Source organism: Arthrobacter sp. Marseille-P9274 (assembly GCF_946892675.1).
In the GTDB taxonomy this organism is placed as follows: domain Bacteria; phylum Actinomycetota; class Actinomycetes; order Actinomycetales; family Micrococcaceae; genus Crystallibacter.
The window spans coordinates 1315234-1372904 of record NZ_CAMPOV010000001.1 but is presented as its reverse complement, the minus strand read 5'-3'; the positions used below and the strand labels follow the sequence as shown (position 1 = coordinate 1372904).

At 68.0% G+C, this 57671-nt stretch carries 51 protein-coding genes (2 of these 51 only partly in view); 18 read left to right on the top strand and 33 right to left on the bottom strand.

What is annotated here, in order from left to right:
• From OC550_RS06220 to OC550_RS06155, 14 genes are all read right to left on the bottom strand, one after another.
• Positions 1-277 carry the 5' portion of an RNA polymerase-binding protein RbpA gene (locus tag OC550_RS06220; RefSeq protein ID WP_262104405.1) on the bottom strand. 95 nt of this gene lie to the left of the window's left edge, so the window shows 277 of its 372 coding nt (coding positions 1-277); its start codon is at positions 275-277; its stop codon lies off the left edge, out of view.
• 88 nt (positions 278-365) lie between these two features.
• Positions 366-617 carry a preprotein translocase subunit SecG gene (gene secG, locus OC550_RS06215; RefSeq protein ID WP_262104404.1) on the bottom strand — a complete coding sequence of 84 codons (252 nt, stop codon included), beginning with the start codon at positions 615-617 and terminating at the stop codon, positions 366-368.
• 15 nt (positions 618-632) lie between these two features.
• Positions 633-1448: a triose-phosphate isomerase gene (gene tpiA, locus OC550_RS06210; protein WP_262104403.1), complete on the bottom strand. Its 816-nt coding sequence runs from the start codon at positions 1446-1448 to the stop codon at positions 633-635.
• A gap of 88 nt (positions 1449-1536) precedes the next feature.
• Complete coding sequence (pgk, locus tag OC550_RS06205) at positions 1537-2775, bottom strand: phosphoglycerate kinase (RefSeq protein ID WP_262104402.1); 1239 nt, start codon at positions 2773-2775, stop codon at positions 1537-1539.
• Positions 2776-2798: 23 nt separating this feature from the next.
• Positions 2799-3809, bottom strand: a complete 1011-nt coding sequence (gene gap, locus OC550_RS06200) for a type I glyceraldehyde-3-phosphate dehydrogenase (protein WP_262104401.1) — start codon at positions 3807-3809, stop codon at positions 2799-2801.
• 186 nt (positions 3810-3995) lie between these two features.
• Positions 3996-4625 carry a superoxide dismutase gene (locus tag OC550_RS06195; protein ID WP_262104400.1) on the bottom strand — a complete coding sequence of 210 codons (630 nt, stop codon included), beginning with the start codon at positions 4623-4625 and terminating at the stop codon, positions 3996-3998.
• Between the two features lie 147 nt (positions 4626-4772).
• Entirely contained in the window at positions 4773-5753 is a 981-nt protein-coding gene (whiA, locus tag OC550_RS06190; protein ID WP_262104399.1) for a DNA-binding protein WhiA, read from the bottom strand.
• A gap of 15 nt (positions 5754-5768) precedes the next feature.
• On the bottom strand, positions 5769-6809 hold the full coding sequence (yvcK, locus tag OC550_RS06185) for a gluconeogenesis factor YvcK family protein (protein ID WP_262104398.1): 1041 nt from the start codon (positions 6807-6809) through the stop codon (positions 5769-5771).
• On the bottom strand, positions 6809-7708 hold the full coding sequence (gene rapZ, locus OC550_RS06180) for an RNase adapter RapZ (RefSeq protein WP_262104397.1): 900 nt from the start codon (positions 7706-7708) through the stop codon (positions 6809-6811). Before rapZ ends, yvcK begins: the two co-directional genes overlap by 1 nt.
• An 86-nt stretch (positions 7709-7794) precedes the next feature.
• A complete protein-coding gene (gene uvrC / locus OC550_RS06175) occupies positions 7795-9846 on the bottom strand; it encodes an excinuclease ABC subunit UvrC (RefSeq protein ID WP_262104396.1) in 2052 nt (683 codons plus the stop codon).
• The gene (locus OC550_RS06170) at positions 9847-10515 is read right to left on the bottom strand and encodes a 1-acyl-sn-glycerol-3-phosphate acyltransferase (protein WP_262104395.1); all 669 of its coding nucleotides are present in this window, start codon (positions 10513-10515) and stop codon (positions 9847-9849) included. It lies immediately after the preceding gene.
• Positions 10502-11245 carry an HAD hydrolase-like protein gene (locus OC550_RS06165; protein WP_262104394.1) on the bottom strand — a complete coding sequence of 248 codons (744 nt, stop codon included), beginning with the start codon at positions 11243-11245 and terminating at the stop codon, positions 10502-10504. Before OC550_RS06165 ends, OC550_RS06170 begins: the two co-directional genes overlap by 14 nt.
• A 33-nt stretch (positions 11246-11278) precedes the next feature.
• Complete coding sequence (gene uvrA, locus OC550_RS06160; protein ID WP_262104393.1) at positions 11279-14176, bottom strand: excinuclease ABC subunit UvrA; 2898 nt, start codon at positions 14174-14176, stop codon at positions 11279-11281.
• Positions 14177-14273: 97 nt separating this feature from the next.
• Positions 14274-14645, bottom strand: a complete 372-nt coding sequence (locus OC550_RS06155; protein WP_262104392.1) for a GntR family transcriptional regulator — start codon at positions 14643-14645, stop codon at positions 14274-14276.
• Between the two features lie 168 nt (positions 14646-14813).
• On the opposite strand from OC550_RS06155, the gene OC550_RS06150 reads away from it, so the two are divergent.
• The gene (locus OC550_RS06150) at positions 14814-15452 is read left to right on the top strand and encodes an MBL fold metallo-hydrolase (protein WP_262104391.1); all 639 of its coding nucleotides are present in this window, start codon (positions 14814-14816) and stop codon (positions 15450-15452) included.
• 32 nt (positions 15453-15484) lie between these two features.
• On the opposite strand, the gene OC550_RS06145 is transcribed toward OC550_RS06150, so the two are convergent.
• Complete coding sequence (locus OC550_RS06145) at positions 15485-16261, bottom strand: trans-aconitate 2-methyltransferase (RefSeq protein WP_262104390.1); 777 nt, start codon at positions 16259-16261, stop codon at positions 15485-15487.
• A gap of 83 nt (positions 16262-16344) precedes the next feature.
• On the opposite strand from OC550_RS06145, the gene OC550_RS06140 reads away from it, so the two are divergent.
• From OC550_RS06140 to OC550_RS06130, 3 genes are read left to right on the top strand one after another with little or no spacing between them, the layout of a single operon-like run.
• The gene (locus OC550_RS06140; RefSeq protein WP_262104389.1) at positions 16345-18885 is read left to right on the top strand and encodes an RNA helicase; all 2541 of its coding nucleotides are present in this window, start codon (positions 16345-16347) and stop codon (positions 18883-18885) included.
• 14 nt (positions 18886-18899) lie between these two features.
• On the top strand, positions 18900-19397 hold the full coding sequence (locus OC550_RS06135; protein ID WP_262104388.1) for a GNAT family N-acetyltransferase: 498 nt from the start codon (positions 18900-18902) through the stop codon (positions 19395-19397).
• Positions 19397-20725: an alpha/beta hydrolase gene (locus OC550_RS06130; RefSeq protein ID WP_262104387.1), complete on the top strand. Its 1329-nt coding sequence runs from the start codon at positions 19397-19399 to the stop codon at positions 20723-20725. Before OC550_RS06135 ends, OC550_RS06130 begins: the two co-directional genes overlap by 1 nt.
• Here the strand turns inward: OC550_RS06130 and OC550_RS06125 are convergent.
• The 3 genes from OC550_RS06125 to uvrB form a co-directional block, all read right to left on the bottom strand.
• Positions 20722-22050, bottom strand: coding sequence for an MFS transporter (locus tag OC550_RS06125; protein WP_262104386.1), 1329 nt, complete (start codon positions 22048-22050; stop codon positions 20722-20724). The genes OC550_RS06130 and OC550_RS06125 overlap by 4 nt on opposite strands.
• A gap of 49 nt (positions 22051-22099) precedes the next feature.
• Positions 22100-23131 carry a TerC family protein gene (locus OC550_RS06120; RefSeq protein ID WP_262106269.1) on the bottom strand — a complete coding sequence of 344 codons (1032 nt, stop codon included), beginning with the start codon at positions 23129-23131 and terminating at the stop codon, positions 22100-22102.
• 213 nt (positions 23132-23344) lie between these two features.
• Positions 23345-25471, bottom strand: a complete 2127-nt coding sequence (uvrB, locus tag OC550_RS06115; RefSeq protein ID WP_262104385.1) for an excinuclease ABC subunit UvrB — start codon at positions 25469-25471, stop codon at positions 23345-23347.
• Positions 25472-25757: 286 nt separating this feature from the next.
• Between uvrB and OC550_RS06110 the strand changes: the two genes are divergently transcribed.
• The gene (locus OC550_RS06110) at positions 25758-27191 is read left to right on the top strand and encodes an MFS transporter (RefSeq protein ID WP_262104384.1); all 1434 of its coding nucleotides are present in this window, start codon (positions 25758-25760) and stop codon (positions 27189-27191) included.
• A 34-nt stretch (positions 27192-27225) separates the two neighbouring features.
• Here OC550_RS06110 and coaE read toward each other — a convergent pair whose 3' ends face one another.
• Both coaE and OC550_RS06100 read right to left on the bottom strand, forming a co-directional pair.
• Positions 27226-28440: a dephospho-CoA kinase gene (gene coaE / locus OC550_RS06105; protein ID WP_262104383.1), complete on the bottom strand. Its 1215-nt coding sequence runs from the start codon at positions 28438-28440 to the stop codon at positions 27226-27228.
• Between the two features lie 38 nt (positions 28441-28478).
• Positions 28479-29900 carry an FAD-binding oxidoreductase gene (locus tag OC550_RS06100; RefSeq protein ID WP_262104382.1) on the bottom strand — a complete coding sequence of 474 codons (1422 nt, stop codon included), beginning with the start codon at positions 29898-29900 and terminating at the stop codon, positions 28479-28481.
• A gap of 212 nt (positions 29901-30112) precedes the next feature.
• Here OC550_RS06100 and OC550_RS06095 point away from each other — a divergent pair, with 212 nt between their 5' ends.
• On the top strand, positions 30113-30793 hold the full coding sequence (locus OC550_RS06095) for a YigZ family protein (protein WP_262106268.1): 681 nt from the start codon (positions 30113-30115) through the stop codon (positions 30791-30793).
• Entirely contained in the window at positions 30786-31922 is a 1137-nt protein-coding gene (locus tag OC550_RS06090; protein WP_262104381.1) for a class I SAM-dependent methyltransferase, read from the top strand. Before OC550_RS06095 ends, OC550_RS06090 begins: the two co-directional genes overlap by 8 nt.
• A gap of 94 nt (positions 31923-32016) precedes the next feature.
• Here the strand turns inward: OC550_RS06090 and rpsA are convergent, their stop codons facing one another.
• From rpsA to polA, 4 genes are all read right to left on the bottom strand, one after another.
• On the bottom strand, positions 32017-33495 hold the full coding sequence (gene rpsA / locus OC550_RS06085; RefSeq protein ID WP_262104380.1) for a 30S ribosomal protein S1: 1479 nt from the start codon (positions 33493-33495) through the stop codon (positions 32017-32019).
• A gap of 290 nt (positions 33496-33785) precedes the next feature.
• Positions 33786-35096, bottom strand: coding sequence for a GNAT family N-acetyltransferase (locus tag OC550_RS06080; protein WP_262104379.1), 1311 nt, complete (start codon positions 35094-35096; stop codon positions 33786-33788).
• Positions 35097-35107: 11 nt separating this feature from the next.
• On the bottom strand, positions 35108-35788 hold the full coding sequence (locus tag OC550_RS06075; RefSeq protein WP_262104378.1) for a hypothetical protein: 681 nt from the start codon (positions 35786-35788) through the stop codon (positions 35108-35110).
• A gap of 114 nt (positions 35789-35902) precedes the next feature.
• The gene (gene polA, locus OC550_RS06070) at positions 35903-38581 is read right to left on the bottom strand and encodes a DNA polymerase I (RefSeq protein ID WP_262104377.1); all 2679 of its coding nucleotides are present in this window, start codon (positions 38579-38581) and stop codon (positions 35903-35905) included.
• 90 nt (positions 38582-38671) lie between these two features.
• Here polA and OC550_RS06065 point away from each other — a divergent pair, with 90 nt between their 5' ends.
• Positions 38672-39157: a hotdog fold thioesterase gene (locus tag OC550_RS06065; protein WP_262104376.1), complete on the top strand. Its 486-nt coding sequence runs from the start codon at positions 38672-38674 to the stop codon at positions 39155-39157.
• A gap of 195 nt (positions 39158-39352) precedes the next feature.
• On the opposite strand, the gene OC550_RS06060 is transcribed toward OC550_RS06065, so the two are convergent.
• The 3 genes from OC550_RS06060 to ligD form a co-directional block, all read right to left on the bottom strand.
• Positions 39353-41179: an HNH endonuclease signature motif containing protein gene (locus tag OC550_RS06060; protein WP_262104375.1), complete on the bottom strand. Its 1827-nt coding sequence runs from the start codon at positions 41177-41179 to the stop codon at positions 39353-39355.
• A gap of 269 nt (positions 41180-41448) precedes the next feature.
• Positions 41449-41994, bottom strand: coding sequence for a dihydrofolate reductase family protein (locus OC550_RS06055; RefSeq protein WP_262104374.1), 546 nt, complete (start codon positions 41992-41994; stop codon positions 41449-41451).
• Between the two features lies 1 nt (position 41995).
• Positions 41996-43018: a non-homologous end-joining DNA ligase gene (gene ligD, locus OC550_RS06050; protein ID WP_262104373.1), complete on the bottom strand. Its 1023-nt coding sequence runs from the start codon at positions 43016-43018 to the stop codon at positions 41996-41998.
• A gap of 60 nt (positions 43019-43078) precedes the next feature.
• On the opposite strand from ligD, the gene OC550_RS06045 reads away from it, so the two are divergent.
• Together OC550_RS06045 and OC550_RS06040 are read left to right on the top strand one after the other, a co-directional pair.
• Positions 43079-43741: an alpha/beta family hydrolase gene (locus OC550_RS06045; RefSeq protein ID WP_262104372.1), complete on the top strand. Its 663-nt coding sequence runs from the start codon at positions 43079-43081 to the stop codon at positions 43739-43741.
• Positions 43742-43827: 86 nt separating this feature from the next.
• Positions 43828-44280 carry an SRPBCC domain-containing protein gene (locus OC550_RS06040; RefSeq protein WP_262104371.1) on the top strand — a complete coding sequence of 151 codons (453 nt, stop codon included), beginning with the start codon at positions 43828-43830 and terminating at the stop codon, positions 44278-44280.
• A gap of 39 nt (positions 44281-44319) precedes the next feature.
• Here the strand turns inward: OC550_RS06040 and OC550_RS06035 are convergent, their stop codons facing one another.
• The gene (locus tag OC550_RS06035) at positions 44320-46494 is read right to left on the bottom strand and encodes an elongation factor G-like protein EF-G2 (protein WP_262104370.1); all 2175 of its coding nucleotides are present in this window, start codon (positions 46492-46494) and stop codon (positions 44320-44322) included.
• Positions 46495-46746: 252 nt separating this feature from the next.
• On the opposite strand from OC550_RS06035, the gene OC550_RS06030 reads away from it, so the two are divergent.
• Both OC550_RS06030 and OC550_RS06025 read left to right on the top strand, forming a co-directional pair.
• Positions 46747-47085: a helix-turn-helix transcriptional regulator gene (locus OC550_RS06030; RefSeq protein WP_262104369.1), complete on the top strand. Its 339-nt coding sequence runs from the start codon at positions 46747-46749 to the stop codon at positions 47083-47085.
• A gap of 13 nt (positions 47086-47098) precedes the next feature.
• Positions 47099-47596 carry an SRPBCC domain-containing protein gene (locus OC550_RS06025; RefSeq protein WP_262104368.1) on the top strand — a complete coding sequence of 166 codons (498 nt, stop codon included), beginning with the start codon at positions 47099-47101 and terminating at the stop codon, positions 47594-47596.
• A 2-nt stretch (positions 47597-47598) separates the two neighbouring features.
• Here the strand turns inward: OC550_RS06025 and OC550_RS06020 are convergent, their stop codons facing one another.
• Both OC550_RS06020 and OC550_RS06015 read right to left on the bottom strand, forming a co-directional pair.
• Complete coding sequence (locus tag OC550_RS06020) at positions 47599-49599, bottom strand: VWA domain-containing protein (protein ID WP_262104367.1); 2001 nt, start codon at positions 49597-49599, stop codon at positions 47599-47601.
• Positions 49600-49624: 25 nt separating this feature from the next.
• Positions 49625-51013 carry a magnesium chelatase gene (locus OC550_RS06015; protein WP_262104366.1) on the bottom strand — a complete coding sequence of 463 codons (1389 nt, stop codon included), beginning with the start codon at positions 51011-51013 and terminating at the stop codon, positions 49625-49627.
• 142 nt (positions 51014-51155) lie between these two features.
• On the opposite strand from OC550_RS06015, the gene OC550_RS06010 reads away from it, so the two are divergent.
• Together OC550_RS06010 and OC550_RS06005 are read left to right on the top strand one after the other, a co-directional pair.
• Entirely contained in the window at positions 51156-51845 is a 690-nt protein-coding gene (locus OC550_RS06010) for an MSMEG_4193 family putative phosphomutase (RefSeq protein ID WP_262104365.1), read from the top strand.
• A complete protein-coding gene (locus OC550_RS06005) occupies positions 51832-52533 on the top strand; it encodes an SCO1664 family protein (RefSeq protein WP_262104364.1) in 702 nt (233 codons plus the stop codon). The genes OC550_RS06010 and OC550_RS06005 overlap by 14 nt, the downstream gene beginning before the upstream one ends.
• 14 nt (positions 52534-52547) lie before the next feature.
• On the opposite strand, the gene OC550_RS06000 is transcribed toward OC550_RS06005, so the two are convergent.
• Positions 52548-53243, bottom strand: a complete 696-nt coding sequence (locus tag OC550_RS06000) for a hypothetical protein (protein WP_262104363.1) — start codon at positions 53241-53243, stop codon at positions 52548-52550.
• Between the two features lie 298 nt (positions 53244-53541).
• On the opposite strand from OC550_RS06000, the gene OC550_RS05995 reads away from it, so the two are divergent.
• Positions 53542-53829, top strand: a complete 288-nt coding sequence (locus OC550_RS05995) for a hypothetical protein (RefSeq protein ID WP_262104362.1) — start codon at positions 53542-53544, stop codon at positions 53827-53829.
• A gap of 42 nt (positions 53830-53871) precedes the next feature.
• Here OC550_RS05995 and OC550_RS05990 read toward each other — a convergent pair whose 3' ends face one another.
• Positions 53872-54975 carry a hypothetical protein gene (locus OC550_RS05990; RefSeq protein WP_262104361.1) on the bottom strand — a complete coding sequence of 368 codons (1104 nt, stop codon included), beginning with the start codon at positions 54973-54975 and terminating at the stop codon, positions 53872-53874.
• A 483-nt stretch (positions 54976-55458) separates the two neighbouring features.
• Here OC550_RS05990 and OC550_RS05985 point away from each other — a divergent pair, with 483 nt between their 5' ends.
• Positions 55459-56142 (top strand): class A beta-lactamase-related serine hydrolase, encoded by a 684-nt coding sequence (locus OC550_RS05985; RefSeq protein WP_262104360.1) that lies wholly within the window; start codon positions 55459-55461, stop codon positions 56140-56142.
• A 122-nt stretch (positions 56143-56264) separates the two neighbouring features.
• Here OC550_RS05985 and OC550_RS05980 read toward each other — a convergent pair whose 3' ends face one another.
• A complete protein-coding gene (locus OC550_RS05980; protein ID WP_262104359.1) occupies positions 56265-56636 on the bottom strand; it encodes a hypothetical protein in 372 nt (123 codons plus the stop codon).
• A gap of 151 nt (positions 56637-56787) precedes the next feature.
• On the opposite strand from OC550_RS05980, the gene OC550_RS05975 reads away from it, so the two are divergent.
• Positions 56788-57561, top strand: coding sequence for a bacterial transcriptional activator domain-containing protein (locus tag OC550_RS05975; RefSeq protein ID WP_262104358.1), 774 nt, complete (start codon positions 56788-56790; stop codon positions 57559-57561).
• A protein-coding gene (locus OC550_RS05970) for a ketopantoate reductase family protein (protein WP_262104357.1) crosses the window boundary here: on the top strand, positions 57558-57671 show its 5' portion. 810 nt of this gene lie beyond the right edge of the window; 114 of the gene's 924 nt are visible here — the first part of the coding sequence; it begins with the start codon at positions 57558-57560; its stop codon lies beyond the right edge, outside the window. Before OC550_RS05975 ends, OC550_RS05970 begins: the two co-directional genes overlap by 4 nt.

The window sequence follows — 57671 nt, the reverse complement described above, 5'->3', positions numbered from 1 at the left end:
TCTTGAACGGCTCATCCCCCGGCCGCTCCGCGTTGGCGCCGCCGCGTTCGCGGCAGGCGGTTCGTCCGCAGCGCGGGCAGTCCCACGTCTTGGGGATCTCCATCTCGGCCAGCTCCGCGAAGACCGGCGTCGTCTCATGACCCTGCGGACACCAGTACGTCACCGGAACCTTGCGGACCATTTCGACGATACGACCGGTGTCGGCCTGCCAACCTGCCAGGCCGGCGCCTGTAGCCGAACCGGCGCGCACGGCTCTGAGCCCGTAGGAAGATTCCATGATGTTCATCTCCGGGTAGCAGGGTGTCGTACTGCGATCTGTGGCACAAGTCTACGACCGGCCCGGAGTGAACGGGACTAAGAATTCCTTATGCTTCGGCGCTGAAGCGCATAATCAGCCCGAGGGCGACGATGACCGTGCCCCACACCAGGCCGAGCACCACGGTGAACCTGTTCAGGTTCCGCTCGGCCACACCGGAAGAACCCAGTGACGTCGTCATTCCGCCGCCGAACATGTCCGACATACCGCCGCCGCGACCCTTGTGCAGCAGAATCAGCAGCGTCAGGAGGAGACTGGTGATTCCCAGCACGATTTGCAGCGTGATCTTCAGAGCGTCCACAGTGGCCTTTCCCGATTAGTCCGTCACCAGATGGTGCTCGAACCTGACAATGTTAGCAAATTCGGCAACGTCGAGGCTGGCGCCGCCGACCAGTACGCCGTCGACTTCGCGCTCCTTGAGGATGGCCGCCGCGTTCGCGGCCTTGACCGATCCCCCGTAAAGCAGCCGTACGCCCGCGGCCACCGCGTCGTCGTACAGGCTTGCGATTTCGGCGCGGATGGCGGCGCACATTTCCTGGGCGTCCGAGGGGCCGGCGACCTCGCCGGTGCCGATCGCCCAGACCGGCTCGTAGGCGACCACGAGCCGGGCCGCGTCCTCGGCCGGCAGTCCCGCGAGGTCGGCACGCAACTGCTCGAGAGTGTGTGCCACGTGGTTCCCGGCCTGCCGCACGGCCAGCCCCTCCCCGACGCAGAGGACCGGGACCAGGGAATGCCGGAAGGCGGCCCTGACCTTGGCGTTGAGGGTCTCGTCGGACTCCCCGTGGACGGTCCGGCGTTCGGAGTGGCCCACCAGCACGTAGCTGCAGCCGAGGCGGGCAAGGAACTGCCCGGAGATGTCGCCGGTGTAGGCACCCGAATCGAACTCGGAGAGATCCTGGCCGCCGTAGGCCACCTCGAGGTCGTCGCCGCGGACCAGGGTCTGGACGCTCCGCAGGTCGGTGAAGGGCGGGAAGACCGCCACCTCGACCCGCTTGAAGTCGTGCCGGGCGTCGCTCAGCGTCCAGGCGAGCTTCTGGAGCAACGTGATGGACTGGACATGGTCCATATTCATCTTCCAGTTGCCGGCAATCAGCGGCGTGCGATCGAACTTGCCGTTGGTCGAGGTAGTCACTGACTCTCCAGTCGTCTAACGTCCGCCCCGCCCGATGCCGGGCGGGGCGGACTTTGCTTCACTTCCGTGCGGTGCTGCGTGTTTGCGCTTAGCGTCCCAGCGCAGTGAGGCCGGGCAGGGACTTGCCTTCGAGGTACTCGAGGCTCGCCCCGCCGCCGGTCGAGATGTGCCCGAAGGCATCGTCGTCGAAACCGAGGCTGCGGACCGCGGCGGCCGAGTCCCCGCCGCCCACCACGGTGAAGCCGTCGGTTCCGGTCAGGGCCTTGGCCACGGTGCGGGTGCCGTTGGCGAAGGCCGGGAACTCGAACACGCCCATTGGGCCGTTCCAGAAGACGGTGTTCGCGGAATGGATCCGCTGGGCAAAGGCCTCGGCCGATTCCGGGCCGATGTCCAGCCCGATGCCGGACTGGCCGAAGCTGGAGGACTCGATGTCCTGGGCCGGCACGGTCTCATGGGCGGCTTCGGCGGAGAACTTCTCGGCCACGACGATGTCCGTGGGCAGCACGAAGTCGCAGCCGTTCTCCTTGGCCTTGGCCAGATAGCCGCGGACGGTGTCCAGCTGATCCTCCTCGAGCAGGCTGGAGGCCACCTTGTGGCCCTGCGCAGCGAGGAAGGTGAAGACCATGCCACCGCCGACGAGGATGGCATCCGCGCGGCGCAGCAGGTTCTCGATCACCGCAAGCTTGTCCGACACCTTGGACCCGCCGAGCACCACGACGTAGGGCCGCTGCGGCGCCTCGGTCAGCCGGTCCAGCACCTCGACCTCGGTGCGGACCAGGTCGCCCTGGTACGACGGCAGCAGGCTAGCGATGTCGAAGACACTGGCATGCTTGCGATGCACCGCGCCGAAGGCATCATCCACGTAGGCGCCCTGGCCGCCCGTCAGCGCGGCCAGTTCCGAGGCGAACTCCTGCCGCTCGGCGTCGACCTTGCTGGTCTCCCGCGCGTCGAAACGCAGGTTTTGCAGGACCAGCGCTTCGCCGTCCTGTAGTTCCGCGGCACGCAGGCGCGCGCTCTCGCCCACGGTGTCCTCTGCGAACCGGACGGTGAACGGTGCCAGTTCCTTCAAACGTTCGACGGCGGGGCGCAGCGAGTACTTCTCCTGCGGTTCGCCCTTGGGCCGGCCCAGGTGCGCCATCACGATGACCCGAGCGCCGGCGGAGGCCAGCTTCTCCAGGACCGGCAGCGAGGCCCGGATCCGTCCGTCATCGGCGACCGTCAGCGAGGATTCCTCCCCTTCCAACGGGACGTTCAGGTCCGAACGGACCAGAACGGTGCGTCCGCGGACGCCTTCGGCCAGCAGTTCATCAAGAGCGCGTGCAGTCATACCTACCCTTAGCAGTGCGTCGGTCAGCTCATTTTGGAGGCGACCAGTTCGGCCAGATCCACCAGGCGGTTGGAATAACCCCACTCGTTGTCGTACCACGCAACGACTTTCACCTGGTCACCAATAACCTTAGTCAGTCCGGAGTCGAAGATCGAAGATGCCGGATCTGTGACGATATCCGACGACACAAGCGGATCCTCCGAGTAGGTCAGGATGCCCGCCAGCCGTTCGTCGGCGGCCGCCATTTTGTAGGCGGCGTTGACTTCCTCGACCGTCACCTCCCGCGACAGCTGCGCCGTCAGGTCGGTGGCCGAGCCCGTCGGCACCGGGACGCGGATGGCGTAGCCGTCCAGCTTGCCCTTCAGCTCCGGCAGCACCAAGCCGATCGCCTTGGCCGCGCCGGTGGAGGTCGGCACCACGTTGATCGCGGCGGCCCGGGCGCGGCGGAGGTCCCGGTGCGGGCCGTCCTGCAGGTTCTGGTCCGCCGTGTAGGCGTGGATGGTTGTCATGAGGGCGCGCTCGATGCCGAAGTTCTCATGCAGCACCATCGCCAGCGGGGCCAGGCAGTTCGTGGTGCAGGAGGCGTTGGAGATGATGTGGTGCGCCTGGGGATCATAGTCCCCGTCGTTGACGCCCAATACGACGGTCAGGTCGACGTCGGAACCAGGGGCGGAAATCAGGACTTTGGCGGCGCCGGCATCGATGTGCTTGCGGGCGTCCCGCGCCTTCGTGAAGAACCCGGTGCTCTCGATGACGATGTCGACGTCGAGGTCCTTCCAGGGAAGCTGCGCCGGGTCCCGCTCGGCCAGGACCCTGACGGTCCTGCCCCCGACCAGGAGCCCGTCGTCCTTGACCTCCACGCTCTCCGAAATGCGGCCCATGACGCTGTCGTACTTCAGCAGGTGGGCGAGCGTTTTGGCGTCCGTCAGGTCGTTGATCGCGACGATTTCGAGGTCGGCCCCCTGGGCCAGGGCCGCGCGGAAGAAGTTGCGTCCGATGCGTCCGAATCCGTTGATTGCTACACGAGTTGTCACAGTTCCATCCCCTTCAATTTGGGCGCCGGTTCCTGTTACTGCTGGTCAATCATCGCCGGACTGTGGCCGGGTCCGGCGTTGTACGGTGCTGCTGCTCTTCCACCTCATTGTGGCTGTGTTGTCCGGGATCCGGAAGGGATGCCGCGTGCCCGGCACGCGGCATCCCTTCCGGATTACCGCAGCCTGCTACTTGCCGGGAATGACCAGTGCGGCGGCGCCGGAACGCGCGGCGTCGAAGCGCTTGGCAACGTCGGCCCAGTTCACGATGTTCCAGAAGGCCTTGACGTAGTCGGCCTTGACGTTCTGGTAGTCGAGGTAGAACGCGTGCTCCCACATATCCAGCTGCAGCAGCGGGGTGGTTGCGACCGGGACGCCGTTCTGCTGGTCGTACATCTGCTCGATGACCAGGTTTCCGCCGATCGGCTCGTAGGCCAGGATGGCCCAGCCGGAGCCCTGGATGGTGGTGGCGGCACCGGTGAAGTGGCCGCGGAAGTTGTCGAACGAGCCGAAGAACTCATCGAGTGCCGCAGCCAGCTCGCCCTCGGGCTTGTCACCGCCTTCCGGAGAGAGGTTGTTCCAGAAGATGGAGTGGTTGATGTGGCCGCCCAGGTTGAACTGCAGGTCCTTGGACAGTTTCGCGGCCGAGGCGGCATCCCCCTTGTCCCGGGCCTCCGCCATCTTCTCGAGCGCGGTGTTGGCGCCGGCCACGTACGCGGCATGGTGCTTGCTGTGGTGCAGCTCCATGATGCGGGCGGAGATGTGCGGCTCCAGCGCGGCGTAATCGTATGGCAGTTCAGGCAGTTCGTACTTGCTCACGAATATCCTCCGTAACTTTGGCGGCCGCCGTCAGGCGGCCCTGATCGGATTGATCATCCGGCCGGGAGCACCGGCCGGAAACTTATCCTTGGCCCACGGGGCACAGTCCGGGCAACGGCCCGGACATCCCCATCCTATGCATAGCCCCTACTCGTCCAACATCTCCGCGGTCACATTCGCCTCCGTGCCGGGAATGCCCAGTTCGACGGCGCGCTTGTCCGCCATGGCCAGCAGGCGCCGGATGCGGCCGGCGATGGCGTCCTTGGTCATCGGCGGATCCGCCAGGCGGCCGAGTTCATCCAGGCTCGCCTGCTTGTGTGCCACCCGCAGGCCGCCGGCGTAGCGGAGGTGCTCCGGCACGTCCTCGCCGAGGATCTCCAGCGCGCGCTCGACGCGCGCCCCCGCGGCCACGGCAGCCTGGGCGGAGCGGCGCAGGTTCGCGTCGTCGAAGTTGGCCAGGCGGTTGGCGGTAGCCCGCACCTCCTTGCGCATCCGGCGTTCCTCCCACACCATCAGCGCGTCGTGGGCGCCCATCCGGGTCAGCAGGGCGGCGATCGTATCGCCGTCGCGGATCACCACGCGGTCTACGCCGCGCACTTCCCGCGCCTTGGCCGAGATCCCCAACCGACGGGCCGCCCCGACCAGTGCCAGCGCGGCCTCCGGGCCCGGGCAGGTGACTTCCAGCGCGGAGGACCGGCCCGGCTCGGTCAGCGAACCGTGCGCGAGGAAGGCACCGCGCCAGACGGCTTCGGCGTCGGCGGTGGAACCATTAACTACGACCGACGGAAGGCCGCGGACGGGCCGGCCGCGGGCATCGAGCAGGCCGGTCTGGCGCGCGAGGGACTCGCCGTCCTTGACCACCCGAACCACGTAGCGGTTGCCGCGGCGCAGACCCCCGCCGGAGACCACGATGATGTCGCTGCTGTGCCCGTAGACCTCGGCGATCGCCGTACGCAGGCGACGTGCTGTCGCGGCCAGGTCCACCTCGGCCTCGATCACGATCCGCCCGGAAATTATGTGCAGGCCTCCGGCGAAGCGAAGGGTCGCCGAGACCTCTGCCTTGCGTACTTGGGACTTCTTGATGTCCAGGCGGGAAAGTTCATCTTTGACCGCTGCAGTCAGCGCCATGCATCTTGTCCTTACTCATTCATGCTCCCCGGCAAAAATGTCGTGATAGGCCGTCGCAAGCCTCAGCGGATCATGGACCGCGCGCCTGCCGGGAGTTCCCACTCTACCGAACACCACGGAGGCGCCGAGACGGCCAGCGGCGGATTCGAACTCCGCGCGGTGGCCGACCGCGAACGGATCGGCAAGGACCGCATCGAACTTCATCCCGGGGGCATAGCGGTGCAGCGCGGCCAGATGGTCCGCGGCAGTCATGCCGGAAGTCTCCTTGGTGTCGGTGGCCAGGTTCATGGTCAGGATCCGGCGCGCCGGCGACGCGCAGAGGGCATCGCGCAGCTGCGGCAGCATCAGATGCGGCAGTACGGAGGTGTACCAAGACCCGGGGCCCAGGATGATCCAGTCCGCCAGCTCGATGGCGTTCAAGGCCTCCGCACAGGCCGGCGCGTCCCCGGGAATCAGCCGCACGTCGTTGACCCGGGCATTCCGTCCGGCCGCCGCCAGCTTGGACTGGCCGGAGATCGTGACGCTGCGCAGCCGGCCCTCCGGGTCTTCGGTCAGCACGTCGCCCTCGATGGTCAGCGGCACCGTCGCCATCGGCAGGACCTGGCCGCGGGCGCCGAGCAGCGCTCCTGCCCACTGCAGCCCGGCCACCGGGTCGCCGAGGAGCTCCCAGAGAGTGACGATGAGCAGGTTGCCGAGGGCATGGTTGTCCAGGCTGCCTTCCACATCGTCGAGCGACTTGAAGCGGTGCTGCATCACGTCGCGCCAGGTCTGGCCCCACTCCGTGTCGTCGCACAGCGAGGCCAGTGCCATCCGCAGGTCCCCCGGCGGGAGGACGCCCAACTCGCGGCGCAGGCGGCCGGAGGATCCGCCGTCGTCCGCCACCGTCACAATGGCGGTGAGCTCCGTGGTGAGCAGGCGCAGCGCGGCGAGCGAGGCTGAGAGGCCGTGGCCGCCGCCCAGGGCAACGACCGACGGCGGATTCGGGCCCCGCGAACCACCGGATCGGTCCGGCTGGGCCACCGGGATGCGCGGCAGCGGCCCTGTCAGCAATGCCACTATTCGCGCCCCAGGTCCCGGTGCTGGACCGCAACCTTGACGCGTGGAAGCTGTGCGAGCCGCTTGGCGAGCTCTTCGGCCACGGCCACCGAGCGGTGCTTGCCGCCGGTGCAGCCGACGGCGATGGTGGCGTAGTGCTTGTTCTCCTGCCGGTAGCCTTCGAGCACCGGTTCCAGGGCGTAGACGAACCGCTTGATGAACTCCTCCGCGCCGGACTCGACCAGCACGTAGTCGCTGACCTGCTTCTCCAGGCCGGTGTGCGGCCGCAACGCCGGGACCCAGTGCGGGTTGGGAATGAAGCGCGCGTCCGCCACGAAATTGGCGTCCACCGGCAGGCCGTACTTGAACCCGAAGCTCATCACGTTAAGGCGCAGCACGATCGGGCCGGAGTCCGAGAACAGCTCGGTAATGTTGGTGGCGAGCGTGTGGACGTTCATGTCCGTCGTGTCGACGACCAGGTCCGCGGCATCCTTCAACCCGGCCAGTAGTTCCCGCTCCGCCGTGATGCCGTCCGAGATCCGGCCGTCGCCCTGCAGCGGGTGGGGCCGCCGGCCCTGTTCGAAGCGCCGCACCAGGACGTTGTCCGCGGCGTCGAGGAAGAGGACCCGGAAGTTGATCGCGCTGGCCCGCAGGCCGTTGAGGGCCTCTTTGATGTCGCGGTGCAGGTTCTTGCTCCGCACGTCGACGACGACGGCGAGCCGGGTCAGCGAGTCCGGCATCCGCGAGACCAGCTCGGCGAGCGTACCGAGCATCTGCGGCGGCAGGTTGTCCACCACGTACCAGCCGTGGTCTTCCAGCGCATGCGCCGCCGTGGTGCGGCCGGCCCCGGACATGCCCGTGACCACCAGCAGTTCGGATTCTTCCGGTTTCACCGGCGTGAGATCCTCTTCCTCCGACATTAAGCCCGTCCTGTTCCTTGTTTCCCGTCGCGCGGTAAGCCGCCAAGAAGGCGGCCCGTCATCGCGGCGGACGTTTCTAAGCCTAACTAAGAATCAACGATCTCGCCGGTCGCCATGTTGAGGACCGGAGCCGGCGGCTCCGCGGCACCGTCCGGGGCCAGATGGCGCTTGATGGAGGCCGCCAGCGCGGGTCCGACGCCGGGAACCTGCAGCAGGTCTTCCACCCCGGCCGCCTTGAGCTTGCGGGCGGAGCCGAAGTGCTTCAGCAGTGCCTTGCGCTTGGCCGGGCCGAGGCCGGGCACACCGTCCAGGATGGATTCGGTCATCGACTTGCCGCGCTTCTGGCGGTGGTAGCTGATGGCGAAACGGTGGGCTTCGTCGCGGATGCGCTGGAGCAGGTAGAGGCCGTGGGAGGCGCGGGGCAGGATCACCGGGAAGTCGTCGTCGGGCAGCCACACCTCCTCGAGCCGCTTGGCGAGGCCGACGACGAAGACATCGGTGATGCCCAGGTCGGCCAGGGCGCGGGACGCCGCGGCGACCTGGGGCGGGCCGCCGTCGACCACGACCAGGTTGGGCGGGTAGGCGAACTTGGTCCGGGGCGCCTCCGTGGTCGTGTCGGCGAGCGGCTCGGCGGGCCCTGCGGTGTCCGGATTTTCGGCGCCGGCCGATTGCGCCGTCTCGGCAGGCGCCGCAGGCTCTGCCGTATCGGGCTCGGGCCCGCCAGCCGGCTGCGCGGTCTTGTCGGCGAGGTAGTGCCGGAAGCGGCGGCTGATCACGTCGTACATGGCGGACGTGTCGTCGCGTGCCGCCTCGCCGGTAATGGAGAAGCGGCGGTAGTCCGCCTTCTTGGGCAGGCCGTCCTCGACCACCACCATGGACGCGACCACGTTGGTGCCCTGGACGTGCGAGATGTCGTAGCACTCGATCCGCAGCAGCGCGACGGGGAGGTCGAGCGCCTCCTGCAGCTCCTGCAGGGCGGCGGAGCGGGTGGTGATGTCGCCGGCCCGGCGGCTCTTGTGCAGCGCGAGGGCCTGCTCGGCGTTCTGCCGCACGGTGTCGAGGAGGGCCGCCTTGTCGCCGCGCCTCGGGACGCGCAGTTCAACCTTGCGCCCGCGGAGGCCGCGCAGCCACTGCTCCAGTTCCTCCCGGTTTTCGGGTTCCACCGGGACCAGGACCTGCGGCGGAATGCGGTCCGGGTCCTCGCCGTCGCCATAGACCTGCTGGAGGAGGTGCTCGGCCAGGTCCGCGCGTGTGGCATCCTCGACCTTCTCCACGACCCAGCCGCGCTGGCCGCGGATGCGGCCGCCGCGGACGTGGAAGACCTGGACCGCCGCCTCGAGCTCGTCTTCGACCAGCGCGAAGATGTCCGCGTCGGTGTCCTCGCTCAGCACCACGGCGTTGCGCTCGAAGACCCGCTTCAGGGCGGCGATGTCGTCCCGGTACCGGGCGGCTGCCTCATAATCCAGCTCCGCGACGGCCGCCGCCATCTTCTTGTCCAGTGCCCTGATGAAGCGGTCGGCCTCCCCGCCCATGAACGCGCAGAACTCGCCCGCCAGCGCCTTGTGGTCCTCCGGCGAAATCCGGCCGACGCACGGTGCCGAGCACTTGTCGATGTAGCCGAGCAGGCACGGCCGCCCCGTCCGCTGGGCGCGGTTGAAGACGCCGACGCTGCAGGTCCGGACCGGAAAGACGCGGAGCAGCGTGTCCACCGTTTCGCGGATGGCCTTCGCCGGATAGAACGGGCCGAAGTACTTCGTGCCCTTGCGCTTGTCGCCGCGCATCACTTGGACCCGCGGGAACTTCTCGGACATCGTGACGGCCAGGTAGGGGTAGGACTTGTCGTCCCGGAACATGATGTTGAAGCGCGGCGCATACTCCTTGATCCAGGTGTACTCCAGCTGGATGGCCTCGAGCTCGCTGCCGACCACCGTCCACTCGACGGAGGCCGCCGTGTGGACCATCGCCCTGGTGCGCGGCATCAGCGAATCGGGGTTGGCGAAATAGCTATTGAGCCGGGAGCGCAGGTTCTTGGCCTTGCCCACGTAGATGACGCGCTTGTGCTCATCCCGGAACCGGTAGACCCCGGGATTGGTAGGGATTTCCCCCGGCCGCGGCCGGTAGGAGGAGGGCAGCGCCATCTAGTCGGCCTGCCTCGACTGGTTGTAGGTGCCCGCCCGCTGCTGTCCGGTCAGGTCCGCGATCGCATCCATGATTTTGTCAGTGGCCGCCCGGCGGGCTGGCAGCGAATGGTCCGGCCCGGTCTTGTCGAAGTACAGCGGTGCTCCGACCTTCAAGGTGAAATGCTGGGGCTTGATCATGTTCCTGTCTGCCGGCTGGAGCCGCTCCGTGCCGATCAGTCCGACAGGCACGACAGGCGCACCGGTGGTCAGTGCGAGCCAGCCCACTCCCGTCCTTCCACGGTACAACAATCCGTCGCGGGAACGCGTGCCCTCCGGGTAGATCCCGAAGGCCTCCCCCCGTTCGAGGATTTCGAGCGCCGTCTGCAGCGCGGCCACACCCGCGGCCTGTTCGCCCCGCTCCACCGGGATGGAGCCCACGCTGTTGAAGAACCACCGCATGACCGCCCCCTTCGGACCGCGGGAGGTGAAGTACTCGGACTTCGCGAAGAACGCCACCTTGCGCGGCATCAGCGCCTGCACGATGACGCTGTCCAGGAAGGACAGGTGGTTCGGCGCGACGATGACGGGCCCGCTGCGCGGAAAGTGTTCGAGGCCTTCGACGGTCGGCCGGCAGGAGGCGCGGATGCCTGTCCGGAAGACAAAGCGCGTGCCTTCAAAGAGTTCCATGTCCGGCGTTTTCCTCCGCTGTGTCCATGCTGCCGTTGTCCTTGCCGTCTTGGCCGCCCGGCGCCTGCAGACGTGCCCGCAGCTCGGCGACCGACGCTGCCACCGTCGTTGCCCCGGCGGCGGCGAGTTCGCCGTTGGCGGCGAATCCCCAGCCCACCCCGACCGCCTCGATTCCGTGGTGGACCGCCGCCTCGATATCGTAGTGCCGGTCCCCGATCATCACCGCGCGGCCGAAGCGTCCGGCATACTGCTGCAGTGCCTCCGCCAGGATCGGGATCTTCCCGGAGTCCTGCCCGCCGGCGCCTTCCACGTCGTCGAGCGCGGCGCCGTGGATGCTGCCGAAGTACCCGGCCAGTCCCTGCACCTTGAGGAGTTCGACGGCGATCGGGGTGGGCTTCTGCGTCACCACCGCCAACAGGGTCCCCCGGGCCTTGAGGTCTTCGAGCAGCGGCACGACTCCCGGATACACGTGGCTGGCCGACATCCCCGCCGCCCGGTAGTCCGCGCGGTAAAGCCTGATGACTTCGGCGACCTCGGCCTCGGGCACCTTGGCCAGGAACCGCAGCGACTCCCCCAGCGGCGGCCCGACCATGGCGTCCAGGACGTGCTGGTCCGGAACGGGCAGCCCCCGGGCCTGCAGCGCCCGGCTGATGCCGCCGGTGATGGCTCCGGCCGGGTCCACGAGGGTCCCGTCCAGATCAAACAGAACCAAGTCCGGCAAAGAAGTCACCTAGGCATTTTTCCATACCCCGGAGGGGCTTCGTTACTGCAGGATCTCGGCCAGGAACCGGCCCGTGTGGCTGCCCTCCGCCCCGGCGATCTGCTCGGGCGTGCCGGTGGCGATGATCTGGCCGCCGCCGGAGCCGCCGTCCGGCCCGAGGTCCAGGACCCAGTCGGCGCTCTTGATCACGTCCAGGTTGTGCTCGATTGTGATCACGGTATTGCCCTTCTCCACCAGGGACTGCAGGACGCCCAGCAGCTTGCGGATGTCCTCGAAGTGCAGACCGGTCGTCGGTTCGTCCAGCACGTAGATGCTGCGCCCGTTGCTGCGCTTCTGTAGTTCGCTGGCAAGCTTCACGCGCTGCGCCTCGCCGCCGGAGAGCGTCGTCGCCGGCTGGCCGAGGCGCACGTAGCCGAGGCCGACGTCCACCAGGGTGTTCAGGTGCCGGGCGATCGGGGTGAAGGCGGCAAAGAACCCGGCGGCCTCCTCGATCGGCATGTCCAGCACGTCCGCGATGGACTTGCCCTTGTAATGGACCTCGAGGGTCTCCCGGTTGTAGCGGGCACCGTGGCAGACCTCGCAGGGCACATAGACGTCCGGCAGGAAGTTCATTTCGATCTTCAGCGTTCCGTCGCCCGCACACGCCTCGCAGCGGCCGCCCTTCGTGTTGAACGAGAACCGGCCGGGCTGGTAGCCGCGGACCTTGGATTCGTTGGTCTCGGCGAAGAGCTTGCGGATGTGGTCGAAGACGCCGGTGTAGGTCGCCGGGTTGGACCGCGGGGTGCGGCCGATCGGGCTCTGGTCCACGTGGATGACCTTGTCCAGGTGCTCCAGGCCTTCGACCCTGGTGTGGCGCCCGGCTACCTGCTTGGCGTTGTTCAGCTTGTTCGCCAGCACCTTGTACAGGATGTCGTTGACCAGGGTCGATTTTCCGGAACCGCTGACGCCGGTGACCGCCGTCAGCACTCCCAGCGGGAACTGCGCGTCAATGCCGCGCAGGTTGTTCTCCCGGGCGCCGACGACCTTGAGCTGGCGCTTCCGGTCGATTTTGCGGCGCTTGCCCGGAACCTCGATGCGCCTACGGCCGGCCAGGTAGTCGCCCGTGATGGACTGCTCGTTGTCCAGCAGCTCCTTGAGCGAACCCGAGTGCACCACTTCGCCGCCGTGCTCGCCGGCGCCGGGACCGACGTCGACGATCCAGTCCGCCTCGTGGATAGTGTCCTCGTCGTGCTCGACGACGATCAGCGTATTGCCGAGGTCCCGCAGCCGGGTCAGGGTCTCAATCAGCCGGCGGTTGTCGCGCTGGTGGAGGCCAATGGACGGCTCGTCCAGGACGTAGAGCACGCCGACCAGGCCCGAGCCGATCTGCGTTGCCAGCCGGATGCGCTGCGCCTCGCCGCCGGACAGGGTGGCGGCCGGGCGCTCCAGGTTCAGGTACTCGAGGCCGACGTCCAGCAGGAACTGCAGCCGGGCCCGGATCTCGATCAGCACCTGGTGGCCGATCTGCGCCTCCCGGTCCGTCAGCTCCAGCGAATCCAGGAAGGACAGGCACTCGCGCAGCGGGAGCGCCGACACCTCGGCGATCGACCTGCCGCCGATCAGCACGGACAGCGAGGCCGGATTAAGCCGCGCACCCTTGCATTCCGGGCAGGGGATGTCCCGCATGTACTGCTCGTAGCGGTCCCGCGCGTTGTCCGACTCGGTTTCCAGGTGCTTGCGGTGGATGTACTGCACGGCGCCTTCGAAGCCGGTGCTGTACTTGCGTTCCCGGCCGAAGCGGTTCCGGTACTGGACCACGACCTTGTAGTCCTTGCCGTGCAGCACTGCCTTGCGGACATCCTTGGACAGCTTGCGGAACGGGTCGTCCATGCTGAAGCCGAGCTCGTGCGAGAGCCCCTCGAGGAGGCGGTTCCAGTACTCGCTGGTCGCCTTGCCCAGCGACCACGGCGCGATGGCGCCTTCGGCCAGGCTCAGGTCCGGATCCGGCACCACCAGTTCCTCGTCCACCTCGAGCCGGCTGCCGATGCCGGTGCAGACCGGGCAGGCGCCGAACGGGTTGTTGAACGAGAACGAACGCGGTTCGATTTCGTCGATGGCCAGGGGGTGTTCGTTGGGGCAGGCCAGTTTCTCGGAAAACGACCGGGTCCGCTGGGGATCCTCGGCGTCCAGGTCGACGAAATCCACCAGCACGCGGCCTTCCGCCAGGCCGAGGGCGGTTTCGATGGAGTCGGTCAGGCGCTGGTGGATCCCTTCCTTCACGACCAGGCGGTCCACCACCACCTCAATGGTGTGCTTGAACTGCTTGCCCAGCTTGGGCGGGTCCGACAACTGGATGAGGTCGCCGTCGACCCTGGCCCGCGAGTAGCCCTTGGCGGAGAGCTCCTTGAACAGGTCGACGAACTCCCCCTTGCGTCCCCGGACCACCGGGGCGAGGACCTGGAACCGGGTACCGTCCTCGAGCTCCTGCAACTGGTCCACGATCTGCTGCGGCGTCTGCCGGGCGACCGGCTCGTGGCACACCGGGCAGTACGGCCGGCCCACGCGGGCCCAGAGCAGGCGGAGGTAGTCGTAGATCTCGGTGATGGTTCCGACGGTGGAGCGGGGGTTGCGGCTGGTGGATTTCTGGTCGATGGACACCGCGGGCGAGAGGCCCTCGATGAAGTCCACGTCAGGCTTGTCCACCTGGCCCAGGAACATGCGTGCGTATGAGGAGAGCGACTCGACATAGCGGCGCTGGCCTTCGGCGAAGATGGTATCGAACGCCAGCGAGGACTTCCCGGAGCCCGAAAGGCCGGTGAAGACGATCATCGCGTCGCGGGGCAGGTCAAGGTCCACATTGCGCAGGTTGTGCTCGCGCGCCCCCTTGACGATCAGTCTGGAAAGGTCCCCGCCCGTGGGTCGCGCGAGGCCGGATTCAGTTGATTCAGTCGCTTTTAGCACAGCTTCCACTCTAATCGAAAATGCGTTCGAAAACGTAACCAGAGGCTCCGGCGGCCCGGAGCTGCGGACAGGACCGGTCCGCTTTGATCCGTCCGGTTCAGCCGTCCAGGGCGGCCTTCACCGCGGCCAGGGCGGTTCTGGTTTCCACGCCCTGGGACTTGGCGACGGCGGCGAAGCGGGCCGCGGCCTCGGCCAGCAGCCGGGCGGTCTGGTCGCCCGCGGCGCTGACTACGGTCCCCGCCCGCCCGGCGGTCTTGACCCGGCCGGCGGTCTCGAGTTCCCGGTAGGCGCGCGCCACCGTGTGCGGCACGATGCCCAGATGGTCCGCCAGCCGTCGCACCGGCGGCAGCTTGGTGCCCACCGCGAGTTCGCCGTCGTCCGCCGCCTCGATGATGCGCAGGCGCAGTTGTTCGTAGAGCGCAACGGAGCTTTCCTTGTCGAGCCGCCAGTCGAATTGGTCGGCATCCATCCGCTGTCCACCCTTCCGCGCGCCCGATACAGAACCCATCGAATCTACGCCGGGGCCGCGCCGCCGGGCAAGGCGTTTCACTCTCGGCGCACGCTGTGATTCCGCACGCACCCGCTACTTCCAAGGCACCGGGAGGCGGCGGCCGGCGCACGTGCCTAGACTGGGCCCATGTGGGATCTTAGGGACATCACCATCCGTTCAGCGTCCGTCAGCGAGATGGACAACAACGTCTACCTGCTCACGTCCAAGCGGACCGGCGCCCAGGTGCTCATCGACGCCGCCGACGACCTGCCCGCCATCCGCCGGCTGCTCGCTGACGGCGCGGCGGACACCGCCGCGGAGGCAAAGGTCGGGCTCGTCGTGACGACGCACAGCCACTGGGACCATGTCCGCGCCCTCGCGGAAACCGTCGAGGCCACGGGCGCCCGCAGCGCCGCCGGCGCCGAGGACGTCCCTGACATCGAAGTGCCCACCGATCTGGCCCTCAACCACGGCGACCCCGTCGAGGTCGACGGCATCACGCTCGAGGCCATCAAGCTGCGCGGCCACACGCCCGGCTCGGTCGCCCTGCTGTACCGCGACCCGGACGGCCCCGCGCACCTCTTCAGCGGCGATTCCCTGTTCCCCGGCGGTATCGGGAACACGCAGAAGGATCCCGCCCGGTTCGCGTCGCTGATGAACGACGTCGAGGGGCGCGTTTTCGGGTATCTCCCGGACGACACGGTGGTGCATCCGGGGCACGGCAAGGGCACCACGCTCGGCGCGGAGCGCCCGCACCTGCCCGAGTGGCGCGAGCGCGGCTGGTAGCCCGGCCCCAGTAGCCGCGGGAAGCGGTCCGCTCAGCGCCTGCGCGCCACGCAGAAGATCCGCCGGAAGGGATAGACCGTCCCGTGGGCTCCCGGCGGATAGGCGGCCCGCAGTGCAGCCGCGTACTCGGCCTCGAACTCGGCCGCCTCCCGCGGTGCCAGAGCCGCGAGGACAGGGCGCAGGCCCGTGCCGCGGACCCAGTCCAGCACCGGGTCCTCCCCCTGCAATAGGTGCAGGTACGTGGTTTCCCAGGCATCGCCGTCGTACCCGGCATCCTGCAGAAGCCCCAGATAGTCCGCCGGCTCCCCCACCGCATCCTCGTGGCGCAGCACGCCGTCCAGCCGCTTCTTCCAGCGTTCGGACGCCGCGAGTTCCCGCATGAGCACATGCGACGGCGCGCCGAAGTTCCCCGGGACCTGGAAGCCGATCCAGGCGCCCGGTTCCATCCGCTGCGCCCATTGCCGCAGCAGAGTCCGGTGCTGCGGCACCCATTGGAAGGAGGCGTTGGACACCAGCACATCCAGGCCGGCCGGCGGCGCCCAATCGCCGATGTCTCCGACGCGGAAGCCGAGGTTGGGCAGGACGCTGCGGGCCTGGGCGGTCCGGACCATCTCCGCGGAGGTATCCACGCCGCCCACCTCGGCGGCGGGCCAGCGCCGGGCCAGCGAGGCGGTCAGCTCGCCGCTGCCGCAGCCAAGGTCCACGACCAGCCGCGGGTCCGGATGGAGGATCCTGGCCGTCAGGTCGAAGAACGGGCGGCTCCGCTCATCCGTATACTCCGCATACTTGGCCGGATCCCAGGTGAACACGACGAGCTCCTCGGTCTGTTGGGGCCTGCTGGGGTGTGCAAGGCCAGCGTAGTATGGCCGAAGGCCGATAGGCTGGTAAGGCGATGAACCTACTTGACCAGCTGAGCGCAGCCGATACTTCCACCCCGGACGACATCTATACCGCCTTCGTGGAGTGGACGGAGCGCCGCGGGATGTCGCTCTATCCGGCGCAGGACGAGGCCGTCATGGAGCTGGTGACGGGCAACAACGTCATCCTGGCCACGCCTACGGGCTCGGGCAAGTCGATGGTGGCCGTGGCGGCGCATTTCCATGCCATGGCCGGCGGGGCGCGCAGCTACTACACGGCCCCGATCAAGGCGCTGGTCTCGGAGAAGTTCTTCGCGCTGTGCGACGTCTTCGGGCCGGACAACGTCGGCATGGTCACGGGCGACTCCTCGGTCAACCCGGACGCCCCGGTCATCTGCTGCACGGCCGAGATCCTGGCCAACATCGCCCTGCGCGAAGGCGCCGCGGCAGACCTGGGCACCGTGATCATGGACGAGTTCCACTTCTACTCGGACCCGCAGCGCGGCTGGGCCTGGCAGGTGCCGCTGCTCGAGCTGCCGCAGGCCCAGTTCCTGCTGATGTCAGCGACCCTGGGCGACGTGGCGCGCTTCGAACTCGGGCTGACGGAGCTCACCGGCCGGCCCACCACCACGGTCAGCTCGGCGGAACGGCCGATCCCGCTGCACTACTACTACGTGCAGACGCCGGTGCAGGAGTCCCTCGAGGAGCTGCTCAGCACCCGCCAAGTGCCGGTCTACGTGGTCCACTTCAGCCAGCTCGAGGCCATCGAGCGGGCGCAGAACCTGATGAGCATCAACGTCTGCACGCGCGAAGAGAAGGACCGGATCGCGGAGCTGATCGGCGCCTTCCGCTTCGCGCCCGGCTTCGGCAAGACGCTCAACCGGCTGATCCGGCACGGCATCGGGGTGCACCACGCGGGCATGCTGCCCAAGTACCGGCGCCTCGTGGAGCAGCTGGCGCAGGCCGGCCTGCTGAAGGTCATCTGCGGCACCGACACCCTGGGCGTGGGCATCAATGTCCCGATCCGCACGGTCCTCATGACGGCCCTGAGCAAGTACGACGGCGTCCGCACCAGGCTGCTCAACGCGCGGGAATTCCACCAGATCGCCGGCCGCGCGGGCCGCGCCGGCTACGACACGGCGGGCACCGTCGTCGTCCAGGCCCCGGAACACGTCGTGGAGAACGCCAAGGCGATGGCGAAGGCGGTGGCCAAGTTCGGCGACGACCAGAAGAAGCTGCGCCAGGTGGTGAAAAAGAAGCCGCCGACCGGGTTCGTCACCTGGGGCGAGGCCACCTACAACAAGCTGGTGGAGAGCGATCCTGAACCGCTGTCCTCGAGTTTCACGGTCACGCATGCCATGCTGCTGAACCTGCTCGAGCGGCCCGGGGACCCGTTCGCCGCCGCGAAGCGGCTGCTGACCGAGAACCACGAGAGCCGCGCCACCCAGCTCAAACTGATCAAGCGGGCCCTCGGCATCTACCGGGAACTCGTCGCCTCCGGCCTGGTGGAACGCCTGGACGAGTCCGATGCCTCCGGCCGCCGGGTCCGCCTCAAGGTCCACCTGCAGCCGAACTTCGCCCTCAACCAGCCGCTGTCCCCCTTCGCGGTGGCGAGCCTGGAGCTGCTGGACCCCGAAAGCGGCGCCTACGCCCTGGACGTCGTGTCCGCCATCGAGGCCATCCTCGAGCAGCCGCGGCAGGTCCTCTCCGCACAGGAGAAGAAGGCCCGGGGAGAGGCCGTGGCGGCGATGAAGGCCGACGGCATCGAGTACGAGCAGCGGATGGCACTGCTGGACGAGGTCACCTATCCCCAGCCGCTGGGCGAGCTGCTCCAGCAGTCCTTCGACGTCTACCGCAAGGGCGCGCCCTGGCTGGGCGACTTCGAGCTGGCGCCCAAGTCCGTGATCCGGGACATGTACGAGCGCGCGATGAACTTCAGCGAGTACGTCCAGTTCTACGGCCTCGCGCGCTCCGAGGGCATCCTGCTGCGCTACCTCACCGACGGCTACAAGGCCCTCCGGCAGACCGTCCCGACGGAAGCGCTGCGCGAAGACCTCGAGGACATCATCGCCTGGCTCGGCGAGCTGGTCCGGCAGGTGGACTCCAGCCTGCTGGACGAGTGGGAGGAACTCGCCGCCGGCATTTCCGCCGCCGACCTCGCGGCGGAGCACGCGCACGAATCCGTCCTCACGGAGGCCCCGCCCAAACTCACCGACAACGTACGGGCCTTCCGCGTCATGGTCCGCAACGAGCTGTTCCGCCGCGTCGAGCTGTTCGAGGCCGAAAACGAAGCGGCCCTCGGCGAGCTGGACGCGGACGCCGGCTGGGATGCGGACCGCTGGGCGGATGCCATGGACGCGTATTTCGACGCCCACGACGACCTGGGCGTCGGGCCGGACGCGCGCGGCCCGCAGTACCTGGCCATCGAAACGGGACCGACCGAGTGGAAGGTCCGGCAGACCTTCGATGACCCGGCCGGAGACCATGACTGGGGCATCAGCGCCGTCGTCGACCTCGCCGCCTCGGACGAACTTGGGTCCGCCGTGGTGCGGATTACCGCCGTCGGCCAGCTGTGAATAGGATGCCAATCATGAGCCAGATCCGTCCCGCAGTAGAAGCAGATGTCCCCGTCATCCTGGAGCTGATCCACGAGCTTGCCGTGTATGAGAAGGAGCCGGACGCCGTCAAGACCACCGCAGCGCAGCTCCACGACGCCTTGTTCGGCGCCAGCCCCGCCGTCTTCGCCCACGTGGCCGAGGACGACGGCGGCATCCAGGGTTTCGCCCTCTGGTTCCGCAACTTTTCCACCTGGGAAGGTGTGCACGGCCTCTACCTGGAGGATCTCTATGTGCGGCCGGAGGCGCGCGGGACGGGTTATGGCAAGGCGCTGCTGCAGACTCTGGCGCGCCACGCCGTCGACAGCGGCTACGCCCGGGTGGAATGGGCCGTGCTGAACTGGAACGAACCCTCCATCGGGTTCTACCGCAGCCTGGGTGCCAGGCCGCAGGACGAATGGTCGACCTTCCGCCTCACGGGGCAGGCGCTGCAGGACTTCGGCGCGGCCAGCCCGGCCCGGGTGCGGGCCTAATGCACGACGGCGCCGGGCACCGCATCGCGGCGGAGCACCGGATGCGCGGGGTGCGGACCGTGGAGCACTTCTTCACCGTGCCGCTCGTCCACGCCGAGCCGTCCCGCGGCAGCATCGAGGTGTTCGCGCGCGAATACACCTCGCCGGAGCACGACTCCGTCCGGGAACTGCCGTGGCTGCTGTTCCTGCAGGGCGGTCCCGGGGGCCGCGGCAACCGCGTGACCTCGCTGAGCGGCTGGATGAAGGAGGCGGCCCGCCACTTCCGGATCCTGATGCTGGACCAGCGCGGCACCGGGCTCTCCTCCCCGCTAAGCCGCCAGACCCTGCCGGCCCGCGGCGACGCCGCCGCGCAGGCGGAGTACCTCACGCACTTCCGGGCCGACTCCATCGTGGCGGACGCCGAGCTGATCCGGCAGGCGCTGGGCAGCGGACCGTGGACGGTGTTCGGCCAGAGCTACGGCGGCTTCTGCACGCTCAGCTACCTGTCCTTCGCGCCCGAGGGAATCCGCGAGGCGCTGATCACTGGCGGACTCGCCCCGCTGGCCGGCCACCCGGACCGCGTCTACAAGGCCACGTTCCAGCGGGTCGAGGCGCGCAACGCGGAGTACTTCGACCGTTATCCGCAGGACCGCGCCATCGTAAACCGCGTTGCCCGGCATCTGGCTGAAGTGCCGGAACGACTGCCGACCGGCGAACGCCTCAGCGTCCGGCGCTTCCAGATGGTCGGCTCGTTCCTCGGCGGCAACTCCCGCTTCGACGCACTGCACTACCTCCTCGAGGACGCCTTCGTCGCCACGCCGGAGGGTGCGCGGCTGTCCGACGCCTTCCTGGAGCAACTGGGCCAGCTGGTCGGCCGGGCCGCCAATCCGCTCTACGCGCTGCTGCACGAATCCATCTACGCCCAGCACGAGGCCACCGACTGGTCCGCCTGGCGGGTGCTGGAGAGCTACCCGCAGTTTCTGCCGGAGGCGGAGGACCTGCTGCTGACCGGTGAGATGGTCTATCCCTGGTACTTCGAGGAGGACCCGGCCCTGGTGCCGCTCCGCGCCACCGCCGAGTTGCTGGCCGCCAAGCCGGATTGGCCCGCGCTCTACGACCTGGACCGGCTCGCGGCGAACCGCGTTCCGGCGGCCGCCGCCGTCTACCGCGACGACATCTATGTGGACCGGGACCTGTCGCTCGAGACGGCGGCCCGGGTCGCCAACCTGCGGGTCTGGGAGACCGCGGACTTCCACCATGACGGGATTTCCGACGACGGCGAGGGCATCTTCCGCAGGCTCCTCGCCATGGTGCGCAACGGCTCGGGGACGTCCCGGCAGACGGCCTAGCGTCCCCGCGACGGCGCGGTCTCGCGGCGGCCGGCCAACGCGATGCCCAGCACGGCGGCGGCGACCACGGCCGCCGCCGCGTTCAGCCCCGCGAATCCGGCGATCGCCAGCAGCACCCCGGAGAGCGCGGCACCGGCAGCCCCGGCGGCTCCCATGCAGGCATCCGAGACGCCCTGGACCAGGACCCGGTCCACCTCGGACACGGACTCGCTGAGCAGGGTGGAGCCCGCGATCGTGGACGCCGACCAGCCCAGCCCCAGGGTGACGAGCCCAGCCGCGACGAGGGCCTGGTTGCCGTGCCCCAGCCCGGCCAGGGCCGCTGCGGTAAGCAGCAGCACCTGGCCGGCGACAATCATGGCCGGGCGCCCGATCCGGTCGGTGAGCATCCCGAACACCGGCGAGAGCGCGTACATGCCGGCGATGTGCAGCGAGATCGTGAAGCCGATGATGGCCAGCGTGTCCGCGCTCGAATGGTCTTGGCCGGAGGCCTGGTCCATCAGCTGGAGGTGAACCGGCGTCATGGACATGACCGCGACCATCACCAGGTGGGCGCCGGCCACGGTGACCAGCCCAACGAGGGCGGCCGGGGACTGGCGCACCGCCGCCAATCCGGCCCGCAGCGACCCGCGCCGCCGGGCGGGCAACGTCGTCCTCTCCCCGGCCGCCTCTCCCTGGAGCCGCCGGGCGTGCAGGAGCGGATCCGGCCGCAGCCCCGCAACGAGCAGGACGATCGCAATGACCAGGCCGGCCATGGAAATCAGGAACGGCCCCGAGATCTCCGGCAGCCCCAGGGCCATGCCGAGCTGCGCGCCGGGCCGGATCAGGTTCGGGCCCGCCACCGCCCCGATCGTGATCGACCAGACCACGAAGGACAGGTCGCGGCCCCGGTGCTCGGGCCGGGCCAGGTCGACCGCGGCAAAGCGAGCCTGGAGGTTGGCCGCGGTTCCCGCCCCGATGAGGGCCGAACCGGCCAGCACGAGCGGGAAGGACTCCGCGACCGGGGCGAGCACCATCAGCCCGGTGCCTGCCAGCGCGAGGACCAGTCCCGTGGCCAAGGCGAAGCGCCTGCCCCGGGATGCGGCGACCGAGGCCAGCGCCAGCGCCATCAGCGCGCCCGCGAGCGAGATCGCCATCGTCGATGTTCCCGCGAGCTCCTGCCGCCCGGACAGCTGTACGGCCATCAGCGAGCCCACGGCCAGCGCCGCCCCGTTTCCGACGCCGCTGAACAGCTGGGCCAGGGCCAGGGTTAAAACCGTGCGGCGCTGAATGCGGGGCAGGTCGTCCTGCCCGGCATTCAGCGCCGCGTCGCTTTCCGGGGAATCCACAGTGCGAGCTTAGCCTCGCGCGGGCTCCCGTCGAAGGAAGGCCGTGTCGTTACCGCTCGTCGAGCCGCGCCTTCTCCTCCGGGTGGCGGCTGGCCTCGATGTCGGCGGCCAGTTCGGCGTCGATCTTGGCCTGCTTGGCTGCCGGGCTGAGCAGGCTGGCCACGGTGGCGATCACGAGGGTGCCGATAATGACGCCCAGCGACAGCTGGGTGGTGATCTCCGGGATCCACTCGATGTGCTGGCCGCCGTTGATGAACGGCAGTTCGTTCTCGTGCAGGGCGTGGAAGATCAGCTTCACACCGATGAAGGCGAGGATGACGGACAGGCCGTGCTTGAGGTAGACTAGGCGGTCCATCAGGCCGCCGAGCAGGAAGTACAGCTGGCGCAGGCCCATCAGGGCGAAGATGTTCGCGGTGAAGACGATGAACGCGCTCTGGGTCAAGCCGAAGATCGCCGGGATCGAGTCCACCGCGAAGAGCAGGTCGGTCATGCCGATCGTGATGAAGACCATGACCATCGGGGTGAACATGCGCTTCCCGTCCACCGTGGTGCGCAGCTTGTTGCCGTCGAAGTTCTCGCTGACCGGCAGCTTCTTGGTCAGGCGTGCGACGAAGCCGCTCTCCTGTTCCTCGTCCTCACCGGAGTCGGTGGCCTGCTTCCACGCGGTCCAGAGCAGGAACGCGCCGAAGATGTAGAAGACCCAGCTGAAGTGGGCGATTACGGTGGCGCCCAGCAGGATGAAGATGCCGCGAAGGACCAGCGCGATGATAATGCCGAACATCAGCACTTCCTGCTGGTACTTCCTCGGTACCGAGAACCGGGCCATGATGATGATGAAGACGAACAGGTTGTCGACGCTGAGGCTATATTCAGTGATCCAGCCTGCAACGAATTCCTGGCCGTAGTCAGGCCCGGCCTGCCAGAACATCAGGCCGGCGAAGATCAGCGCCAGAGCCACATAGAAGCTGACCCACAGACCCGCTTCCTTCATGGAGGGCTCATGCGGGCGCTTGACAACATAGAGCAGGTCAAACAGCAGGACGGCGCCCAGGATCACAAAGGTTGCGATCTGGAACGGCATCGTTAATTGGTCCGTCACGGAACCTTGCCTTTCGAAGCTGATCCCGCACGGGTGCGCCGCGCGGGGGTACGGGTGGTCGCCGCAAGTCTCTCCGCCCCCGGTGTCCGGTCAGGCCACTGCGCCCGGCAGGGCCTCGATGCCCCGCGTGTTGACGTTCACAGTGTTCGGGATACTCCCCTACGCTCGGACAAGTGTACAGCACACCCGCCGGCCTCAGGCATGGCCGGCAGAGCGCATCTGCCGCAGTTCCTTCTTCAGCTCCCCCACTTCGTCCCGGATCCGCGCCGCGAGTTCGAATTGCAGTTCGGCGGCCGCGGCGTGCATTTGCTCCGTCATCTGCTCGATCATGCCGGCCAGGTCCTCCGCCGGCGCTGCCGCCAGTCCGTCCTGCCGCACCTTCGCGCTGGCCGCGCCGGCCGTGCCTGCCTTGCCTTTCGGCTTGGCGGCGGAGTAGCCACGCTTTCCCTTGCCGTAGTCGAAGTCGCCCAGCAGCGCGTTCGTGTCTGCGTCCTCGCGGGCCAGCTGGTCGGTGATGTCGGCGATGCGCTTGCGCAGCGGCGTCGGGTCGACGCCGTGCTCCTTGTTGTACGCGAGCTGGATGGCGCGGCGCCGGTTGGTCTCTTCGATGGCATGCTCCATCGAGTCAGTGATCCGGTCTGCGTACATGTGCACCTGGCCCGACACGTTACGGGCCGCGCGGCCGATGGTCTGGATGAGCGAGGTGCTGCTGCGCAGGAAGCCTTCCTTATCAGCGTCGAGGATGCTGACCAGCGAGACCTCGGGCAGGTCAAGCCCCTCGCGCAGCAGGTTGATGCCCACCAGCACATCGAAGGTTCCCAGCCGCAGTTCCCGCAGCAGTTCCACGCGGCGGAGGGTGTCGACGTCGGAGTGCAGGTACTGCACCTTGACCCCGTGCTCCAGCAGGTAATCGGTAAGGTCCTCGGCCATCCGCTTGGTCAGCGTCGTCACCAGGACGCGCTCGTTCCGCTCCACGCGAAGATTGATCTCGCCGAGCAGGTCGTCGATTTGGCCCTTCGTCGGTTTGACGATCACCTCCGGATCGACCAGGCCGGTGGGCCGGATGATCTGCTGCACATAGCCGTCCGACTTGCCCAGCTCATACTTGCCCGGGGTTGCGGACAGGTAGATGGTCTGCCCGATCCGCTCCAGGAACTCGTCCCACTTCAGCGGCCGGTTGTCCATCGCTGACGGCAGCCGGAAACCGTGCTCCACCAGCGTCCGCTTGCGCGACATGTCCCCCTCGTACATGGCGCCGATCTGCGGCACCGTCACGTGCGACTCGTCGATGACCAGCAGGAAGTCGTCCGGGAAATAGTCCAGCAGGCAGTGCGGGGCGGTGCCCGGCCCGCGCCCGTCGATGTGCCGCGAGTAGTTCTCGATGCCGTTGCAGAAGCCCATCTGCTGCATCATTTCCAGGTCGTAGGTGGTGCGCATCCGCAGCCGCTGGGCCTCGACAAGCTTGTTCTGCGATTCCAGGGTCTCCAGCCGCTGCTGGAGCTCGTCCTCGATGGCCTTGACGGCCCGGCCCATCCGCTCCGGCCCGGCCACGTAGTGCGAGGCCGGGAAGATGTACATCTCGTTCTCTTCGCGCAGCACCTCGCCGGTCACCGGGTGCAGCGTGTGGATCGCTTCGATCTCGTCCCCGAAGAACTCGATCCGCAGCGCCAGCTCCTCGTACATCGGGATGATCTCCACCGTGTCGCCGCGGACCCGGAACGTCCCGCGGTGGAAGTCCATGTCGTTGCGGACGTACTGCATCGCCACGAACCGGCGGAGCAGCTCGTCCCGGTTGACTTCCTCGCCGCGGCGCAGCGTCACCATCCCGGCGACGTACTCTTCCGGGGTTCCCAGGCCGTAGATGCAGGAGACCGTGGCAACAACGACGACGTCGCGCCGGGTCAGCAGCGCATTCGTCGCCGAGTGCCGCAAGCGTTCGACTTCCTCGTTGACGGACGAGTCCTTCTCGATGAAGGTGTCCGTCTGCGGCACATAAGCCTCCGGCTGGTAATAGTCGTAGTACGAGACGAAGTACTCCACGGCGTTGTTGGGCAGGAGTTCGCGGAACTCGTTCGCCAGCTGGGCCGCCAGCGTCTTGTTCTGCACCATCACCAGCGTGGGACGCTGCACCTTTTCGATCAGCCACGCCGCCGTCGCGCTCTTGCCGGTACCGGTGGCACCCAGCAGGACGACGTCCTTCTCCCCCGCCTGGATCCGTTCCGCGAGCTCCTTGATGGCGGTCGGCTGGTCGCCGGCCGGCTGGTACTCGCTGATCACTTCGAACGGGGCAACGACGCGTTTGATGTCCTGGGCAAGGCTCATGGACTTAACGGTAGCCCCGAATGCGGCCAGCGCGGGTCCGTGATTGCTAGGGGCTGAACTGCCGCCGGACGGAGAAAGGCCAGGCGAAGGATCGCCTTAAGGCCCGTGCCGCCGTCGTACTTTCCCTCGCCCGCGCGGAGCCTAAGCAAACTTAGCAATCGGCACAAATCGCGGCGATTTGCTTGGTTCATGGCTCTGACAAGCGGATACTGTGACCTAAACGCCGCATCGAACCGAGAAGACGACGACGGCCCGCCCGCGGGCCGTCCATCTGGATGGAGAGAAAATGCCAAGCGACCACAACCCACCGGAGGACAATCCCGCCGGGCGCATTCCGGACGGCTCGGCAGGGGGCGGCGGCAGGGAGCCCGAGCCGCAGTACGCCGCCCCCACTACTGACACGCTCGAGGGCCGGCGGACCATCCGCAAGGCGATCGGCGCCTCGGCGATGGGAAACGCGACCGAGTGGTTCGACTACGGCATCTACGCCGTGGCCGTCACCTACATCACGGCGAACTTCTTCCCCACCGAGGGAGGCGTCGCCTTCGCGCTGGCAACGTTCGCCATATCCTTCCTGGTCCGCCCGCTGGGCGGACTCGTCTGGGGCCCGCTGGGCGACCGCATCGGGCGGAAGTCCATCCTGGCGCTGACCATCATCCTGATGGCCGGCGCGACCTTCGCCATCGGCCTGCTGCCCACCTACGACATGATCGGCATCTGGGCGCCCATCCTGCTCATCGTCCTGCGCATGGTCCAGGGCTTCTCCACCGGCGGCGAGTACGGCGGAGCCGCCACGTTCATGGCCGAGTATTCGCCGGACAAGAAGCGCGGCTTCTTCGGCAGCTTCCTGGAGTTCGGCACGCTGTTCGGCTTTGTCCTCGGCACCGCGCTGGTGCTCTTCTTCCAGATCATCCTTGGCCAGGAAGCGATGACAGAGTGGGGCTGGCGGCTGCCGTTCCTGGTGGCCGGCCCGATGGGCCTGATCGGCCTGTACCTGCGGAGCAGGCTCGAGGACACGCCCGTGTTCCGGGACCTGGAAGAGCACCACCAGGAGGAGTCCAGCGCCAAAACCGAGTTGAAGGACCTGGTCGTCAAGTACTGGAAGCCGCTGCTGACGATGGCCGGCCTGGTGATCGCCCTGAACGTCACCAACTACACGCTGCTCAGCTACATGCCGACCTACCTGCAGACCGAAATCAACCTCTCGGCCAACAGCGCGCTGACCCTGACGCTGCTGGGACAGCTGGCCATGATGGTCGTGATCCCCTTCGCCGGCCGGTTCTCGGACAAGGTCGGCCGGAAGCCGATGTGGTGGGCGTCCCTGGGCGGCCTGTTCGTGGCCGCCATCCCGATGTACCTGCTGATGCGGATCAACTTCGGTTCCGCGCTGATCGGCTTCGCGGTCCTCGGGCTGCTGTACGTGCTGCAGCTGGCCACGATCTCCGCGACGTTCCCGGCCATGTTCCCCACCCAGGTCCGCTACGCCGGTTTCGCGATCACCTACAACGTGGCGACGGCGATCTTCGGCGGCACCGCCCCGCTGGTCAACGAGCTGCTGATCCAGTCCACGGGCGACACGCTGGTTCCCGCCTACTACATGATGGTCGCCTGCGTCGTCGGCGCGGTGGCGCTCAAGTTCGTCCCGGAGACCGCCGGCTGTTCGATCCGCGGTACGAAGATCCCGAGCATCGAGCGGGACCGCGCCGAAGCGGGGCGCTGACGCCGGACACCCTCGGACCTGGGGAAGGTCCCGCCTAGAAGGCGGCGGCCTCCTCGGGCCGCCAACCGGAGCCGCGGATCCAATCCCGGAGCCGCGGCTCCGCCGTGTCCGTGAACCACTCGTCCTTATCCTTGGCATAGCGGCCGGACGACCGGTCCCCAGCATGCAGTTCCGCCAGCCGCCGCTTTTCCGCCAGGTACTCGGCCGCCACCGGAGCCTCGGCGCGCAGCCAGTCGCGGAAGCCCAGGGCGTAGCACCACCCGGGCGACCCCTGCACCCGGACATGGACGTTGGCCGCCCGGCCCGGGTCAGCGTTGCAGTGCATCCGCTTCTCCCAGGCGGCCGGGTCCGGGCAGGAGGGCTTCGGGGAGTCCCGCCACTGCCCCGGCCAGCGCGGGAACCCCGCCGCGGCGAGGTTTGCGGCGATCGCATCCGCGTCGGCCAGGCTCGCAACGGAGACCTGCAGGTCAATAACGTCCTTGGCCGGCAGGCCCGGGACGGAGGTCGAGCCGACGTGGGCCACACCCAGGACGCGGCCGTCCGCGGCCACGATCCTCGCCCCCAGCCGGCGGGCCTGGTCGCTCCACTGCGGGTCCGGGTCCACCAGCCGCGGACCCTCGCTGCGGGGTGCCGCCCGTTCCGTCCGCAGGTTCTCCGCAAAGGGCACGAGCCGCTCGTCCCACAGCCGGTCCACGGCGGCCAGCAGGTCTTCCGCGCTCGACACGTTCTCCAGCACGACGTCCGCGGCCGCCCGCCGCTGCTCCGCGGTCGCCTGGGCCGCTATCCGCGACCGCGCGTCCTCGGGTGCCATGCCGCGCAGGTCCACCATGCGGCGGACCCGGATCTCCTCCGGCGCGTCCACGACGAGCACGAGGTGGAAGGCGGCCCCCTGCCCGGTCTCCACCAGGAGCGGAATGTCCTGCACGACGATGGACCCCGGGCCGGCCTCCGCCACGAGCTGCGCCGAGCGTGCCCGCACTAGCGGATGCACAATCGCATTGAGCTGCTCCCGCTTGGCCGGATCCCCGAAGACAATGGCGCCCAGCGCCGCACGGTCCAGCCCGCCGTCGTCGTTAATCACCTCGCGGCCGAAAGCCGCGGCGACCGCGGCCAAGCCCTCGGTCCCCGGCTCCACCACTTCGCGGGCCAGGACGTCAGCATCCACCAGGACCGCGCCGCGCTCACTCAGCCGCCGCGCCACCAGCGATTTCCCGGCCGCGATCCCGCCCGTCAGTCCAACCTTCAGCATGCCGCCAGCTTAGCGGCATGCCGAAGGGCCCCTGCGCATCACTCTGCGGCGGGCGGGATGTTCTGGTTGATGTGGAAGACGTTGTCCGGATCGTACTGGGCCTTTACCTGGGCCAGCCTGTCGAAGTTTTCCAAGTAGGAGGCCCGCACCCGGTCGGGACCCTCGTCCATGATGAAGTTGATGTAAGCGCCGCCCGCCGAGGTCGGATGCAGCTCCTCCCAGTAGGCTTTCGCCCAGTCGGAGATCAATTGGGCCTTGGCGGGGTCAGGGTCGATGCCCGCGATGACTCCGGCCCATCCGCCGCCGCGGTAGGCGAAGGCGGTGTCGCCCGGAGCCACCTGTTGCGCCGCGCCGCTGATCGGATACATGTGCATGGTGGACAACTCGGTCGGGATGGCCTCCCCGTACTTCCGGTGGACCTCGATGGCTTCGTCCGAGAGCTCGGTGATGAAGTCCGCCTTCCAGTACCACTGCAGACCCGAAGGAAGCAGTGGATCGAACATCGACTGGAGCGCGGAGAACGGCATATTCTGCAGGCCGACGAGCAGGGGATTCCCAAACTCCCGGATTGGAGCCAGGACCCGCTCCGCGTCGGCATGCGGGCCCGTGTAGCACCAGACGATCACGCAGGCCCTGCGGTCATGCAGTTCCTCAGGGAAAACCGGAACGGGCGGGATCCGGGTCACGCCGATCCAGCCGTTGAGGTCGCCCGGCTGCTCCGGCAGGAAGTCGCGGTACCAACGCATGACCTCGCCGACGTCGGCCAAGTCGTAGAAGACCGGTCCTCCGATGATGACTCCGTTCTCACCGACGTCGTGGCAGCGGAAGCGGAACGAGGTCACCACCCCGAAGTTTCCGCCGCCGCCCCGCAGCGCCCAGAACAGTTCGGGATGGTGCTCGGCATCGGCGGTCACCAGCGAGCCATCCGCCAGCACCACGTCGGCGCTGAGGAGGTTGTCGACGGTCAAACCCGCAAGCCGGGTGAGGTACCCGACTCCGCCGCCGAGGGTGAGCCCGCCGACGCCCGTGGACGACACGAAGCCCGATGGCGTGGCCATGCCGAACGGCACGGTCGCATGGTCGACGTCCCTCCACAGGCAGCCGCCGTCCACCCTGACCTCGTGGTTGGCCGGGTCGACCGTGGTGCTGCGCATCAGCGACAGGTCGATAACCAGGGCGTCGTCCCACACGCCGAGCCCGCCGGCGTTGTGCCCACCGCCGCGGACGGCGACTTCCATGGAGTGCTGGCGCGCAAAGCGCACGCAGGCGACGACGTCCGCCGCGTCGGCGCAGCGGACGATGACCGCGGGGCGCCGATCAATCATGGCGTTGTAGACCGCCCGGGCTTCGTCATACGCAAGGTCCGCGGGCTTGATCGTGTAGCCGCGCAGTTGGGCCTCGAGCTCCTCGTACGGGTTTACCAGGCCGGTAACAGTAGCGTCGGCTGGGGTCGTAGACATAATGGTTCCTCCTGAGTCCGGCCTCGCCAAACACAGGAGCATCCGGCCGCCCCCGCCGTATACCAGGACGGTCCGCAATGCCGATGAAATGTTCGCTGCGCGTGGCGCGGCACGGCGTTTGCTCCGTCTCCCCACAGCAATCTTTCCACCGGCGGCAGAGGCCGGCAACGGCTTGACCGCGTGTCGCGGCCGGCTCGCCGTACTAGGCTGGTCTGGTGCAACCAGCCTCTCCGTCGTCCCTCAGCTACACCACCATCGACGGCGAACACCGGCATGAGGTGGAGATCAAGCGTTCCCGGTTCATCACCGTCCTGCGGCGCGTTGAGACGGAAGACGACGCCCGCGAACTGGTCGCCGGCCTGCGCAAGGAATTCCACGACGCGCGGCACCACTGCAGCGCTTTTGTCCTGGGCGCGGATCGCGGGGTGCAGCGATCCAATGACGACGGCGAACCCTCCGGGACGGCCGGAATTCCCATGCTGGAGGCACTGATCAAACGCGAGACCGCGCCCGGGGTGACGGACCTCAGCGACATTGCGGCCGTCGTCGTCCGCTACTTCGGCGGCATCCTGCTGGGGGCCGGCGGGCTGGTGCGGGCCTACTCGGATTCCGTCTCCCAGGCGCTCTCGGGGACGCGGCTTATCCGGCGCGAGCACCTGCAGCTCTTCTCGGTTCCGGCCGGGCACGCCGCCGCGGGACGGCTCGAGAACGATCTTCGCGGCGCCGGGGTCCAGGTGCTGGGCACGGACTATCATCCCGACGGCGTGCTCATACAGGTCGCCCTGCCGGACTCGCCGGAAACCCTCGCCGGATTCCGCGAACGGCTGGCGGCGTTGACCGGCGGCGGCCCCGAGCCGGTACCCAACGGTAGCCGGTGGGTCGACCGTGGCTGACCTCGATCTGGCCGCACTGCGGCGCTGGCCCGACGTCGAGGCGGAGAATCTCTTCGCCTACGACGCGGCGGACCGGCTCCTCCTGGCGACGGCGGAGCCGCTGCTGGCAGGGCTGGATGGGCCGGACGGCGCGGCCCTCGCCGTCGTCAATGACCACTACGGTGCGCTGACCCTGTCCCTGGCCGCCCGCGGGCTGACGGGAGTCCGGGTGCACCAGGACCCGTTGTCGGGCGAACTCGCCCTGGCAAACAATGCCGAGGCGCTGGGGCTTGGCGGCTACCGCCAGCACCCGCTGGGGCCGGAGATGTTCGACGGCGTCCGCTTGGTCCTGCTGCAGCTGCCCCGTTCGCTGGATGCGCTCGAGGAAATCGCCGGGTGGATTGCGCGCTCGGCCGCGCCCGACGTGGTCGTCCTCGCCGCGGGCCGGGTCAAGCACATGACGAAGGCGATGAACGAGGTGCTGGGCACCGCCTTCGGACAGGTGACGGCCGGCCTGGCCAGGCAGAAGGCCCGCGTCCTGACGGCGACCCGTCCGGTGCCGGCGGCGTCCAGCCGGTTCCCGCTGGAGGAAAGCCACGACGTCGGGCTGCCGGCCCCCTTGCGGCTCGTCGCGTTCGGCGGGACCTTCGGCGGAGCCAAACTGGATGTCGGTACCCGCTTCCTGCTCCCCCTGCTCGACGGCGCGCGCGACTGCCGCACGGCGGTGGACCTGGGCTGCGGCAACGGAACGATCGCGGCCTTCCTCGCTTTGCGGCGGCCGCAGCTGCAGGTCATCGCGACGGACCAGTCGGCCTCCGCGGTCGCGTCGACCAAGGCGACGGCCGAGGCCAACGGCGTCGCCGGGCGCATCACCGTCCGCCGGGACGACGGGCTGTCCGGCCTCGCCGATGCCTCCGCCGAACTGATCGTGCTCAATCCGCCGTTCCACATCGGCAACGCCGTGCACGCCGGAATCGCCCTGAAATTGTTTGCCGACGCCGGCCGCGTCCTGGCCCCCGGCGGCGAGCTGTGGACGGTGTGGAACAGCCACCTCGGCTACCGGCCCGCGCTGCAGCGCCTTGTCGGACCGACGCGGCAGGTCGCACGGAACTCGAAGTTCACCGTCACCGTCAGCGTCCGCGAGGGCTGAGCCCGCGGACCTAACAAGCCGCCCTTAACCAAGCGGGACCCCCGCCCGAGGCAGGGGTCCCGCATGCATCCTCAGCGCCTAGGGGCGCCTGGGATTAGTTGCCGGTCAGCTTCTCGCGCAGAGCGGCGAGAGCCTCGTCCGAAGCCAGGGTGCCGCCGCTGCTGGGCTCGGTCGACGCAGCGTCCGAGGAGGAGTAGCTGGTCGGAGCCGCTTCGCCGCCCTCGGAGGATGCCTGGGCATCTTCCTGCAGGTGGCGGGCAACCTGCTTCTTGTGGGCTTCCCAACGGGCCTGGGCGTCAGCGTACTGCTGCTCCCAAGCGGCGCGCTGGTTCTCGTAGCCCTCGAGCCATTCGTTGGACTCGGGGTCGAAGCCCTCGGGGTACTTGTAGTTGCCCTCTTCGTCGTACTCGGCAGCCATGCCGTACAGCGCCGGGTCGAACTCGGTGCCTTCCGGATCGACGCCCTCGTTGGCCTGCTTGAGGGACAGCGAGATGCGGCGGCGCTCCAGGTCGATGTCGATGACCTTGACGAACAGCTCGTCGCCCACGGAGACGACCTGCTCGGCCAGCTCGACGTGGCGGACAGCCAGCTCGGAGATGTGGACCAGGCCTTCGATGCCGTCTTCGACGCGAACGAACGCACCGAACGGAACCAGCTTGGTGACCTTGCCCGGGACAACCTGGCCCAGCGCGTGCGTGCGGGCGAAGGTCTGCCACGGATCTTCCTGGGTGGCCTTCAGCGACAGGGAGACACGCTCGCGGTCCAGGTCCACCTCGAGGACCTCGACGGTGACTTCCTGGCCAACCTCGACAACCTCGGACGGGTGGTCGATGTGCTTCCAGGACAGCTCGGAGACGTGCACCAGGCCGTCGACGCCGCCCAGGTCCACGAAGGCACCGAAGTTGACGATCGAGGAGACAACGCCCGGACGGACCTGTCCCTTCTCCAGCTTGTTGAGGAAGGTCGAGCGGACCTCGGACTGGGTCTGCTCGAGCCAGGCGCGGCGGGACAGCACAACGTTGTTGCGGTTCTTGTCCAGCTCGATGATCTTGGCTTCGATCTGCTGGCCGATGTACGGAGCCAGGTCGCGCACGCGGCGCATCTCGACCAGGGAGGCGGGCAGGAAGCCGCGCAGGCCGATGTCGAGGATAAGACCACCCTTGACGACCTCGATGACGGTACCGGTGACGACGCCGTCCTCTTCCTTGACCTTCTCGATGTCGCCCCAGGCGCGCTCGTACTGTGCGCGCTTCTTGGACAGGATGAGGCGGCCTTCCTTGTCCTCCTTGGTCAGGACAAGGGCTTCGACCTCGTCGCCCACGGAGACGACGTCGCCGGGATCAACGTCGTGCTTGATGGAAAGCTCGCGGGAGGGGATGACACCTTCGGTCTTGTAACCGATGTCGAGCAGGACTTCGTCGCGGTCAACCTTGACGACAGTACCTTCGACGAGATCGCCGTCGTTGAAGTACTTAATGGTCGCGTCGACAGCAGCGAGAAAGTCTTCAGCGGTACCAATGTCGTTGACTGCGACCTGAGGGGTACCGGGCTTCTCGGTGGAGGTGATGGTCATGTAGTAGGGGCTCCGATGTGGATAGTTTTCTTGGTTCCGCACAGCTTGACTCTGCTCTGGACCCAGCACAAAATGGCTGCAGTCTTCCAACATTGCTGACTGTCCGGAAGCGGACATTGTGGTATGACGCAGGATGAAGCTTCTGCGTACGCATTACGCGCCCAACCAGTCTAGCCGCAACGGCCAAGTCGGGTCAAAGCGGGCGCGGCGCGTCCGAGCCTCTTTCCAACCCCCGCCGTCCGCCCCTCCGGGCCCGTTTCCCGCCCGCCGCGTCCTTGCTGGATCTGCGGCTAGAAGTGCGTGATGCAGTAGGGCGCCGAGCCCAGCGCGAACAGCCTGTCCACACGTCCGACGGCGGCGTCGTCGCCTTCCAGCCGTCCCGCGCCGGCGAGGGTCCGTCCCCGCACTCCCCCGAGATAGAGCGAGCCCAGGACGTCGACGTCCAGGGTGACGTCCACCGCAGCCGAGGAGCCCAGCCGCTCCACCCGCGCCTGCCCGCCGGCGGCGTCCAGCCGGAACCGTCCCTCGGCCAGGCCGAGCGGATCCCGGACGGCGAAGGCCAGCGAACCGTCCTGCTCGAAGCGGCGGGCTTCCAGCGCCCCCACCGGGTCGAGTATGCGCAGCCAGAGGGCGTCCTCCTCCGCGGTGACGCTGTAGACGCGCGGGTCGGACAACGCCCAAGGCAGCGGATCGTGGGCCGGAGCCGCGGACCACACAATCCGCTGGACCAGGTCGATGGAACCGAGGTACCGCCAGAGCTCGCGGTAGCTTGCCTCCGAAGCTGCCACCAGGTCGACGACCTTCATGGTGTACGGCTCGGAATGCCAGCCGGCGAACTTGTAGGCCACGTAGCCGCCGGGCTCGCCGTCCGGACGAAAGTGCACCGCCACCCGAAGGTCCGGATTCGGTTCGGGCTTCTCCGACTGCCAGCGGCCCGACGCGACGCGGGCATACGAAAACTGGCGGTCCAGCGAACCGGTGGTCCGCCCGTGGAAGCCAGCGAAGATTTGCGGGGCCAGCTCGAGCATCGACGCGGGATCGACCAGCTCCATGTTGCCGTAGGGCGCCGCCCGCAGTGCGAAGCGTTCGCGGACGTCGACCTCGACGCGCCGGGTGAACGCGGCGGCCCCGAAGCCGAAGCGACCGTAGATTGTTGCCTCCGACGCCGTCAGCGCCGCGACCGCGAGGCCCCTGGCAGCCGCCTGCTCGAGGTCACTGGTGATCATGGTCCGCAGCAGGCCGCGGCGGCGGTGTGTCGGCCGGACCGTCACCGCCGTGATCTGGTGGGTCGGGACAAGCCGTCCGCCTCCGACGTTCATCGTGTTGGCCAACGACCCGTAGGTGGCCACCGGAATGTCCGGGCCCCAGGCACCCGGCCGGGCGCCGTCGTCGTACGCTCCCCACAACACGCGCCGGTCCGCCGCGTAGGCAGCGACGTAGGCCTCCACGTGCCCGGGCTCCGGCGCCCCGTCATGGAACCCGGCCCGGACCGCCTCGAACCAGCCCATGGTCCGGGCATCAGGCCGGCCGTCCTCGAGGCCGGCCGGGAACTGCTCGATCCTGATGGTGCCGGCCTGGGCCTCTGCTGCGCTGGTGTCCACGTCAGCCGAGCCTAGTGCCCGGCGACCTGTTCCACCAGAGAGCGCCTGGTGTCCATGCCGGAGAGGTGATCGCCCATGGCGGCGACCGCGATGATGCAGGCCGTCATTTCGAGTCCCTCTTCGAGCATGAGGCCGGCGGAAAACAGGATTCCGGGGCCTCCCTCCCGGAGCGAGCCATTGATTGCTTCGACGCCCAGGGCGCCTCCCGCGTAGCACGCCAAGGCCAGGGCCAGCCGCGGGGCGATCTCGCGAGGCAGCGCGCGGCCAGCCAGGCATAGGACGGCGGCACCCAAGAGACCCATGGCCGTGCCCAGGATAAGCCACGGGTAGGTCGGCGTCTCCACGCCCGCGGCTAGCATGGGCCGGGCGAGGCGTTCGTGCAGGCCCGCGGTTTCGTCCACGCTGAGGTAAGCCGCTGCCGCTGCAACCACACCAAAGGCCAGGCGGGGCCTGCCCGGGTCCGCGGCAACGGCCGCAGCAGCGGCGAGCACGGCGGTCAGGAACAGCAACGAGGCATTCCACCAGGTCGGCAGGTTGGATTCCGCGCCGATGTCCACGAAAGCCTTGGCTTCCTCGAGCGGCACCGCATAGTGCAGCGCGAAGACCGCGACGAAAGCCGTCATGACGGCGGCGGTGACAGCCAGCAGGAACCTGGCAACGAGACGGGCGGCGGGGCGGCGGCCGAGAATCACGTGGAATCCTCCTCAGGGGCCTCAGGGGGTGGGGCAACCGCCTGAGGATATGTGAGGAAGATGAGGCGAAGATGAGAGGGGCTCAGCCGCGCCTTGCCGCCGCCGCCGCCATTGTCAGTGGCCGGCTTCGTGCCAGGTCCGGCCGACGCCGACGGAGACATCCAGCGGCACCGAGAGTTCCGCCGCCGCGCCCATCTGCTCGCGCACCAGCCGTTCCAAGGCTTCGTGTTCGCCGGGGGCGACCTCGAACACGAGTTCGTCGTGGACCTGGAGCAGCATGCGCGACTTCAGGTCCTGCGCCTTGAGCTCGTCGTCGACACCCAGCATTGCCTTCTTGATGATGTCCGCGGCCGACCCCTGGATCGGGGCGTTCAGCGCGGCCCGCTCGGACATCTCGCGCAGCTGCCGGTTGGTGCTGGTCAGGTCCGGCAGGTACCGGCGGCGGCCCTCGATGGTGGACGTGTAGCCGTCCTTGCGGGCCTGCTCGACCACTCCGCGCAGGTAGTCGCGCACGGCGCCGAACCGGGCGAAGTAGTCCTTCATCAGCGTCCGGGCTTCGTCCACAGGAATGTTCAGCTGCTTGGACAGGCCGAAGGAACTCAGGCCGTAGACGAGTCCGTACGACATGGCCTTGACCTTTGCACGCATCTCGCTGGTGACGTCCTCGGGCGCCACGCCGAAGATGTGCGCGCCGACGAACCGGTGCAGGTCCTCCCCCTCGCGGAATGCGCTGATGAGTCCCTCGTCGCCGGACAGGTGGGCCATGATGCGCATCTCGATCTGCGAGTAGTCGGCCGTGAGCAGCGACTCGTAGCCCTCGCCGACGATGAAGACCTCGCGGATCCGCCGGCCTGCCTCGGAACGGACCGGGATGTTCTGCAGGTTCGGGTTATTCGACGAAAGCCGTCCGGTGGCCGCCACCGTCTGGGCGTAGGTCGTGTGGATCCGGCCGTCGTCGCCCACGGTCTTGCGGAGCCCCTCGACCGTCTGCCGCAGCTTTGAGGCGTCCCGGTAGGCCAGCAGCTGGACCAGGAACGGATGCTGGGTCTTGGCGATCAGGTCGTTGAGGGCGTCCGCGTCCGTCGAGTAGCCGGTCTTGATCTTCTTGGTCTTCGGCAGTTCCAGCTCATCGAACAGGACGGCCTGCAGCTGCTTCGGGGAACCGAGGTTGATCTCCTTGCCGATGATCCGGAAGGCCTCCGAGCTGGCCGCATCGATCGTGACCGTGAAGTCGTCTAGCAGCCGGTCGAGCTGGTCGGTCGCCACCGCAATGCCGTGGAGCTCCATCTTGGCCAGCACCAGGGACAGCGGAAGGTCCAGGCCGCCGAGCAGCTGGTTGGCACCGCGCTCCACGAGCTGCCCGGCGAAGTGCTCGCTGAGCTGGAGCGCAGCAAAGGCCTTGGCAACGGCCGGGGCCGCGGGGTCCTCGCCGAGGTCCAGCTGCTGCTGCCCGCCTCCGGAGCTGCCCGTCGCCGCGACCGAGAGCTTCAGGTGGTACTGGGCCAGGTCCGCCAGCTCGTAATTACGGCGGTCCGGCTGGATCAGGTAGGCGGAGATCGCGGTGTCATCCACCACGCCCAACAGCTCGAACCCGCGGTGGAACAGGAGCTTGTACGCGTACTTGAAGTCATGGACCACCTTGGGCGCATCCAGGTCCTGCAGCCACTCGGCCAGCCGCTTCTCCGCGTCTGCGTCGAGGCCTTCGAAAGCGACGTAGGCGGCCGCCGAGGGCGAAACCAGTGCCAGTGCGACGGCGTCTTCCCCGCCGGTGGTTCCTTCGGCCACCACCTGGACCGCGACCGGCAGCTGGTTCGTGCCGTCAAGCCACGCGTCGAGCTGCTCGGCCGATGCCAGCACGTCGTGCCGCGGGGCATGGACCTCAGTGTCCTCCACCTGCTCATCGACCGCGAACAGTTCGAACAGCCGCTTGCGCAGCGTGGTGAATTCCAGGGCGTCGAAGAGCTCTTCGACTGCATCCCGGTCCGGGTGCTCCAGTGTCATCGCGGACAGGTTCACCGGCAGATCCAGGTCGCGGAGCAGGTGGTTCAGCCGCCGGTTGCGCTTGACCTGCTCGACATTCTCGCGCAAGGCATTGCCGACCTTGCCGCCGATCGAGTCGACGTTCTCGAGGATCCCTTCCAGGCCCCCGTACTGGTTGATCCACTTGGCGGCCGTTTTGGGGCCGACGCCGGGGACACCGGGCAGGTTGTCCGCGGTCTCGCCCACCAGTGCGGCCAGATCCGAGTAGCGGTTCGGCGGAACGAAGTACTTCGCTTCCACGGCAGCGGCGTCCATCGGCGGGATCTCGCTGACGCCCTTCTTGGGATAGAGCACGGTGACCTTGTCCGTGATGAGCTGGAAGGCGTCCCGGTCCCCCGAGACCACCAGCACGTCCCAGCCGGCAGCCTCCGCCTGCTCGCTGAGGGTGGCAATGATGTCGTCGGCCTCGTAGCCGTCCATCGAGATCGTGGGGATGCGCATGGCCTCCATGACCTTGATAATCAGATCGACCTGGCCGTGGAACTCTTCCGGCGTCTTGTTCCGGCCGGCCTTGTACTCGCTGTACTCGGTTTCGCGGAAGGTCGGCGTGTCCAAATCGAAGGCCACCGCGACGTGCGTCGGTGACTGCTCGCGGATCATCGCAAGGAGCATGGACGTGAAACCGTACACGGCATTGGTATGCTGCCCGGTGCTCGTAGAGAACTTGTCCGCCGGCAGCGCGTAGAACGCCCGGAATGCCATCGAATGTCCATCCACAACCAGGAGGCGGCGCGGTCCCTCCGGCTCAGCCATAGTCTGAGTGTCGGATGGGGCAGCAAGAGGCTCGACGGTGGCAACGGATTCCGGTTTGTTTGTTTCACTCACAGGTGCCAGCCTAGTCGCATGACCGAGAATCTCACTCCGGCTGCGGAGCCGGCCGCCACCCCGGAGAACCGCCTGCAGGAGCTCATCGACGCCGGCGTTCCGGAGCATTTGCGCCCTTGGCTACGGCAAATGGGTGTCGGCGCGCTGGTCGTGAAGATGGGCATCAAATTCGTCGAGATGTCCGCCGAGCGAATCGTTGCCACCATGCCCGTGCTCGGAAACACACAGGTCGCGGGCATCCTGCATGGCGGAGCCCACGTGGTCCTGGCGGAAACACTCGGTTCCTTCGCCGCGTCGATCCACGCCGGCGCGAACCGCCATGCCGTTGGCATCGAGGTCGGAGCCACGCACCACCGGTCCGTCGCCGCGGGGTTGGTGACCGGAACCGCCACCGCACTCCAACTGGGCCGCACGTTGGCCGTCCATGAAGTGGTCATGACGGACGAGCAAGGACGCCGGCTCTCCACCGCCCGGATCACCAATCTGATTCGGGACAACGCATAACCAGGTTGCGGGCTGCAAATGGGATAAGCGGGAGTTGGTCCCTGCAGGCCTTGTTATCGCATCAGGCCACCGTAGGCGCATCTTTTCGCCCCTGGGCGAACCTTGCCGTCCGTAGGGCGCATCTGTTCGTCCTTGGTCGCATCGCGCCGTCCGTGGAGCACCGGGCTGTCCGATGAACGGCACCAGGGGCGTTCGCTAGAAGGGTGGTGGTTCGTCCGGGCTGCCGTGGTGGTGCCCATCGTCGTCATGCGCTGCGCCCGTCGGGGCGTTGTGGCGGGGTGCCGTGAGCGGGCCGGTTGGGGGTGGGAGGGCCGCGGAGCGGGCCTGTGCTGGCTTTGCTGGTCCGGCTGGTTCGGATTGTCCGGTTTGTTGGTGTTTGCGGTTGTAGTAGGCGCGGAGTTTCGTGTTGATGGTGTGGATTTCGTGGTGTTCGAGGATGCTGGCGAGTTCTTCGGGCGGGGTGTGCACCAGGGGCTCGGCCCTGGTCGGGTAGCCGATTCCTGCGGGAGAGGTCCAGTCGAATTCGCCTTGATTGGGTTGTTGCAGGTTCCAGTCGGTTTCGGTTTTGAGGCGGTGGTGGCGCTTGCATTCCGGCCCGAGGTTGGCCACGTTGGTGGATCCGCCGTCGGCCCAGCCGATGGTGTGGTCGAGTTCGCAGTGGTCGCTGGAGCGGGAGCAGCCGTAGAACGTGCATTTTTCGTAGAGCAGGCGCAGGTAGCGGCGTTGCGCGGCGGTGGGCCGGTACTGTTTGCGGTCCATGGTGAGGACCGCGCCGGTGACCGGGTCGGTCAGGACGCGGGTGAACGAGGGGGCGTTCGCGGCCAGGCGGGCGGCTGCGTCGATGGGGATCGGCCCGTATCCGTCGAGGTGGGCAGGTTCCTGGCCGAGGCCGAGCAGTGTGAGGGCGGGGATGGTCAGCGCGACGGTGGGCACGATCCCGTACCCGGTGCCCGGGGGAAGGCCGCCGTCCAGGGCGGGGTGTTCCCGCGGGTCCACGGGCCCGGGACCCCCAAACCCGCCGGCAGCAAGGCCGCCAGCGGGTTTGGGGGTCCCGGTGAGCAGGAGGTGGGTGAGGGCGTCGGCGCGGAGCTGGGTCAGGGTGCGGGGTTCTTCGGGGCCCTGCACGGAGAGCGCGATGGCCTGGACGCGGTTGAACGCGGCGACGGCGGTTTCCGCGGGCAGGTAGGCGGAGAGCCAGGCCATGCCGTCGTAGTCGGGTTTGAGTTCGAGGTGGCGGTCGGCTGCTTTCTTGGCGCGGCGGGCGGTGATGGTTTCGGGGTGGCGTTTTTCGCGGAGTGTTTTCGCGCGGCGGCGCAGGCTGCTGGTGGAGCATGCGGGGGCGAGCTCGAGGAGTTCGTGTTCGAATCCGGGCCGGGCCTGGGGCGGCAGCGATGTGGTTTCGTCGGTAATGATGGCTGCCTGCACGCCGGTCAGGTTGCCTTGTTCGAGGGTTTCAAGGGTGTTGGGGCATTCACCGGCGATGGTTCGGGCATAGTTGATGCGGATCGCGGCGGTCCTTTCCGGGATCTGCAGTGCGGCGGCGGCTTCGGCGATGGCCGCGGCTTCGGCCAGATGTTCGTCCGGCGTGCCCGGCCCGAGGGGTGCGGGCCAGCCGTGGGGCTGTTCGTTCACGGCCTCGCGGACCAGGGCGTTGAGCAGGCGCAGGATGCGGGCCTCCAGCCAGGCGGAGGCGCGGCGTGCGGCGATGAGTTCGTGCGCGGCTTCCTGGTACAGCATGCGGGACGGCTCCCGGGACCCCAGCAAGGGCAGCAGGTCCTTCACCTGCCCGGACCGGGCCGGCAGCACAGGCTCCCACGCCGGCGGTGTAAACGCGCCGCGGCTTCCGGCCCACGGGTCCTCCTCCAACGGGGCGTCATGTCCGGTCAGCACGTAGAGCGGGATCGGGGCATCCGGCGCGTCGAGGGGAATGCCCTCGGCATCCACGGCCTCGCCCTCCTCCCACGAGTTCTCGTCCCACGGCGGACGGCACGAGAACGGATCCGCCGGCCGCAGACCAAACACGGGAACAGCCGCAAGAACGGCTGAAGGCTCAGGGCCGGCAGATCCTGAGGGGCTGGCATGAGCGCCACCGGTACGGCCCGAGGCCTCCGGGCCTTCTGCCTCCTGCGGTGATTCCGCTGGTGTGTTCGCCATCACACCATTCTAATAGAATAAACGTTCTATCACTAGGGGTGTGGATAACCTAAACCCTCGGAGACGGGCCAGATGTAGAGGACGGCAAGCACCAGGCGGCGGGCTACCGGGCGAGGCGGGTTGCCGGGCGAAGCGGGTCACTGGGCGAATTTATAGCGGTGTTCCACCATGCCGGAACCCAAGGTGCGGGAACCGGTCAAGGCGGCGGGCGCCGTCGTCGTTGTGACGGGCAGAAGGCGCTTGCCGCGACCGAGGACCACCGGCACGTAGGTGACGATGAGTTCGTCGAGCAGGCTGGCGTCGAGGTACTGCGCGGCCAGTTCGCCGCCGCCGATCACCCAGACGTCGCGGTCGCCGGCGTCGGCCACGACGTTTGGATGGAAGACCGTGATGTCGCCGCGGACGAAGGTGATGTCCGCGCCTGGGATGCCCGGTAGTTCATGATGCGTAAAGACCCAGGTGGGCGTGCTGCCGTATTCCCAGGCGCCCTCTCCCCCGTTGTCCAGGAGGAATTTGTAGGTTTCCGAGCCCATGACCAGGGCGCCGATGCCGGCAATGAACTCTTCGTAGGATTCCTTCACGCCGTCGGCGTCGTTGAACTGGAAGAGCCACTCCAGCTTGTCATCCTCGTCGGCAATGAATCCGTCGAGCGAGCTGGCAACGTAGTAGACAGTCCTGGCCATGTCACTCCTTCTTCTTGGCGCGGCTCGGCTGCACGCGCGGCGGTTCGCCCGGCATCTTTGGATAGTCCGGCGGGAAGGGCAGCTCGCCCAGGCCGGCGGCACAGTCGAGCTCCCACCAGCCCAGCAGTTCGTCAACGGTGCCGGGGTTGCTGTGCATCTTGGCCCAGGGATTGCCGGCCTCCTTCAGCCGGCCCGGCACGGTGGCGATGGTGAAGTCCGAGGGCTTGACGTGCTCCAGCTCCTCCCACGTGACGGGACAGGAGACCGAGGCGTTGGGGAGTGCCCGCGGGCTGTAGGCGCCGGCGATGGTGCGGTCCCGGTTGGCCTGGTTGAAGTCCACGAAGACCTTGCGGCCCCGCTCCTCTTTCCACCACGCGGTGGTGACCTGGTCCGGCATCCGGCGCTCCAGTTCCCGCGCTGCGGCAATGACAGCGTGCCGCACATCCAGGAACTCGTGGGTCGGCTTGATCGGCGCGTACACATGCAGGCCGCGGTTGCCCGACGTCTTGATGAACGCCTCCAGCCCGGCTTCCGCCAGCACCTTCCGCAGTTCCAGCGCCGCCGGCACCGCGTCGTCGAAGTCGGTGCCGGGCTGCGGGTCCAGGTCGATGCGCAGCTGGTCCGGGTTGTCCGTGTTGGCGGTCCGCGAGGGCCAAGGGTGGAACACAATGGTGTTCATCTGGACGGCCCAGACGGCAGCGGCCGGCTCGTCCAGGACCAGCTGCGGATGCGAGCGCGCGCTCGGATAGATGACCGGGACGGACCGCACGAACTCGGGCGCGCCCTTGGGCGGATTCTTCGAAAAGAACTGCTCGCCGTCGATATTCTCCTTGAACCGCTGGAGCGCAACGGGCCGGTCCCCGTTGGCGGCGATGAAGGCCTCCCCCACCTCGGCGATGTAGCGTGCCAGGTCCAGCTTGGTCAGGCCCAGGTCGGGCCACATCACACGCGACGGGCTGGAGATCCGCATTTCCCGCTCGCCGTGGGGTCCATCCACCTTCAGGATCGTCTGCTCGCTGGCCATGGGACCACCATAAAGGCATGTCGGCGTCCCTGACGAGGGCCAACGCGGCATCATGGGTACATGCCAGACGAACAGCCACTGCAGCTTGCCGTTCGCGACGCCACGGTTTCCGCCGCCTACGCGCGGCCCGACAACGCGTCTGCCACCTTAGTTGTCGCCCACGGGGCCGGCGCCGGGATGGAGCATCCGTTCCTGCGCGGGTTCACCGACGCCATGAACGACGACGGCGTGGCCACCCTGCGGTTCAACTTTCCCTACCGGGAGGCGGGCCGGAAGTTCCCGGACCGACCGCCCGCAGCCATCAGCACGTGGCGCGCAGCCATGGCCGCGGCCGCCGAGCGGTCAGCCGGCGAACCGCTGTGGGCATGCGGGAAATCCTTCGGCGGACGGATGGCCTCCATGGCCGTCGCCGAGGGGATGCCGGCCGCGGGGCTGGTGTACCTCGGCTATCCGCTGCATCCGCCCGGCAGGCCGGAGAAGCTCCGGGACGAGCATCTCTACGGCCTCACCCTGCCGATGCTCTTCCTGCAGGGCACCAAGGACACCTTCGCGACCCCGGAACTGCTGGAAGCCGTCGTGGCCAAGATCGGGCCGACGGCAACGATCCAATGGGTGGAAGGCGGCGGGCATTCCTTTGACGTCGCCGGCCGGAAGCGGGGCTCCTACGACATCGGGGCTTCCGTTGCCGCTCCCGTCGCCGCGTTCCTGCGAGCGCAGCACTGATTTCGGCCCTGCCGGCGCGTCCGTGCCGGGTTTACGATGGGCTGGCGGGCGCAGTAGTCCCGCTTCCCGGCGGTTGGAGCAGGAACATGGGTGAGCAGCAGGGCGATCTGGTGCTGGAGCTGGGGTTCACCCTGGCAGCCCCTCGCGAGCAGGTCTTCCGCCTGCTGACGGACCCGGACGAGCTGGCGAAGTGGTGGGGGCCCGAGGGATTCACCACGCCGGAGGCCGAGCTCGACCCCCGGCCGGGTGGCAGCTACCGGCTGACCATGCAGCCGCCGGACGGGGATGCCTTCCACCTCGCCGGGGAATTCAGTGACGTCGACCCTCCGCGGCGGCTCGAGTACACCTTCCGATGGGAGGAACCGGTACCTGACGACCGCGAGACCGTCGTCGTCCTGTCCCTCCACCCCGCGGACGGAAGCACCCGGGTTGCCCTCACCCAGCGCGGCTTCGCGACCGGGGAACGGCTGGAGCTGCACAGAAGCGGCTGGACAGACTCCTTCCGGAAGCTGGCCGCAGTGCTCCGGGCCGGGGCTTAGGTCCCCGCCGAAGCCTCGGCCCCTGCTGCGGGCTGCTAGTCACCTGCGCGCCATCTCGCTCGACGCACCCGAGGGCACCGGCTCGTGCCGCAGGTAGGCCCGGCGGAACCGTCCCGTGCCCCCGGTGAGGGACCGGAGATCGATGGCGTACCGCAGCAGCTCCTGTTCGGGGACTTCGGCGCTGATCTCGGCGCCCTCCCCTTCGGCCGAGTCAGTCCCGGTCAGCCTGCCGCGGCGGGCGGACAGGTCGCTCATCACTGCGCCCACGTATTCGTCCGGCACGGTGATGGTCACCGCCGAGACCGGCTCCAGCAACTGGATGCGCGCCGCGGCCGCGGCTTCGCGCAGGGCAAGTGCTCCGGCCGACTGGAATGCGGCGTCCGAGGAGTCGACGCTGTGGGTCTTGCCGCCCACCAGGGTCACCCGGATGTCGACGACAGGGAACCCGGCGGCGACACCCTTCTCCATCTGGGCCCGGACTCCCTTCTCCACGGACGTGATGAAGGGACCCGGGATCACTCCCCCGACGATCTTGTCCACGAATTCGAAACCGGCGCCGCGCTTGAGCGGCTCGACCTCGATGTCGCAGATCGCGAACTGGCCGTGCCCGCCGGACTGTTTCACGTACCGGCCGTGGCCGCTGGCCGCCCCCCCGAAGGTCTCCCGCAAGGGGGTGACGACGTCGACCGTCCGCACGTTCACCCCCTGGCCCCGCAGCCGGTCGAGCACCACCTCGGCATGCGACTCCCCCATACACCACAGGATCAGCTGGTGCGTCTCCGCATTGCGCTCCACCCGCAGCGTCGGATCCCCCGCCGCGACTTTGGCCAGGCTCTTGGCCAGCGCCGCCTCGTCGTTCCGCGTGGCGGCCTCGACAGCCACCGGCATGAGCGGTTCGGGCATTTCCCAGGGCTGGATCAGCAGCGGCTCGTCCTTCGCCGAGACCGTGTCCCCGGTCTCCGCGCTGCCGATCTTGGTCAGCGCGCAGATGTCCCCGGCGATGCAGTAGGACGCCGCCCGGAGAGCCGAGCCGAGCGGCGCGTGCAGGTGCGTGACCCGTTCGTCGCTGTCGTGGTCGGGGTGCCCCCGGTCCGCGAGGCCGTGTCCGGAGATGTGGACCGCCGAGTCGTCACGCAGCGTTCCCGAGAACACACGCACCAGGCAGACGCGCCCCAGGAACGGGTCGGTGCTGGTCCGCACCACCTCGCCGGCCAGCGGGCCCTCGGGGTCGCAGCGCAGCTGGTTGGCCCGTGACCCGTAGAGTCCCGCCACAGTCGGCAGCGGACGCTCCAGCGGGGACGGAAAGGCGCGTTTCAGCATGTCCAGCAGTTCAGGAATGCCCAGGCCGGTCTCCGACGACGTCGCGAGGACCGGGTAGAAGGAGCCGCGCGCCACGGCGGTCTCCAAGTCCGAGATGAGGACATCCAGGCCAATCTCCTCGCCGCCGAGGTAACGGTCCATCAGGGACTCATCCTCGCTCTCCGCGATGATGCCCTCGATCAGCGCCCCGCGGGCTTCCTCGGCGGCCTCCAGTTCCGCGGCCTCCGCCGGCCTGACCACGGGCTGGCGTTCCCCCGCACTGTAGTCCGACACCGTCCCGGAGAGCAGCCCGTGCAGCCCGGTGACGTCCGTGCCGCTCCGCAGCGGCAAATAGAGCGGCTGCACCGTCTCGCCGAAGGCCTGCCGGCACCGGGCCAGCGCCGCCTCGAAGCTGGCCCGGGGGTGGTCCAGCCGGCTGATCGCGACCGCCCGCGGCATCCCCACGCTTTCGCATTCGCCCCAGAGCGCAGTGGTCGCCGCATCGACGTCGTCGACGGCGGACACCACGAACAGTGCGGCATCGGCGGCCCTGAGCCCGGCACGGAGTTCGCCCGTGAAGTCGGAATAGCCCGGCGTATCGAGGAGGTTGACCTTGACGTCGTCGTACATAAAAGGAAGGACGGACAGCACCACCGAACGCTGCTGGCGGATCTCCGAGGGGTCCGAGTCGCTGAGGGTCGTGCCGTCCGCAATCGAGCCCATCCGGTTCGTGGCTCCCGCGGCAGCGAGCATGGCCTCCGCGAGCATCGTCTTCCCCGCGCCGGAGTGCCCGACCAGCACGACGTTGCGGATCCGGTCCGGACTCTCCGGCGGCGCGGCAGAGGCTTCCGCCCGCCGCGGATCGGTGCCCCGTCCGGAACCCTTAGCCGTGCCGTTGGTGGATTTCCCCGACATGAGCGCCTCCTGGCGTCGTAGACATCGTCGTCCCTGCACTCGCCCGTGCTGTTAAGAGATTCGACACCATGAAGGGGTTCAGCGGCAAGGCCCCCTCAGCGCGGGCCTGGAACGCCGCCCCGGATCGGTGGAGCAGCGTCAGCAACAGCGGGGGCAGAGAACGACGGCGTCTTCGGCCGTTTCGAGGTCGTCCGCACCGCTTCACAATCCGGCCCTTGCCGGCCCATGCGAACGGGGCTAACATACAACCAAATGGTTGTAGATCAATTGAGCGATGCCGAACTCGACGGCCTGTTCCAGGCGCTGTCAGACGGGACCCGACGCGACATCATCGCCCGGGTGCTGGGTGGCGACGGCGAGTACTCCGTGTCGGGGCTGGCCGCCCACTACGCCATGAGTTTCGCCGCGGTGCAAAAGCACGTGGCGGTCCTGGAACGCGCGCTGCTCATCACCAAGGAGAAGCGTGGACGGGAGCAGATCGTACGGGCCCACCCGGAAGGACTCGGCAAGGCCCGCCGGCTGCTCGATGAGTACGAAGGGATCTGGCGGCAGCGCGTCGGCCGGATCGAGGAGATTCTCACCGAGGGATAGGAAGGCGACGGCCATGACCGTTATCGAATCACGCAAGGACACCGGGGCGCTGAACTTCACCATCGTTGCCGAATTCGAGGCCGGTGTTGAACGGGTCTGGCAGGTCTGGGCGGATCCGCGGCAGCTCGAACGCTGGTGGGGACCGCCGACCTGGCCGGCGACGTTCGAGGACCATGAGTTCCAGCCGGGCGGCAGGGCCAGCTACTACATGACGGGCCCGGAGGGCGAGAAGGCCCGCGGCTGGTGGCGGTTCACCACGGTCGAGCCGCCGCACCGCCTGGAATTCGACGACGGCTTCGCTGACGAAAACGGGGAGCCGGTCGCGGAGATGGGAACGACCCACGCCGTCGTGACGCTGGAGGACATTGGCGGGCGCACGCGGATGACCACCGTCTCCAGCTTCGAATCCGCGGATCAGCTCCAGAAGATGCTCGACATGGGCATGGAGGAGGGCATGAAGGAGGCCATGGGCCAGATCGACGGCGTGCTCGCCTCGCACAGGGAGGACTAACGCTAGGAGGACCAGTCGGCGTCGTCGTACGGGTCGCGGAGATGCGCGCGGAGGTACTCCCCGACCACTGCGGCGCCGAGGTCCCCCGAATCGGGCGCGACGACCCGGCCATCGATCCGTCGGGCCATGCGCTGGACGAACCGCTCAAGCCCGGGATCGTCGCCGAGCCGGAAAAACGTGGCCTGCGTGCCGGCGCGCCCCAGGCGATCCAGCTCGGCGACCGTGAGCCTGATGGTCTCCGGGTCGGGCGGCCACGAGAACCAGGACTCGCCGTCGGGGAGCAGATGGGCGGTCGGTTCGCCGTCGGTCACCACGAGCAGGACAGACTGCATCGATGGGTGCTGACGGAAGAACCGGCCGGCCAGGAGCAGGCCGTGATGCAGGTTGGTCCCCTGCTCCCGCAGGGCGGGCAGCGCCGTAAGCTCTCCGATATCCATGGACTGCGCATAGCGGCCGAACGTGATCAGCTGCAGCCGGTCCCCGCGGAACCGGGTCGAGACGAGGTGGTGCAAGGCGAGCGCGGTGCGCTTCATCGGCACCCACCGCCCCTCGGCGGCCATCGAGAAGGAGACGTCGGCAAGCAGGACGACGGCGGCCTGGGTGCGCGCCTCGGTCTCCGTCACCTCGATGTCGCCCGCAGCTAAGCGCAGTCCGCGGCCCGGGTCGCCGCCGTCGGCCGCCGTCCTGCGGATGGCGTTCGTCAGGGTGCGGGTGACGTCCCACGGCTCGGCGTCCCCGAACTGCCACTCGCGGCTGGATCCGGTCTGCTCCCCCGCGGCGCCGGCCACCCGAGTGTCCCGACCGCCCTGGCGGCCGGAGAGCTGCCTGGCGGTGTCCCGCAGGAGTGCCTTCCCGAGCCGCCGCATGGCCTGCGGTGACAGGCGGAGGTCGCCGTCGGCCCCGCGGCGCAGATAGCCGCCGTCCTGCATGGCCCGTTCGATGTCGGCGAGGGTCCGGGCCGACACGGCCGCATCCTGCCCGAGCTGGCGGGCGAGGGCGTCGAGGTCCAGGTCGTCGAGGTTTGAGCCGCTGTAGGACTGGGACAGCTGTTCGGACAACGCGTCGAGTTCGGCGATGTCCTGGAGCACTCCCGTGCCGTCCCCCAGCCCGAGTCCTTCCTGTCCTTCGAAGCGCTCGGAGCCGGTCCAGTCCTCTCCGGGACGCAGTGCGCGCAGGCTCGAGTCAAGCTGGTCGAGCTGGGCCATGAGCTCCGGTGAGCCGAAGGCCTGGGCCGACAGCCGCATCAGCTCCTCGCGCTGCTCCGGGGACATGGACTGCAGCAGCCGCTGGGCAGCGGCGGCGCGCTGGGCGAGGGCATCAATCAACTCCTCGACCGACTGCGGATTCTCCGGAAAGTAGTCGCCGTGCCGCGCCATGAACTCCTGGAAATCCCGGTCGGTGTCCTCGCCGCGCCGGTGTTTGTCGAGCAGTTCGTTGAGGTCGCGCAGCATCTCGCCCACGGCCGCGCGGTCCGCCTCGGTGGCGTTCTCGAGCGCCTGCTTCATGCCGGCGAACCGCTGGTCGAGGATCTCCCGGCCCAGCAGGTCCTTGATCCGGTCGTACGCCTCCCGGGCGCTGCTCGACTGCCAGTCATAGGACGCGAGCTCGTTGACCGCCGCCGTGGACTGCGGCAAATTCTGCAGCTGCATCTCCCGGAACGCGCGATCGGTGTCGTCCATCATGGCGTCCCGCGCCAGCTGCTTGCGCTCCTCCAGCACCGCGGTGTCGAGCAGCTTCCGGACCTCGTTGAGGGTGCCGTCCAGCCGGTGCCGGCTCAGCAGCTCGTTCCGCCGCTGCTGCACGCGGCCCGCGAGGTCGTCGAGCCCCGTGCGGTCCCGGCCGCCGCGCCGCAGGAACTCCTGAAGCGCGTGCCGCGGCGTGTAGCCGGCCATGACGTCCTCGGCGATGGCGTCGAGGGCTTCTCCGAGATCGACCGGCGGGGCGAGCGGATCGGGCCCTCCCGCGTACCGGCCGTACCGGGACGACCGTTTGTGGACGCTCATGATGCTGCCTCCCTACTGCCTGTTCCTAGCCGTAGATGGTCTCCTCGTCGTCGGACTCCTTGGAGATCCGCCGGGCGAGGAAGAGACCTTCCAGGGCAAGTTCGACGGCGGCGGCGCGCTGTCCGTCCGTCTGCGCGCCTACGCGGGCGCTGACTTTGTCATAAAGACTGGAGGCATCGAGCGCGGGGAGGTTGTCGAGGAACTCCCGCGCGGTCACCTGTTCCCCCGTGGTCACCGTGGTGTGGCCGTCCAGTGCTGCCACAAGCGGAGCGAAGTCGATGCCGCGGTAGTGCTCGCGGACGGCTTCGGCCGTGGCCGTGCGCAGGAGGTGCTCGAGGATGGCCTCCTCGCGTCCCTCCTCGCCCGGTTCGAACTCGATCTTGCCGGTGAGGACGTCGACGGCGCTGTCGAGGTCGACGATCCGGGCGACCGCCTCGTCCTCCCCGCGCACGGTGGCCCGGCGCAGTGCCGCCGCGGCCACAGTCTCGGCACCGGCGATGGCGAACCGCGCCGAGACACCGGATCCCTGGTTGATGGCCGGCGACTGGCGCAGCGCACGGGTGTAGCGCGCCAGGATCTCGAGGATGACCGGCGGGACATCCGCGACCAGGCGCCCCTCCTGCTCGATGACGGCAACCTCGTCGTCCAGCTCGACCGGGTAATGCGTGCGGATCTCGGCGCCGAACCGATCCTTCAGCGGCGTGATGATCCGGCCGCGGTTGGTGTAGTCCTCCGGATTGGCGGACGCGACGACGAGCACGTCGAGCGGCAGGCGCAGGACATAGCCGCGGATCTGGATGTCGCGCTCCTCCATCACGTTGAGCATCGCCACCTGGATGCGCTCGGCGAGGTCGGGCAGTTCGTTGATGCCGATGATGCCGCGGTTGGAGCGCGGAACGAGGCCGTAGTGGATGGTCTCCGGGTCCCCGAGCCGGCGGCCCTCGGCCACCCGCATCGGGTCCACGTCGCCGATGAGGTCGGCGACGGAGGTGTCGGGGGTGGCCAGCTTCTCGACGTACCGCTCGGACCGGTGGCGCCATGCCACGCGCAGCCGGTCCCCCTCGGCGAGCGCCCGGGCCCGGGACTGCTCGGTGATCGGCTCGTACGGGTGTTCGTTCAGCTCCGACCCTTCGATCACCGGCGACCACTCGTCGAGCAGCCCGACCAATGTCCGGAGCAGACGCGTCTTGCCCTGTCCGCGCTCGCCGAGCAGTACGACGTCGTGGCCTGCAATCAAGGCACGCTCGAGTTGGGGAAGGACGGTCCGGCTGAAACCGAACATTCCCGGCCACGGATCGCGGCCCTCGGCGAGCGCGGCGAGCAGGTTGTCGCGGATTTCGTGGCGCAGGTCCTTCTGGACATGGCCGGCGGCGCGCAGCTCGCCAACGGTGAAGATATCGGGACGATCAGTCACACCTCCACGGTAGTCCCCGAACCGGCGGTGAATCGAGTATTGAAGGCCCCGATCCGGCGCGGGCCCTGCAAGAGAGCCGCCAGGGGTCCCCGGGCCGAGCTTGCGAGGCATGGGGAAGGCGGCGAACGCTACTCTGGATTTGATGACTGACGCAGCACCTCCACCACCACCGGCGGCAGCGCCGAGCACCCTGGTCCTTCTGGTGCGCCATGGGGAGACGCCGACGACGGGCTCGGTGCTGCCCGGGCGGGCTCCTGGCCTGCATCTGTCCGAACGCGGCCGTGCCCAGGCTCAACGGATCGCGGAACGGTTGGCGGGACTCAAGGTCGACGGCGTCTACTCCTCGCCGCTGGAACGCACAGTCGAGACGGCGGCACCCGCGGCAGCCGGCACGGGGCTAAAGGTAAACCATGAGCCTGGCCTGATCGAGTGCGACTTCGGAGATTGGACGGGCGCCGCGCTCGCCGACCTGACGGGCCTGCCGGAATGGCAGACCGTGCAGCATGCGCCTTCGGTCTTCCGCTTCCCCGACGGGGAGAGCTTCGCACGGATGCAGGCACGGATGGTCGAAACGCTTGAGGCACTGCGCACCACCCACGCGGGCGGCGTCGTCGTGTGCTTCTCCCACGCTGACCCGATCAAGGCCGCCGTCGCCCACGCCCTCGGCGCGCATCTGGATCTCTTCCAGCGGATCGCGATCAGCCCGGGCTCGGTATCGGTGATTTCGTATACGGAAGGCCAGCCGCCCGCCGTCCTCACGGTGAACTCGACGGCCGGACCGCTGGCAGGGCTGAGGCAACCGCGACAGGGTGCGGAAGATGTGCAGCCGTGAACTGACGCTGCTCGTCGAGGGCCGCATCGAACTGCTTGGGCGCATCCTGCACAGCAGCAACGCCACCTTCCTCGCCGAAATCTCCTGCGGGGAAGACACGGCCTGGGCTGTCTACAAGCCGGAGGCCGGGGAACGGCCGCTCTCCGATTTCGAGCCCGGGCTGTACCGCCGGGAACGCGCGGCCTACCTGCTCAGCGAGTACCTGCACTGGGGAATCGTGCCAACGACGGTGATCCGCGAGGACTCCCCGCTCGGCGTCGGGTCGCTGCAGTGGTTCATCGAGAACGACCTGCACGAGCACTATTTCACCCTCTACGCGGAGTCGCCTGAGACGCATCAGGTCCTGTTGCAGATCGCCCTGTTCGACTGCGTCGCGAACAACACCGACCGGAAGAGCGGGCACGTCCTGCGCGGGCAGGACGGGCACGTCTGGGGCATTGACCACGGGCTATGCTTCTCGGCGGACTTCAAGCTGCGCACGGTGATCTGGGACTTTGCGGGCGAACCGATCCCCGAGGCCTTGCTCGAGGACATCGCGCCGCTGGCGGAGGCCGTGCCTGACGAGGTCGCCGACCTTCTCGACGACGAGGAAGCCGGCGCGTTGAAGCGCCGGGTGCAGCGGTTGCTGCGCGAGGGGGTCCTGCCGGTGGACCGCACCGGCATGCGCTTCCCCTGGCCGCTCGTGTAAGCGTCGTGGGCGCGTTACTGCCGCAGAGCGGCGCGTCCCCTTCCCGCAGAAAGCGCGGCAGTAACCACCCAGAAGAGCAGCAGCGGCAGCGCCAGGAAGGCCGCCTGCATCAGCGGGGCGGCCGACAGCAGGTAGCCGCAGCCTGACAGCACCAGGCTCAGCACGGCCAGCAGCGACACCGGAAGCAGCCAGCGCGGCAACAGACCAGCCCGGCCGCGGACGCTCAGCGCTGCCAAGCTGATCCACAGGGCAAGGCACAGCATTTTGACACCGTCAGCCATGTTCAGGCCCTGCCACAGCGCCGCCGCCATGCCGGATCCGGGACTGCCGAGGACACCGGCGAGCGCCATCCCCACCAGGAACTGTGCCAGCGACAAAACGGCGGCCGCCGCGGCCGCCGCCAAAAGAACGCGTGCGTACGGCAGGGATAGCAGCCCAGCCCGGTGATGCTGTTCGCACGCGACAGGCAGCAGGGCCAGCCCCGCAATCCCGTGCACCAGCAGCGACCGCCAGAACTCGTCCGCCGAGCCAGCCAGCGCCGAGGCCGGAGCGTCCCCGGCCGGAACCGACGTCTCGGGCAGGGCCAGTCCGATCGCCCACGCGGCGAGGTAGACCAGCCCCGCGGCCGCGCTCGCAGTCCATGCAGTCAGGCGTCGTGCCCCAACTGACGCGGTTGCTCCACCGCTCCCCCGGTTCCGTGCCCTGAACAACAGCCCCCATTACATTCCCTCCACCGGCCCCGGATGATCCCTCAGAATCATAGGCAACCCAGGGTTCGCTCAGGTGAACAGCACGTGCGGATCGGGGAAACGGGCCGGGGTTGCCGGCTCGGCCCGACGCAACGCGCCGCGCCCACCTACTTCGTCGCAGACATCCTTACCCGGTGCCGGAAAGTTGTCGGTTTCCGGTCTTGCGGCCATTCGCGGCCGGGTTCCTACTAGTGGGAGGAGCCCGAACCAGCCGTCAGCGGCCCAGGGGTTCCCGCCATCAAGAAGTGGAGGAAGACCGATGTTCGCTCGAGTCAGCACATATAAAGGCCGCCAGGCAACGTCCGGTGGCCCCTCAGAGGACCTGGTCAGGCGCGTGCTGGAGCTCCCGGGCTGCCAGGCATTCTATTTCCTGAACGGGAGGGGGAACGGCAAGTCCCTGTCCGTCGCCATCTACGACAACGAGGAGCACCTCGCCGCGGCCAAGGAGGCCGCCAGTAAACTCCGCAACGAGGCCAGCAGTGCCCTGACCCTGGAGGTCCTCGAGGTCGAAGAATACGAGGTCGTCACCAACGCGCGAAACGACTGAGCGCTTCTTCTACTCAACGGACATGCGGCCGGCGCGTCCGGTTCAGCTGGCTTGTTCCTGCACCTGCTCCTTGGCTTGGGCTGACGCGCGCATCGCGTCCGTGTTGCGGATCAGGACCAAGAGCCAGCTGAAGATGAGCACGAAGGCGACGAGTTCAACCGCGGTCAAAGTGTAATAACCGGTGAAGAAGAACACTGCCAGGACGAGTACCACCGCAACAAAGAGGTAGCCAAGAATCAGGAAGGTCCGCGGCAGGGCGGGAATGAGCCACCGAAGTCCTGCGACCAAGGCAATGTAGATCACTGCCATGCCGCTCGCGGCGAGGGTATGCAGGATGAGGTACTCGTCCACCGGGAGGATGCCGACGCAGGCAAGGAGGATGCCGATCAGGGCGAGGCCTGACCTGACCCGGCGTCTTCCTCGCTGTTCCTGGTATGTCCCGGCAGGGATTGCCGACGTAGCGTAGTGGGCGATGGTCGTCACGACGACGCCCCCGATAATCAGCGTGAGATTGAACGCGCGGGCAGAGACGTCACCGGTGACTCCAAGCATGCTCATGTTCACCTGCCACCAAAGCGGGTCGCTGGCGGTGAGCATGCTCGTGAAAATTCCCACCACCAGGAAGAGGACGAGGATGAGCGATAGCGACATCGGCGTGAGATGTACCGCCGATAGGAAGACCGCGTAACTCGTCACGGCGACAGCCACCCCCGCCAGAAGGGCCGCGGACAGGCTGTAAACCACGGCACCTTGGAAGCTGTCGCTAACCACGTTGGCGATGGCGCTCCACCCGAGCAGCGCAATGACGGCATAAGCCAGGGCCACTGCCGCGATGTCGTACCAACCGAGGCGCTCGCGCGGTAGTCCGGATGGCCCCGCACTGGCTGTCGAAGAGTCGTGGGCCCGCACCGACATGACCGCCACGATGAAGACGACGACGGCGGTGATCGCCCCCGTCAGTGCGACGAATTGGCCGATGGATCCGCGCCCGGAAATTGGCAGGTACTGGCCCCTGAACACCACGGCGGCGACCAGCGCCCAGATCACGAACACGGCTGCCGAGAGAATCACCGCCGCGGATTCGACCGGCGCCACGCTCCGGTTGAGGTGGCGGCGGATCCGTTCAAAGGGAAGTGACCGGCTCACTGGGTTCTGCGTGCTGTCACTGGCAGGAAGCGCGGACCGTGTGGATCGTCCCCGTGCAAGGTCAAACTGGAAATGCCTGTAGCGGTGGACTTCATGAGTGCCCCCCTGTGTGGACGATGTCGGAAGCCTATCCGAGGGTGCAGACTTTGTCATCGGCATGCTCGGATCACCCGGCGGGGCGGGCCGGATGCGCCGCTATTGCCACGCTCCTTACAGGCTCCCGTCGCCTATCATTAGTGCATAGGGGGCTGCTGCAGTTGAGGATTCCCGCCCATGATCCGATGGAATGCCGCGGCGCGTTACGCGTTCGCTCTGGCACTGACGCTGACACTTTCTTCCTGCGGTACCACCCAAGCGGAAATCGCCCTCCACCCGGAGGTGACCGTAGCGGCGGTACCCGAAGCCGCAGCACCTAAGGCGGACTGGACTAGTCTGGAATCCGCAGTCCGGGAATATGCAGCGACACTGCCGGTGGAATTCTCCGTGGCCGTCACTGATGAGCTGACCGGCGAATCGTGGACATTTGAGCCCGGGACCGAGTATTTCGAAGCAAGCCTGGTCAAGGTTCCCATGTTGTTGACCCTATTCCGGGAAGTCAACGAGCAGGGCAGGGCATTGACTGCTGACGAGGAATATCTAGCCACTCAGATGATCCGGTACAGCGACAATGAGGCGACACGCCAGATGTACAGCCATATTGGCGGGGCCCCGGCATTGGCCGCAACCTATGACTTGATCGGCATATCCCGGACAATTCCCGGCCAATGGGGCGTCACCGTTACCAACGTGGAAGACCAACTCAGGATAATGACGACGCTGGCTGACGGCGCCGACTGGCTGAGCGAAGGGCTGCGGCAGTACCTGCTGGGGCTGATGGAATCCGTCGATCCAAGCCAGGCCTGGGGCGTCTCCGCCGGAGCCGCGGCAGATGGGGCCACGGTCGCCCTGAAGAACGGCTGGCTACCGGACGACAACCTGCTGTGGAACGTCCATTCCGTCGGGGTCATCAACGCCGACAGTGCCAGGTACGACATCGCGATTCTCTCCTCCGGACACCAGACTTTCGCGGACGGCGTCGTTGTGGTCGAAAAAGTCGCGAGGCTCGTCTACGACTTCGAAGAGTCCGGCATCCTTGACGTCGCTGACGGCAAGCCAGTCCATGGCTGAATGCCTCCGGGGTCGGTGCCCGCGCCCTGCCGCGTCTGCTGGTCCGGTATGTCTCACGTTGCACAGGGACGAGGTCATCGAGCGGGTGCTCGCTGGCCCGGGCTGCGCCGCCTCGAAGCGCGCTAGGGTTGCGGGAACCCCACGTCGACGATGCCGATGAACCGGCTGCCGATCCCGTCGTACTCGCTGCGGACCACCCCCCGGTCCGGCGGGGGCACCTCGCCTGGCCTGTGATCATCGCAGTAGAGGAAGCTGAACTCCGGCCACCACTTCTTCGGCCGTGCGGTCTCGTGGTAGCCGCAGATGCTGCACTCAAGCCGCACCCACACCGGCTTCTTGCCCGTGCGGTTGGCCCGGGACTGGAGCAGCCATGCCGGCGGGTTTTTCTCGAGCTCCGCCAATTCATCCTCCGACAGCCGTGACGGTATGCCGTGGCGGCGGGCCATCTCCAGAGGAATATCAAGGAAGATCGCTGCTTCCCGTCGAGTAACCATGGTCCTCAACAATAGGGCATGAGCCGGCAAGTGGTCCCTCTACACCCGTGGATGTACGCAACTTTTGCATCCAGCGGCCGACGATTCCATGCCCGGAGCGGGCGCATTCTGAATGCGAACCCGGACGGCAATGTTGGAAGAGGGACCCGGAATGTTCGGTACGAACGAAGCGCCTGCTGCAACCACCACCCTGGAAAGACCCCAAACACCGCCGGCGGCCGCCGCCCCGTGGGCGCTGGAGGTAATCGGCGGCTGGCGGCTTGGGCGGGGGTCGGTCGAATACGCAGTACCCAAGCGCCAGCAGCGGCTCATCGCCCTGCTCGCGGTTCGCGGGACGCTGGAACGTTCGGCTGCGGCGCGGCTGCTCTGGCCCGACGGCAGCGATGTGCAGGCCTCCAACTGCCTCCGCGGGACCATCTGCCAGATCTCCCGGGAACTACCCGGACTCGTGGGCCTCGAATCCGGGCGGATTCGGCTGGCCCACGATGTCGACGACGATCTGCGCGCCATTCGGATACAGCTGGAAGGTTCCTCCGTGGTTGAAGGAGCAGCCGCAGCTTCCCGCATCCATCTCCTGAGCCGCGGCGAACTGTTACCCGGCTGGTACGACGACTGGGTCCTCGAGGCGCAGGATCAGTGGCGGAGCATGAGGGTGAAGGCCTTGCAGCAGCTGGCCGCCCACCTCCTTGAACGGGGGGACACCCATGGGGCGGTGGAGGCCGCATCTTCGGTGCTGAGCATCGATCCCTTGGACGAGGAGGCCCAGCAGCTTGTCCTCAGGGCCCAACTGGCGGAAGGGAACCGGGCTCTGGCGCTGCGAGGCTATGCGGAATTCAACTCCCGCTTTTTCGACGAGCTCGGCCTCCCGCCTTCCTACAGCGCAGGCGAACTCTTCGGACGGGCGTTTGAGAGCGTGCAGAAATGAAGACCTTGGTCGTTGGGGCCGGGGCAACGGGAGGCTACTTTGGGGCCTGCCTAGCCCGCGCCGGCCGGGACGTCACTTTCCTCGTTAGGCCGGAGAGGGCCAACCAGCTG

What these genes read in the sequence shown, in the direction of transcription:
- pgk (WP_262104402.1), bottom strand. Translation starts at nt 2,775, where the DNA reads ATGACTGCACGCGCTCTTGATGAACTGCTGGCCGAAGGCGTCCGCGGA.
- whiA (WP_262104399.1), bottom strand. Translation starts at nt 5,753, where the DNA reads ATGGCGCTGACTGCAGCGGTCAAAGATGAACTTTCCCGCCTGGACATC.
- rapZ (WP_262104397.1), bottom strand. Translation starts at nt 7,708, where the DNA reads ATGTCGGAGGAAGAGGATCTCACGCCGGTGAAACCGGAAGAATCCGAA.
- uvrC (WP_262104396.1), bottom strand. Translation starts at nt 9,846, where the DNA reads ATGGCGCTGCCCTCCTCCTACCGGCCGCGGCCGGGGGAAATCCCTACC.
- OC550_RS06170 (WP_262104395.1), bottom strand. Translation starts at nt 10,515, where the DNA reads ATGGAACTCTTTGAAGGCACGCGCTTTGTCTTCCGGACAGGCATCCGC.
- OC550_RS06155 (WP_262104392.1), bottom strand. Translation starts at nt 14,645, where the DNA reads ATGGATGCCGACCAATTCGACTGGCGGCTCGACAAGGAAAGCTCCGTT.
- OC550_RS06150 (WP_262104391.1), top strand. Translation starts at nt 14,814, where the DNA reads ATGTGGGATCTTAGGGACATCACCATCCGTTCAGCGTCCGTCAGCGAG.
- OC550_RS06140 (WP_262104389.1), top strand. Translation starts at nt 16,345, where the DNA reads ATGAACCTACTTGACCAGCTGAGCGCAGCCGATACTTCCACCCCGGAC.
- OC550_RS06135 (WP_262104388.1), top strand. Translation starts at nt 18,900, where the DNA reads ATGAGCCAGATCCGTCCCGCAGTAGAAGCAGATGTCCCCGTCATCCTG.
- OC550_RS06130 (WP_262104387.1), top strand. Translation starts at nt 19,397, where the DNA reads ATGCACGACGGCGCCGGGCACCGCATCGCGGCGGAGCACCGGATGCGC.
- OC550_RS06120 (WP_262106269.1), bottom strand. Translation starts at nt 23,131, where the DNA reads ATGCCGTTCCAGATCGCAACCTTTGTGATCCTGGGCGCCGTCCTGCTG.
- uvrB (WP_262104385.1), bottom strand. Translation starts at nt 25,471, where the DNA reads ATGAGCCTTGCCCAGGACATCAAACGCGTCGTTGCCCCGTTCGAAGTG.
- OC550_RS06110 (WP_262104384.1), top strand. Translation starts at nt 25,758, where the DNA reads ATGCCAAGCGACCACAACCCACCGGAGGACAATCCCGCCGGGCGCATT.
- coaE (WP_262104383.1), bottom strand. Translation starts at nt 28,440, where the DNA reads ATGCTGAAGGTTGGACTGACGGGCGGGATCGCGGCCGGGAAATCGCTG.
- OC550_RS06100 (WP_262104382.1), bottom strand. Translation starts at nt 29,900, where the DNA reads ATGTCTACGACCCCAGCCGACGCTACTGTTACCGGCCTGGTAAACCCG.
- rpsA (WP_262104380.1), bottom strand. Translation starts at nt 33,495, where the DNA reads ATGACCATCACCTCCACCGAGAAGCCCGGTACCCCTCAGGTCGCAGTC.
- polA (WP_262104377.1), bottom strand. Translation starts at nt 38,581, where the DNA reads ATGGCTGAGCCGGAGGGACCGCGCCGCCTCCTGGTTGTGGATGGACAT.
- OC550_RS06065 (WP_262104376.1), top strand. Translation starts at nt 38,672, where the DNA reads ATGACCGAGAATCTCACTCCGGCTGCGGAGCCGGCCGCCACCCCGGAG.
- OC550_RS06055 (WP_262104374.1), bottom strand. Translation starts at nt 41,994, where the DNA reads ATGGCCAGGACTGTCTACTACGTTGCCAGCTCGCTCGACGGATTCATT.
- ligD (WP_262104373.1), bottom strand. Translation starts at nt 43,018, where the DNA reads ATGGCCAGCGAGCAGACGATCCTGAAGGTGGATGGACCCCACGGCGAG.
- OC550_RS06045 (WP_262104372.1), top strand. Translation starts at nt 43,079, where the DNA reads ATGCCAGACGAACAGCCACTGCAGCTTGCCGTTCGCGACGCCACGGTT.
- OC550_RS06040 (WP_262104371.1), top strand. Translation starts at nt 43,828, where the DNA reads ATGGGTGAGCAGCAGGGCGATCTGGTGCTGGAGCTGGGGTTCACCCTG.
- OC550_RS06035 (WP_262104370.1), bottom strand. Translation starts at nt 46,494, where the DNA reads ATGTCGGGGAAATCCACCAACGGCACGGCTAAGGGTTCCGGACGGGGC.
- OC550_RS06030 (WP_262104369.1), top strand. Translation starts at nt 46,747, where the DNA reads ATGGTTGTAGATCAATTGAGCGATGCCGAACTCGACGGCCTGTTCCAG.
- OC550_RS06025 (WP_262104368.1), top strand. Translation starts at nt 47,099, where the DNA reads ATGACCGTTATCGAATCACGCAAGGACACCGGGGCGCTGAACTTCACC.
- OC550_RS06020 (WP_262104367.1), bottom strand. Translation starts at nt 49,599, where the DNA reads ATGAGCGTCCACAAACGGTCGTCCCGGTACGGCCGGTACGCGGGAGGG.
- OC550_RS06010 (WP_262104365.1), top strand. Translation starts at nt 51,156, where the DNA reads ATGACTGACGCAGCACCTCCACCACCACCGGCGGCAGCGCCGAGCACC.
- OC550_RS06005 (WP_262104364.1), top strand. Translation starts at nt 51,832, where the DNA reads ATGTGCAGCCGTGAACTGACGCTGCTCGTCGAGGGCCGCATCGAACTG.
- OC550_RS05995 (WP_262104362.1), top strand. Translation starts at nt 53,542, where the DNA reads ATGTTCGCTCGAGTCAGCACATATAAAGGCCGCCAGGCAACGTCCGGT.
- OC550_RS05980 (WP_262104359.1), bottom strand. Translation starts at nt 56,636, where the DNA reads ATGGTTACTCGACGGGAAGCAGCGATCTTCCTTGATATTCCTCTGGAG.
- OC550_RS05975 (WP_262104358.1), top strand. Translation starts at nt 56,788, where the DNA reads ATGTTCGGTACGAACGAAGCGCCTGCTGCAACCACCACCCTGGAAAGA.